At 72.5% G+C, this 56382-nt stretch carries 54 protein-coding genes and 1 pseudogene; 31 read left to right on the forward strand and 24 right to left on the reverse strand.

Annotated elements, in window-relative coordinates:
* A pseudogene (locus BM242_RS26400) lies at positions 1-258 on the forward strand (glycoside hydrolase family 11 protein); the annotation flags it as partial.
* An 80-nt stretch (positions 259-338) separates the two neighbouring features.
* Here BM242_RS26400 and BM242_RS26405 read toward each other — a convergent pair.
* The 3 genes from BM242_RS26405 to BM242_RS26415 all read right to left on the reverse strand — a co-directional run bounded on the left by BM242_RS26405 (position 339) and on the right by BM242_RS26415 (position 3591).
* On the reverse strand, positions 339-1247 hold the full coding sequence (locus BM242_RS26405) for a carbohydrate ABC transporter permease (protein ID WP_093841466.1): 909 nt from the start codon (positions 1245-1247) through the stop codon (positions 339-341).
* Positions 1247-2158, reverse strand: a complete 912-nt coding sequence (locus tag BM242_RS26410; RefSeq protein ID WP_093841467.1) for a carbohydrate ABC transporter permease — start codon at positions 2156-2158, stop codon at positions 1247-1249. Before BM242_RS26410 ends, BM242_RS26405 begins: the two co-directional genes overlap by 1 nt.
* Before the next feature lie 140 nt (positions 2159-2298).
* Positions 2299-3591, reverse strand: a complete 1293-nt coding sequence (locus tag BM242_RS26415) for an ABC transporter substrate-binding protein (RefSeq protein ID WP_093841468.1) — start codon at positions 3589-3591, stop codon at positions 2299-2301.
* Between the two features lie 319 nt (positions 3592-3910).
* Here BM242_RS26415 and BM242_RS26420 point away from each other — a divergent pair, with 319 nt between their 5' ends.
* The 4 genes from BM242_RS26420 (at position 3911) to BM242_RS26435 (ending at position 8200) form a co-directional block, all read left to right on the forward strand.
* Complete coding sequence (locus tag BM242_RS26420) at positions 3911-5029, forward strand: ROK family transcriptional regulator (protein WP_245834543.1); 1119 nt, start codon at positions 3911-3913, stop codon at positions 5027-5029.
* Positions 5026-6132, forward strand: a complete 1107-nt coding sequence (locus tag BM242_RS26425; RefSeq protein ID WP_093841470.1) for a substrate-binding domain-containing protein — start codon at positions 5026-5028, stop codon at positions 6130-6132. Before BM242_RS26420 ends, BM242_RS26425 begins: the two co-directional genes overlap by 4 nt.
* Positions 6133-6224: 92 nt before the next feature.
* Positions 6225-6965, forward strand: coding sequence for an ATP-binding cassette domain-containing protein (locus BM242_RS26430; protein WP_175541593.1), 741 nt, complete (start codon positions 6225-6227; stop codon positions 6963-6965).
* Positions 6962-8200, forward strand: a complete 1239-nt coding sequence (locus BM242_RS26435) for a sugar ABC transporter permease (RefSeq protein ID WP_093841471.1) — start codon at positions 6962-6964, stop codon at positions 8198-8200. The genes BM242_RS26430 and BM242_RS26435 overlap by 4 nt, the downstream gene beginning before the upstream one ends.
* A gap of 26 nt (positions 8201-8226) precedes the next feature.
* Here the strand turns inward: BM242_RS26435 and BM242_RS26440 are convergent, their stop codons facing one another.
* Both BM242_RS26440 and BM242_RS26445 read right to left on the reverse strand, forming a co-directional pair.
* A complete protein-coding gene (locus tag BM242_RS26440; RefSeq protein ID WP_093841472.1) occupies positions 8227-10029 on the reverse strand; it encodes a serine/threonine protein kinase in 1803 nt (600 codons plus the stop codon).
* Positions 10030-10200: 171 nt separating this feature from the next.
* Positions 10201-10566 (reverse strand): PH domain-containing protein, encoded by a 366-nt coding sequence (locus tag BM242_RS26445; RefSeq protein ID WP_093841473.1) that lies wholly within the window; start codon positions 10564-10566, stop codon positions 10201-10203.
* Positions 10567-10693: 127 nt separating this feature from the next.
* Here BM242_RS26445 and BM242_RS26450 point away from each other — a divergent pair, with 127 nt between their 5' ends.
* Positions 10694-11317 carry an esterase-like activity of phytase family protein gene (locus BM242_RS26450; RefSeq protein WP_245834544.1) on the forward strand — a complete coding sequence of 208 codons (624 nt, stop codon included), beginning with the start codon at positions 10694-10696 and terminating at the stop codon, positions 11315-11317.
* Here BM242_RS26450 and BM242_RS26455 read toward each other — a convergent pair.
* Positions 11305-12225, reverse strand: coding sequence for an SDR family NAD(P)-dependent oxidoreductase (locus tag BM242_RS26455; RefSeq protein WP_093841474.1), 921 nt, complete (start codon positions 12223-12225; stop codon positions 11305-11307). The genes BM242_RS26450 and BM242_RS26455 overlap by 13 nt on opposite strands.
* 224 nt (positions 12226-12449) lie before the next feature.
* Here BM242_RS26455 and BM242_RS26460 point away from each other — a divergent pair, with 224 nt between their 5' ends.
* The 5 genes from BM242_RS26460 to BM242_RS26480 all read left to right on the forward strand — a co-directional run bounded on the left by BM242_RS26460 (position 12450) and on the right by BM242_RS26480 (position 23783).
* Positions 12450-19058: an AAA family ATPase gene (locus tag BM242_RS26460; RefSeq protein WP_139238460.1), complete on the forward strand. Its 6609-nt coding sequence runs from the start codon at positions 12450-12452 to the stop codon at positions 19056-19058.
* 171 nt (positions 19059-19229) lie between these two features.
* The gene (locus BM242_RS30985) at positions 19230-20177 is read left to right on the forward strand and encodes an NADP-dependent oxidoreductase (RefSeq protein ID WP_093841476.1); all 948 of its coding nucleotides are present in this window, start codon (positions 19230-19232) and stop codon (positions 20175-20177) included.
* A 343-nt stretch (positions 20178-20520) separates the two neighbouring features.
* Positions 20521-21186, forward strand: a complete 666-nt coding sequence (locus BM242_RS26470; protein ID WP_093841477.1) for an SAM-dependent methyltransferase — start codon at positions 20521-20523, stop codon at positions 21184-21186.
* A gap of 218 nt (positions 21187-21404) precedes the next feature.
* Positions 21405-22061 carry a hypothetical protein gene (locus BM242_RS26475; protein ID WP_139238461.1) on the forward strand — a complete coding sequence of 219 codons (657 nt, stop codon included), beginning with the start codon at positions 21405-21407 and terminating at the stop codon, positions 22059-22061.
* A gap of 210 nt (positions 22062-22271) precedes the next feature.
* Positions 22272-23783, forward strand: coding sequence for a PepSY-associated TM helix domain-containing protein (locus tag BM242_RS26480; protein ID WP_093841479.1), 1512 nt, complete (start codon positions 22272-22274; stop codon positions 23781-23783).
* 99 nt (positions 23784-23882) lie between these two features.
* Here BM242_RS26480 and BM242_RS26485 read toward each other — a convergent pair whose 3' ends face one another.
* The 4 genes from BM242_RS26485 to BM242_RS26500 form a co-directional block, all read right to left on the reverse strand.
* The gene (locus BM242_RS26485; RefSeq protein ID WP_093841526.1) at positions 23883-24509 is read right to left on the reverse strand and encodes a VOC family protein; all 627 of its coding nucleotides are present in this window, start codon (positions 24507-24509) and stop codon (positions 23883-23885) included.
* Positions 24510-24514: 5 nt separating this feature from the next.
* Positions 24515-24982, reverse strand: coding sequence for a helix-turn-helix transcriptional regulator (locus BM242_RS26490; protein ID WP_093841480.1), 468 nt, complete (start codon positions 24980-24982; stop codon positions 24515-24517).
* Between the two features lie 56 nt (positions 24983-25038).
* Positions 25039-25449 carry a VOC family protein gene (locus BM242_RS26495; RefSeq protein WP_093841527.1) on the reverse strand — a complete coding sequence of 137 codons (411 nt, stop codon included), beginning with the start codon at positions 25447-25449 and terminating at the stop codon, positions 25039-25041.
* A gap of 105 nt (positions 25450-25554) precedes the next feature.
* Positions 25555-26559, reverse strand: a complete 1005-nt coding sequence (locus tag BM242_RS26500; protein ID WP_093841481.1) for a saccharopine dehydrogenase family protein — start codon at positions 26557-26559, stop codon at positions 25555-25557.
* Positions 26560-26644: 85 nt separating this feature from the next.
* Here BM242_RS26500 and BM242_RS26505 point away from each other — a divergent pair, with 85 nt between their 5' ends.
* From BM242_RS26505 to BM242_RS26525, 5 genes are all read left to right on the forward strand, one after another.
* Positions 26645-27271 carry a TetR/AcrR family transcriptional regulator gene (locus tag BM242_RS26505; protein WP_093841528.1) on the forward strand — a complete coding sequence of 209 codons (627 nt, stop codon included), beginning with the start codon at positions 26645-26647 and terminating at the stop codon, positions 27269-27271.
* 346 nt (positions 27272-27617) lie between these two features.
* Complete coding sequence (locus tag BM242_RS26510; protein ID WP_093841482.1) at positions 27618-27821, forward strand: cold-shock protein; 204 nt, start codon at positions 27618-27620, stop codon at positions 27819-27821.
* Positions 27822-28114: 293 nt separating this feature from the next.
* Positions 28115-29539, forward strand: coding sequence for a DEAD/DEAH box helicase (locus BM242_RS26515; protein WP_093841483.1), 1425 nt, complete (start codon positions 28115-28117; stop codon positions 29537-29539).
* 53 nt (positions 29540-29592) lie between these two features.
* On the forward strand, positions 29593-29907 hold the full coding sequence (locus tag BM242_RS26520; protein ID WP_093841484.1) for an SCO5918 family protein: 315 nt from the start codon (positions 29593-29595) through the stop codon (positions 29905-29907).
* 384 nt (positions 29908-30291) lie between these two features.
* Complete coding sequence (locus tag BM242_RS26525) at positions 30292-30636, forward strand: MerR family transcriptional regulator (protein WP_093841485.1); 345 nt, start codon at positions 30292-30294, stop codon at positions 30634-30636.
* 61 nt (positions 30637-30697) lie between these two features.
* Here the strand turns inward: BM242_RS26525 and BM242_RS26530 are convergent, their stop codons facing one another.
* Positions 30698-31408, reverse strand: a complete 711-nt coding sequence (locus BM242_RS26530) for a response regulator (RefSeq protein WP_093841486.1) — start codon at positions 31406-31408, stop codon at positions 30698-30700.
* On the reverse strand, positions 31405-32580 hold the full coding sequence (locus BM242_RS26535; protein ID WP_175541595.1) for a sensor histidine kinase: 1176 nt from the start codon (positions 32578-32580) through the stop codon (positions 31405-31407). The genes BM242_RS26530 and BM242_RS26535 overlap by 4 nt, the downstream gene beginning before the upstream one ends.
* A 227-nt stretch (positions 32581-32807) precedes the next feature.
* On the opposite strand from BM242_RS26535, the gene BM242_RS26540 reads away from it, so the two are divergent.
* On the forward strand, positions 32808-35123 hold the full coding sequence (locus tag BM242_RS26540) for an MMPL family transporter (protein ID WP_245834545.1): 2316 nt from the start codon (positions 32808-32810) through the stop codon (positions 35121-35123).
* 39 nt (positions 35124-35162) lie between these two features.
* Here BM242_RS26540 and BM242_RS26545 read toward each other — a convergent pair whose 3' ends face one another.
* The 3 genes from BM242_RS26545 to BM242_RS26555 all read right to left on the reverse strand — a co-directional run bounded on the left by BM242_RS26545 (position 35163) and on the right by BM242_RS26555 (position 38268).
* On the reverse strand, positions 35163-36206 hold the full coding sequence (locus BM242_RS26545; RefSeq protein WP_093841489.1) for an SDR family oxidoreductase: 1044 nt from the start codon (positions 36204-36206) through the stop codon (positions 35163-35165).
* A gap of 65 nt (positions 36207-36271) precedes the next feature.
* Complete coding sequence (locus BM242_RS26550) at positions 36272-37507, reverse strand: sensor histidine kinase (RefSeq protein ID WP_093841490.1); 1236 nt, start codon at positions 37505-37507, stop codon at positions 36272-36274.
* Between the two features lie 56 nt (positions 37508-37563).
* Entirely contained in the window at positions 37564-38268 is a 705-nt protein-coding gene (locus BM242_RS26555; protein ID WP_093841491.1) for a response regulator transcription factor, read from the reverse strand.
* A 399-nt stretch (positions 38269-38667) separates the two neighbouring features.
* Between BM242_RS26555 and BM242_RS26560 the strand changes: the two genes are divergently transcribed.
* Both BM242_RS26560 and BM242_RS30660 read left to right on the forward strand, forming a co-directional pair.
* Entirely contained in the window at positions 38668-39423 is a 756-nt protein-coding gene (locus BM242_RS26560; RefSeq protein ID WP_093841492.1) for an N-acetyltransferase, read from the forward strand.
* A gap of 148 nt (positions 39424-39571) precedes the next feature.
* The gene (locus BM242_RS30660; RefSeq protein ID WP_245834546.1) at positions 39572-39868 is read left to right on the forward strand and encodes a hypothetical protein; all 297 of its coding nucleotides are present in this window, start codon (positions 39572-39574) and stop codon (positions 39866-39868) included.
* 174 nt (positions 39869-40042) lie between these two features.
* On the opposite strand, the gene BM242_RS26570 is transcribed toward BM242_RS30660, so the two are convergent.
* The 4 genes from BM242_RS26570 to BM242_RS26585 form a co-directional block, all read right to left on the reverse strand.
* Positions 40043-40429 carry a DoxX family protein gene (locus BM242_RS26570; RefSeq protein WP_093841493.1) on the reverse strand — a complete coding sequence of 129 codons (387 nt, stop codon included), beginning with the start codon at positions 40427-40429 and terminating at the stop codon, positions 40043-40045.
* A 93-nt stretch (positions 40430-40522) separates the two neighbouring features.
* Positions 40523-40993 carry a carboxymuconolactone decarboxylase family protein gene (locus tag BM242_RS26575; RefSeq protein WP_093841494.1) on the reverse strand — a complete coding sequence of 157 codons (471 nt, stop codon included), beginning with the start codon at positions 40991-40993 and terminating at the stop codon, positions 40523-40525.
* Positions 40994-41076: 83 nt separating this feature from the next.
* Entirely contained in the window at positions 41077-41967 is an 891-nt protein-coding gene (locus BM242_RS26580; protein ID WP_093841495.1) for a sigma-70 family RNA polymerase sigma factor, read from the reverse strand.
* Between the two features lie 268 nt (positions 41968-42235).
* The gene (locus BM242_RS26585) at positions 42236-42751 is read right to left on the reverse strand and encodes a TauD/TfdA family dioxygenase (protein WP_245834547.1); all 516 of its coding nucleotides are present in this window, start codon (positions 42749-42751) and stop codon (positions 42236-42238) included.
* Positions 42752-43175: 424 nt separating this feature from the next.
* On the opposite strand from BM242_RS26585, the gene BM242_RS26590 reads away from it, so the two are divergent.
* The gene (locus BM242_RS26590) at positions 43176-43676 is read left to right on the forward strand and encodes a hypothetical protein (protein ID WP_175541590.1); all 501 of its coding nucleotides are present in this window, start codon (positions 43176-43178) and stop codon (positions 43674-43676) included.
* Positions 43677-43990: 314 nt separating this feature from the next.
* On the opposite strand, the gene BM242_RS26595 is transcribed toward BM242_RS26590, so the two are convergent.
* Positions 43991-45424: an endo-1,4-beta-xylanase gene (locus BM242_RS26595; RefSeq protein WP_093841497.1), complete on the reverse strand. Its 1434-nt coding sequence runs from the start codon at positions 45422-45424 to the stop codon at positions 43991-43993.
* A gap of 1127 nt (positions 45425-46551) precedes the next feature.
* Between BM242_RS26595 and BM242_RS26600 the strand changes: the two genes are divergently transcribed.
* Positions 46552-48021, forward strand: a complete 1470-nt coding sequence (locus BM242_RS26600; protein WP_093841498.1) for a non-reducing end alpha-L-arabinofuranosidase family hydrolase — start codon at positions 46552-46554, stop codon at positions 48019-48021.
* Positions 48022-48391: 370 nt separating this feature from the next.
* Here the strand turns inward: BM242_RS26600 and BM242_RS26605 are convergent, their stop codons facing one another.
* Both BM242_RS26605 and BM242_RS26610 read right to left on the reverse strand, forming a co-directional pair.
* On the reverse strand, positions 48392-48721 hold the full coding sequence (locus tag BM242_RS26605) for a hypothetical protein (protein ID WP_093841499.1): 330 nt from the start codon (positions 48719-48721) through the stop codon (positions 48392-48394).
* A complete protein-coding gene (locus BM242_RS26610) occupies positions 48718-49035 on the reverse strand; it encodes a hypothetical protein (protein WP_093841500.1) in 318 nt (105 codons plus the stop codon). The genes BM242_RS26605 and BM242_RS26610 overlap by 4 nt, the downstream gene beginning before the upstream one ends.
* Positions 49036-49245: 210 nt before the next feature.
* Between BM242_RS26610 and BM242_RS26615 the strand changes: the two genes are divergently transcribed.
* Complete coding sequence (locus tag BM242_RS26615; RefSeq protein WP_093841501.1) at positions 49246-49560, forward strand: putative quinol monooxygenase; 315 nt, start codon at positions 49246-49248, stop codon at positions 49558-49560.
* Positions 49541-50758 carry a helix-turn-helix domain-containing protein gene (locus tag BM242_RS26620; protein ID WP_245834548.1) on the forward strand — a complete coding sequence of 406 codons (1218 nt, stop codon included), beginning with the start codon at positions 49541-49543 and terminating at the stop codon, positions 50756-50758. Before BM242_RS26615 ends, BM242_RS26620 begins: the two co-directional genes overlap by 20 nt.
* 246 nt (positions 50759-51004) lie before the next feature.
* On the opposite strand, the gene BM242_RS26625 is transcribed toward BM242_RS26620, so the two are convergent.
* Entirely contained in the window at positions 51005-51403 is a 399-nt protein-coding gene (locus tag BM242_RS26625; protein ID WP_093841503.1) for a PIN domain-containing protein, read from the reverse strand.
* A complete protein-coding gene (locus BM242_RS26630) occupies positions 51400-51648 on the reverse strand; it encodes a type II toxin-antitoxin system CcdA family antitoxin (protein ID WP_093841504.1) in 249 nt (82 codons plus the stop codon). The genes BM242_RS26625 and BM242_RS26630 overlap by 4 nt, the downstream gene beginning before the upstream one ends.
* 103 nt (positions 51649-51751) lie before the next feature.
* On the opposite strand from BM242_RS26630, the gene BM242_RS31270 reads away from it, so the two are divergent.
* From BM242_RS31270 to BM242_RS26665, 8 genes are all read left to right on the forward strand, one after another.
* Positions 51752-52291: a hypothetical protein gene (locus BM242_RS31270; protein WP_483883348.1), complete on the forward strand. Its 540-nt coding sequence runs from the start codon at positions 51752-51754 to the stop codon at positions 52289-52291.
* A gap of 185 nt (positions 52292-52476) precedes the next feature.
* Positions 52477-52737, forward strand: coding sequence for a ribbon-helix-helix domain-containing protein (locus BM242_RS26635; protein WP_093841529.1), 261 nt, complete (start codon positions 52477-52479; stop codon positions 52735-52737).
* A complete protein-coding gene (locus tag BM242_RS26640; protein ID WP_093841505.1) occupies positions 52734-53177 on the forward strand; it encodes a PIN domain-containing protein in 444 nt (147 codons plus the stop codon). The genes BM242_RS26635 and BM242_RS26640 overlap by 4 nt, the downstream gene beginning before the upstream one ends.
* 161 nt (positions 53178-53338) lie before the next feature.
* Positions 53339-53467, forward strand: coding sequence for a hypothetical protein (locus BM242_RS30990; RefSeq protein ID WP_281254722.1), 129 nt, complete (start codon positions 53339-53341; stop codon positions 53465-53467).
* A gap of 339 nt (positions 53468-53806) precedes the next feature.
* Positions 53807-54193, forward strand: coding sequence for a type II toxin-antitoxin system RelE/ParE family toxin (locus tag BM242_RS26650; protein ID WP_093841506.1), 387 nt, complete (start codon positions 53807-53809; stop codon positions 54191-54193).
* Positions 54190-54528 carry an XRE family transcriptional regulator gene (locus tag BM242_RS26655; RefSeq protein WP_093841507.1) on the forward strand — a complete coding sequence of 113 codons (339 nt, stop codon included), beginning with the start codon at positions 54190-54192 and terminating at the stop codon, positions 54526-54528. The genes BM242_RS26650 and BM242_RS26655 overlap by 4 nt, the downstream gene beginning before the upstream one ends.
* A 498-nt stretch (positions 54529-55026) precedes the next feature.
* A complete protein-coding gene (locus BM242_RS26660) occupies positions 55027-55395 on the forward strand; it encodes a type II toxin-antitoxin system RelE/ParE family toxin (RefSeq protein ID WP_093841530.1) in 369 nt (122 codons plus the stop codon).
* On the forward strand, positions 55395-55718 hold the full coding sequence (locus BM242_RS26665) for a helix-turn-helix domain-containing protein (protein ID WP_093841508.1): 324 nt from the start codon (positions 55395-55397) through the stop codon (positions 55716-55718). The genes BM242_RS26660 and BM242_RS26665 overlap by 1 nt, the downstream gene beginning before the upstream one ends.
* Positions 55719-56382 lie beyond the last annotated feature (664 nt).

The following is a 56382-nucleotide window of genomic DNA, read 5'->3' on the forward strand; positions in this document are numbered from 1 at the left end:
ACCGCGACCCTCTCCGCGGGCTCCCAGTGGAGCGACCGCTACAACCTGAACGTCTCGGTCTCCGGCTCCAGCAACTGGACCGTGACCATGAACGTCCCGTCCCCGGCCACCATCATCGCCACCTGGAACACCCAGGCCACCTGGCCGAGTTCACAGGTGATGGTCGCCAGGCCGAACGGCAACGGCAACAACTTCGGCGTCACCATCAGGCACAACGGCAACTGGACCTGGCCAACGGTGTCCTGCAGCGCCGGATAGCGCGGCCCCCCACCTGCACGACACCGCACCCCCGTGGCGCGGCGGCCCAGCCGGCCGCCGCGCCACGGCTCTTTCCGCGATCAGCTCTTGACGGAGCCGGACATCAGGCCGCCGATGAAGTACTTGCCCAGGATGATGTAGACCACCAGGGTCGGCAGCGAGGCGAACAGGGCCCCCGCCATGGAGACGCCGTAGTTCTGCAGCAGCGCGCCGTTGGCGAGGTTGTTCAGCGCCAGCGTCACCGGGCCGTTCTGGCTGGAGGAGAAGAACACCGCGAACAGGAAGTCGTTCCAGGCCGAGGTGAACTGCCAGATCAGGACGACGACAAAGCTGGGCACGGAGATCGGGAGGATGACCGACCAGTAGGTGCGGAGCATGCCGGCGCCGTCGATCCGGGCGGCTTCCACCAGCTCGTGCGGAACGGTCTGGTAGTAGTTCCGGAAGATCAGCGTGGTGATCGGGATGCCGAAGACCACGTGCAGCAGGATCAGGGTGGGCACCCCGCTGGGGAGTTCCAGGTCCAGCACCAGCTCATTCAGCGGGATGATCACCGCCTGGTAGGGGATGAACATCCCGAACAGGATGAGGGTGAAGACCAGATTGGCGCCCCGGAAGGACCAGCGGGAGAGCACAAAGCCGTTGACCGAGCCCAGCAGCGCCGCGATCAGCGCCGAGGGGATCACCATCTGGAGGGTCCGCCAGATGGCCGGGGAGAGGGTGGTCCAGGCGGTGTCCCAGTTGTCCAGCGTCCACTCGGTCGGCAGCGACCAGGCGCGGGCCGGCGAGGCGTCGCCGGGGCCCTTGAAGCTGGTGACCAGCAGGACATAGACGGGGATCAGGACGATGAGCAGGAAAAGGAGGAGGGCCGCGTAGCGCAGGGTGCGGGCCACGGGGAAACCGCCGGTGCGGCGGGGCCGGGCGTGTGCCGGTCCGGACGGAGCGCCGGTGGGCCGCGAAGCCGGGACCGCCTCGGTGGGAAGCGCGGTCATCACTTCTCCTTGCGATTCGTGCGGACGAGATAGGGCACGACCACCAGGGCCACGAGCACCAGCAGGATCGAGCCGACCGCGGCGGCGTTCGCGTAGTCGAAGCTCGACTTGAACACATACATGTCGACGGCCGGGACCTTGGTCTGGTAGTTCGCCGGCTTCGAGATCGACATGATCAGGTCGAAGGACTTCAGCGACATGTGGCCGATGATGATGAGGGCCGACAGCGCGATCGGGGAGAGCTGCGGGAAGAGCACATGGCGGTAGAGCTGCCAGGTGGTGGCCCCGTCGACGCGGGCGGCCTCGCGCAGTTCGTCGGGGATGCCGCGGAAGCCCGCCAGGAACAGGGCCATGACATAGCCGGACAACTGCCAGATGGCGGGGATGGCGATCGCGGTGATGCCGTAGTCGACGTTGTTCCACCAGTTGTTCTGGAGGAAGTCGAGCCCGATCATCTGGAAGAGGCGGTTGAGCCCGGTGGCGCTCTGGTCCTGGTTGGAGTTGAGCAGCCAGCGCCACACCACACCGGAGGCCACGAAGGACACGGCCATCGGGAAGAGGTAGACGGAACGGAAGATCCCCTCCCCCTTCATCGGCCGTTCCAGCAGCCAGGCCCAGAGGAAGCCCATCAGCATGGTGCCGCCGAGGAAGACCCCGGTGTAGAGGAAGAGGTTCTTCAGCGAGTGCTGGAACGCCTCGCTGCCGAGCAGGTCGAAGTAGTTGTCCAGCCATACGGTGCCGGCCGGTGCCTGCCCGGTGGCCTGGCCCGCGGTGTGCACATCGCTGAGCGAGGTCTTGAAGTTCGCGCCGATCAGCCCGTAGACGAAGATGCCCACGAGGATCAGCGAGGGCGCGATCAGCAGCAGCGGCGCCCCGGCCTTCCGGCCGGCTTTCTTGGCGGTCTTGATCATCGAAATCTCCCTGGAGCGCCGCGGCGCGCCGCCGGCGGGGTGGGGCCGGCGGCGGCGCGCCGCGGTCGGGTCCGGTCCGGGACCGGGCCCCGGGTTTCTGGCCGGGTCCGGGGCCGGTTCGGCGGGCTCGCTCCGTCGGGTCAGCTCGTGGCCGCCGCGGCGGAGGCGAGTTCGGACTGGAATGTTCCGATGTCGGAGGCGCCGGCGGTGAACTTGCTGGTGGCGTCCGAGACGGCGTTCAGCACGGCCACCGGGGCCGCCGCGCCGTGCGCCAGGGAGGAGACGATGGTGTCCTGGCCGAAGGACTCGATGGCCGTCTGCTGGTAGGCGGAGAACTCGGCCGGGTCGGCGTCCACGCGGGCCGGGATGGAGCCCTTGGCCTTGTTGAACGCGGTCTGGCCTTCGAGCGAGCCCACGGTCTCCAGCCAGTTGCGGGCACCGTCCGGGTGCGGGGCGCCCTCGGGCAGGGTGAAGGAGTCGGCGAGGAAGTCGAAGACCCCGTCCGTGCCCGGGACCGGGAAGGCGGTGAAGTCGGTGCCCAGTTCCTTGCCCTGCTCCTCGAACGCGGCCACCGCCCAGTCGCCCATCACATTGAAGGCGGCGTTGCCGTCGATGACCATCTGGGTGGCCTCGGGCCAGTCCAGACCGTCCCGGTCACCGTTGGTGTAGCTCATGGCCTGCTCGAAGTTCTCCAGCGCCTCGGTGACCTCGGGGCCGTTCCAGTCGGTCTCGCCCTCCCACAGGCCGGTGTAGGCGTCCGCGCCGAGGGTGGAGAGCAGGATGGTCTCCAGCAGGTGGACCTGGGTCCAGGCGGTGGCCACCGACAGCGGGGTGACGCCCGCCTCCTGAAGGACGTCCAGGTCGGCGAACCACTCGTCCAGGTCCGCATAGGTCTTGTCCGGGTCTATCCCGTTCTCCTCCAGCACGGCCGGGTTGGCCCACACCACGTTGGCGCGGTGGATGTTGGAGGGGATGGAGTAGATCTTGCCGTCGTGGGTCAGCCGCTCGATCAGGTCGGCCGGGAACGCCTCGCGCAGGTCGAAGGCGTCGTACAGCAGCGACACGTCCTGGAGCTGGCCCGCGTTGATGTAGTCCAGCAGCTCCATGCCGGCGTGCGCCTGGAAGGTGTCCGGCGGGTCGTTGGCCTGGAGACGGGACTGGAGAAGGTCCTTGGCCGCGGAACCGGCCCCGCCGGCCACGGCGCCGTTGACGAACTTGGTCTCCGGGTGCTGCTCCTCGAAGACGTTCACCAGAGCGTCCAGGCCCGCCTTCTCCGAGCCGGCCGCCCACCAGGTGAAGACCTCGACCTCGGCGGCGGAACCGCCGCCGCCGCCATCGCCGCCGTCATCGGAGTCGCCGCCGCAGGCGGCGAGCGTCAGACCGGCGATGACGGCGCCCGCCACCACCGCGTTCGTTCTGCGATTGAAACGCATTCGTATCCCTACGCCTTCGTTGCCGTATCTGGTGGTCGGTGCGCGTGGGGAGTCACGCACCGGCCGGAAGCGCCGTGCTGCGCCCGTCCGCGGCCCATCAAAGGCCCGGCCATGGTTGAAGTCAAGAAGTAAATTCAAAGTGACATCCAACCGTGCCTTACGGTCGGGTCCTGTATTCAACCCTGCGGTGATGCCACATCTCGCCCGATCCGGATTCAGAGCGCTTGCGAGACCAGGCGGTATCCTGACCGCTGTGCGCGCTGACCGGGTGACCCCGGGTTCGCAGACTTCACTACGTGAGGCCAACCGAGCCCGGATCGTGAGCGCCGTCCAGCGGCGTGGGTCGCTCACGCAGATCGAGCTGGCCGGCGTCACCGGCCTGTCCCCGGCCACCGTCTCCAACATCGTCAAAGAACTCACCGCGGCCGGCGTGCTGCACACCTCGCCCTCCACCCGCAGCGGCCGGCGCGCCCTGCTGGTCACCCTGGCCCGCAACCTCGGCCTGGTCGCCGGGGTGCACTTCGGCAGCCGCTCGCTGCGGGTGGCGCTGGCCGACGCCTCCATGCAGGTGCTGGCCGACCAGCGGATGCCGCTCGCCCCCGACCACCGGGCCGACGCCGGACTGCGCCGCGCCGCCATGCTGGTCGGCGAGATGGTCGAGTCGGTGGACGCCCGCCCCGAGGAACTGCTCGCCGTCGGGGTCTGCCTGCCCGCGCCGGTGGACCGCCGCAGCGGCCGGATCACCACGGTCGGCATGCTGCGCGGCTGGGACGGGGTGGCCGTGCCCGAGGTGATCGGCGAGGAACTGGACGCCCCGGTGACCGTGGACAACGACGCCAACCTCGGCGCCCTGGCCGAAGCCCGGTTCGGGGCCGGCGCCGGCCGCGAGAACCTGGCCTATCTGCGGGTCTCGCACGGGGTCGGCGGCGGACTGGTCCTCGGCGGCCGGCTGATGCACGGCCGGGCGGGCGGCGCCGGCGAGATCGGGCATGTGACGATCGACGAGAACGGGCCGATCTGCCGCTGCGGCAACCGCGGCTGCCTGGAGACCTATGTCGGCGCCCCGGCACTGCTGGGCATGCTGGCCGCCAGCCACGGACACCTCACACTGCGCGATGTGATCACCCGGGCCAAGGAGGGCGACCCCGGCTGCCGCCGGGTGCTCTCCGACACCGGGCAGCACCTGGGCGTGGCCGCGGCCAACCTGTGCAATCTGGTGGATCCGGAACTGGTGGTGATCGGCGGCCAGTTGGCGGACGCCGGGGAGATCCTGCTGGGCCCGATGCGGAACGTGGTCGCACAGCGCACCATGCCCAGCACCGCCGGACCGGTGGAAGTGACGGCCGCCGAGCTGGGCTCGGCGGCCGAGGTGCGCGGCGCGCTCGCCGTCGCCATGGACACCGCCCGCCTCAGCGGCGGCCTGGGGGTGAACGTATGACCCGGCCGGAACGCCGCCGCACGGTCCGCGCCGCCGCGGCGCTGGCCGCGGTGGCCGCGCTCGCCCTGGGCGGGGCGGCCTGCGGGGCCGCGGCGGGCGGCGGCGAGGACTCCGAGGGCGCCATCGCGCTGCTGCTGCCGGAGGTGAAGACGGCCCGCTACGAGAGCGCCGACCGGCCGGCGTTCACCGGCCTCGTGGAGCGCCGCTGCCCGGACTGCGAGGTGTACTACGCCAACGCCGACCAGGACGCCGCCCTCCAGCAGCAGCAGGCCGAATCCATGCTCGCGCGCGGCGCCGATGTGCTCGTGCTGGACGCCGTGGACGCGGTCGCCGCGGTCAGCATCGTGCAGGAGGCGCAGCGCTACGGCGTCCCGGTGATCGCCTACGACCGCTTCATCGCCGACCCCGACGTGGACTACTACGTCTCCTTCGACAGCGAGCTGATCGGCTATCTCCAGGGCACCGCCCTGGTGGCCGCGCTGAAGGAGCGGGCGCCGCGCACCGGCGGAGAGCCACCCGGCATACTCCTCGTCCACGGTTCCCCGACCGACCCCAACTCCGCGGAGCTCGCCGCCGGGGTCGCCCGTGCGCTCGACGGAGAGGACATCGAGGTGCTCGCCGAGTACGACACGCCCGACTGGAGCCCGGACAAGGCCACCGACTGGGTGGAGAGCCAGCTCACCCAGTACGCGGGCCGGGTCGACGGCGTCTACGCCGCCAACGACGCCATCGCGGGCGGCGCCATCGCCGCCATGAAGGCCGCCGGGGTCGAGCCGCTGCCGCCGGTCACCGGCCAGGACGGCGAACTGGCCGCGGTGCAGCGGATCATCTCCGGCGACCAGTACATGACCGTCTACAAGGCCGCCACCGAGCAGGCCCGCACCGCCGCCGAACTGGCCGTGCGGGTGCTGCGCGGCGAGTCGCCGCGCACCACCGCGGTGATCGACGGCGTGCCCAGCCTGCTGCTCGCCCCCCGCGCGGTGGGCGTGAACGACGTCGAGCGGGTGATCGTGGACGGCGGTGTCCACTCGGTGGACCAGATCTGCACCCGCTACTACGAGGCCGCCTGCGCCGAGGCCGGCCTGGAGGAGGTGACCCCGTGACCCGGCCCCAGCCCCACTCTCAGCCCGAGCCCCGGTCCGGGTCCCGGTCCGGGGCCGCGGCCCCGCCCCCGGCCGCCGCGCTGCCCGGCGCGGTGCTGTCGCTGCGCGGGATCAGCAAGAACTTCGGCGGCGTGCGCGCGCTGTCCGACGTCAGCCTGGACGTCCGCCCGCACGAGGTGCTGGCCGTGGTCGGCGACAACGGCGCCGGCAAGTCCACCCTGGCCGGGGTGATCGCCGGGGCCTACCGGCCGGACGCCGGACAGCTGCTGCTGGACGGCCGTCCCGTGGTGCTCGGCTCCCCGGCCGTGGCCCGCAGCCTGGGCATCGCCGCCGTCTTCCAGGACCTGGCCCTGTGCCACAACCTCGACGTGGTGGAGAACCTCTTCCTCGCCCACGAGCCCACCCGCGGCGGCTTTCTGGACGAGGTCGCCATGGAACGCAAGGCCTGGGAACTGCTCGGCCAGCTCGGCACCAGCGTGCCCTCGGTACGGCTGCCGGTGCGCGAGCTGTCCGGCGGCCAGCGTCAGGTGGTGGCGGTGGCCCGGGCGCTGCTCGGCTCGCCCCGGGTGGTGGTGCTGGACGAGCCGACCGCCGCGCTCGGCATCCGGCAGACCGCCGAGGTGCTCAATCTGGTGGAGCGGCTGCGCGAACGCGGTCACGCGGTGGTGCTGATCAGTCACCAGGCGGCGGACCTGCAAGCGGTCGCCGACCGCTTCGTGGTGCTGCGCCTGGGCCGGGTCGGCGGAGAGCTTGACGCCGCCAGCGTCGGGTACGAGGATCTGCTCGCCGCGATGACCGGAGCGAGCCGGCCCGGCGGCAGGAAGCCCCGATGACGCCCGTCCCCGCACCGCCCTCCTCCCGCGCCCCGTACCCCGCCGCGTCCGCGTTCGACAGCGACGCGCCCTTCGCGCGGCTGCCCCGGCTGCTGCGCCGGCTGCCCGACCGCGAGCTCGGCATGCTGCCGATCATCGGCGCGCTGGTGCTGATCTGGGCCGTGTTCGGGATCATCAACCCGGCCTTTCTCTCCGCCGAGAACCTGGTCAATCTCACCCTGCAGTCCGCCCCGACCGGGGTGATCGCGCTGGGCGTGGTGCTGGTGCTGCTGGCCGGGCAGATCGATCTGTCGGTCGGCTCGGTCAGCGGACTGGCCGCCTCGGTGGTGGCGGTCACCACCGTGCTGTGGGAGTGGCCGATCGGGCTGGGCATCGTGCTGGCCCTGTCGGTGGGCGTGGTGGTCGGCCTCACCTACGGCCTGCTGGCCACCCGGCTCGGCCTGCCCAGTTTTGTGCTCACCCTGGCCGGGCTGATGGTGCTGGCCGGGGTCCAGTTGCGGGTGCTGGGGTCCCGCGGCTCCATCAATCTGCCCTTTGAATCCTGGCTGGTGGACTTCGCCCAGCAGGGCTTCCTCTCCCCGGCGGCGGCCTGGTCGCTGGTGGCGGCGGTGATCGCGGTGGTGGCGGCGGTGCAGCTGCTGGAACGCTCCCGGCGGGCCCGCGCCGAGCTGCCGCGGGCGAGCCTGGCCCGGGTGCTGCTGCGGGTCGGCGGGCTGGCGGCGCTGCTCGGCGGCACCGTCGCCTATCTGGGCACGGCCCGCGGCATCGGCTACCCGGTGGTGCTGTTCCTGTCGCTGGTCGCGATCGTGGACGTGCTGCTGCGCCGCACCCGGTGGGGGCGCAGCGTGCGGGCGGTGGGCGGCGACCGCCGCTCGGCCATGCTGGCCGGGGTGGCGGTGCGGCGGGTGACGGTGTCCTGCTTTGTGGCGTGCTCCACCTTCGCCGCCCTGGGCGGGGTGCTGGCGGCCGGCCGGCTGGCCGCGGCCAACCAGGGCACCGGGGGCGCCGAGACCTATCTCACCGCCATCGCCGCGGCGGTGATCGGCGGCACCAGCCTGTTCGGCGGGCGGGGCAGCGCCTGGTCGGCGCTGACCGGGGTGCTGGTCATCACCTCGATCTCCAGCGGCCTGACGCTGCTGAACCTGGACACCGCCTCCCGCTACATCGTCACCGGGCTGGTGCTGGTGCTGGCGCTGACCGCGGACACCCTGCTGCGCGCCCCGCGCTCCCGCTGACCGGCGCCGCCGCCGGGCGGACGCTCTCAGTCGCCGGTGCGGTGCAGGGGGATCGGCGGGTCTTCGCTCTTGGGGTAGACGGTGGTGCCGAGTACCGTGTCCGGATCGTCCTCGTCCAGGGTGATCTCGTGCACATTGCCGGTCTGGCAGCCGGTGACGAACGGATTCTCCTGGTCGGTGTTCCGGCTGGAGGTGCCCTCCAGCCGGATCGAGCCGTCGTCGATCTCGATCAGCTTGACGGTCTCGGTGCAGCCCAGGTTCCAGCCGGTCAGCACCTCCGTGGCATTGGTCACCAGGGTGCCGACATGCTCGTCGAGGCCGCCCGGGTCCAGGGTGAGGGTGACGGTGACCTCACCGTCGATGTCCGAGCGGTCGGGCACCTCGGCGGAGCCTTCCCAGGTGCCGATGTACTGCTCCGGCAGGGCCTCCGGGTCCTGCTCCTGCTCCTTCTCCTCGTTCTTCTCGTCCGCCCCGTTCTCCTCGTTCGCCCCGTCTTCCTTGTGCGCCTCCTTCTCCCCCTCGTCCCCGGCCGTGCCCCCGGTGTTCTCCCCCCGGTTGTCCAGCAGCACCCAGCCGCCCACCAGGACCAGGGCGGTGGCCAGCACCGCGCCCACCACCGCCGGCACGGTCCGCGACGAGCGGCGCGGCACCGGGTAGGGCGAGACCGGCGGATACGGCGTGGCCGGCGTACCGGCCGCGCCGAAGCCGCCCCCCACCGGAGGCGGCGGGGTGGCCGGGCCGCCGGGCGCATACGGGTTGCCGGTGTGCGGCACGGCGGCGTGCGGCTGGGTGGGCGGCGGCGGTGACGGCGGCCCGGCCGCGGCGGCGGTGGGCGCGGCCGTCGGCGGATGGGCGGGCGGTCGCGGGGTGCTCGCCGAGGGGACCGCGGGCTGTGCCCCGGGCCGAGCGGGCGCGGCACCGCCGCTCTGGTTCAGCCGGGCCGGCAGCTCCTCGGCCCGCCGGCGGTGGTCCTCGCGCAGCGTCTCCGGCAGCGCCCGGACCCACCGGCCGCCGCCGGCCGTCCGGCCGGCGGCCAGCGCGGACGCGGCGGGCCGGGCGCCCGGCTCCTTGGCCAGCAGCGGCTCCACCAGCGGGCGCAGCACCTCCGGCAGGCCGGTCAGCACCGGCGGCTCGTGGATCACCCGGTAGAGCAGGGTGGCGGTGGCCGGGGACTCGCCGGTGTGCTGGAAGGGGCCGTGCCCGGTGGCGGCGAACACCAGCAGCGCGCCCAGCGCGAACACATCGGCCGCCGGGGAGAGTTCCCGGGCCCCGGCGACCTGTTCGGGCGCCAGATATCCGGGCGAGCCGATCATGCCGCCGGTGTGCGTGACCGGGGAATCGTCCAGGGCCCGGGCGATGCCGAAGTCGATGAGCTGCGGGCGCTGCGGCCCCAGCAGCACATTCGACGGTTTCAGATCCCGGTGGACCAGGCCCTCGGCATGCACCGCGGCCAGCGCCGCGATCAGCTCGGCGGCCAGCTCGGTGACCGCCTCCGGGGCCAGCGGGCCGGCGTGCAGCACCCACTCCTCCAGCGAGGGCGCGGGCACATACTCGGTGGCCAGCCACTGCTGGCCGTCGCCGCGGCTCCAGTCCACCACCGGCACGGTCCAGGGACTGCGCACCCGGTCGGCGTTGCGTATCTCCCGTTCGAAACGCAGCCGGAAGCCGGGATCGCCGGTGCGCTCGGCAAGGATGGTCTTCAGGGCCAGCGCCCGGCCGCCCGGCGTACGGGCCAGATAGACCCGGCCCATGCCGCCCGCGCCGAGCCGGCCCAGCAGGACATAGCCGCCGATGGCCCGCGGATCCTCCGCGTGCAGTGACTCCACCACGCCGTTCCCCCCTTGTGCCGCCGCTGCCGCCAGGCTCAGGGTACGGCAGCGCCCCGGCTCCGGAACGCCCCGCGACAAGGGCGGACTTCGGCCCGCCGCAGCCGCGCCGCGCACCCGGTGGCGAGGACGCCATCCGGCCCCCGGACGGTTTCGGTGCCGTGCGGCCGGCGGCTACCGGATGGCGAAGTGCGCCAGGATCGCCTGCACCTCGTAGATGTCCACACCCTTGGTGAAGGTCTTCTCGACCGGGACATTGCTGCCGGAGAGCCAGATCTTCAGCTCCGAGTCGAGATCCATGTGCCCGGAGGTCTCCACCGCGAAATGCGAGATGGACCGGTAGGGGATGGAGTGGTACTCGGTCTTCCGGCCGGTGACACCCTGCTTGTCGATCAGGATCAGCCGGCGGTCGGTGAACAGGATCATGTCCCGGATGAGCTGATAGGCGGCCTGCACCTGCTCGCCCTGGACCAGTATCCGCGCGTACTCGTGCTGCGCCGCCGCCGGATCGACCGCATGCGCGTTCCCGAACAGTGCCATCGCCGCTCACCCCTCCGCTCCCGGCCCGTGCACCCGGCCGCTGCCCCTCCCGGCACTGTAACCCGCCCCGCCGGCACGGCGGGCGCCGCCGGCTTCAGCGGCCGCGCCCTCGGCGGCGCCGGCCGCCGTGGCCGTCGCCGTGGCCGCCGGCCTGGGCGGCTGGTGGCTGGCCGGCTCGGGGAACGAGGACCGCGCCTGCTCCCCCGAGGTGTCCCTGGTGGACTACTCGGACGCCCTGGACAAGGTCGGCCACGGCGGGCGGCCGGTGGCCGGGCTGTCCGCCATGGCGTTCACCGGCCCGGGACGGGCGCTGATCCTCGCGGACAAGACCCCGGTGGTGTACGAGGTCGGCCTCGGCGGCACCGGCCGGGAACTGGCACCGGAGATCACCGACTCGACCGCCCTGCGGGACACCGGCGGGGTGCCGCTGCGCCTCTACGCGCTCTCCCTCGCCGAAGCCCCGGACGTCTCCGGCGTGGCCTCGCTCTACGGCGCGCCCCCGGACGTATTCCCGCACAAGCGGCTGCCGGCCGACATCGCGGACTGCCCGTCCCTGGGGGCCACCGCCCGGGAACCGCAGCCCAACCCGCTGCTGGACACCATCGAGGGCATGACACCGGGCGGGGCCGTCGCCGACGGGGCGGACGCCGGCCGCCGGCTGCTCCATCTGGTCTCGGACGACAACGCCGGCAGCCATCAGACCACCCGCCTGTACGCCCTGGCCGTGGACCTGCCGGATCAGACCGGGTAGCGCACCCCGGTCAGCTCCTCGGACACCGTCCACAGGCGGCGCTGGAGGTCCCGGTCGCGGGACCGGGCGCTGGAGCCGACCGGGACAGGGCGGCCCCGGGCCTGGAAGGGACCGGACGGGCCGTAGAAGTCACCGCCACGGACGTGCGGGTCGGTGGCGGCGCGCAGGGTGGCGAGCGCGCCCCGGGCCGCGCTCTGGCCGAGCAGCGGGCCCAGCGCGCGGACGGCCGCCCGCAGCGCCGCGGGGGAGTAGCGGATGAGTTCGGTGGCGGCGATGCCGGGGTGGGCGGCCACCGCCGTCGTGGGGACGCCCGCGGCGTCGAGGCGGCGCTGGAGCTCATGGGTGAACATCAGATTGGCCAGCTTGGACTGGCCGTAGGCGGCCACCCGGTCGTAGGACCGCTCCCCGTGCAGATCCTCGAAGCGGATCCGGGCCCGGATGCGGTGGCCCATGCTGCTGACCGTCACCACGCGGGAGCCGGGGACCGGCAGCAGGCTCTCCAGCAGCAGACCCGTGAGCGCGAAGTGCCCCAGATGGTTGGTGCCGAACTGGAGCTCGAAGCCGTCCCGGGTGAGCGTCCTCGGGGTGTACATCACCCCGGCGTTGTTGATCAGCAGATCGAGCCGCGGGTGCGCCGCCCGGAGTTCGTCCGCGGCCCGGCGCACCGAGGCCAGCTCCGAGAGATCCAGCCGCTGCACGGTGACCTGCGCGCCGGGCGCGGTCCCCGCGATCCGCTCGGCGGCCCGCTTGCCCTTCTCGGCGTCCCGCACCGCCAGCACCACCGAGGCGCCGCGGGCGGCGAGGACCCGCGCCGTCTCCAGGCCCAGGCCGGTGTTCGCCCCGGTGACCACGGCGGTCCGGCCGTGCTGCGGCGGCACCTGGGCCTCGGTCCACTTCCGCTCCGCCATGCTGCCCGCTCCTTCCGCTCTCTCCGCCCCCTCTGCCGCGTCCGCTCCCTCCGCGTGCCCGGCCCCGCCGCGGCCCTGCCCAACGATCCGCCGCCGGCCGAGGTCACCCCCTTCACCCCCTTCACCCCTGCACCGGCTTCACCGGTTCCGGGCACAACCCGGCGGTGCGGTGGGTAGGTTGACCGGTGGTGCCGTGGGGAGCGAGCCGGAAGGGGGTGGTCGCCGTGTCCGGAGAGCCGCGGCGGCTGGGGGTGGTCTTTGTGCACGGCTTCAACTCGGGACCGGAGACCTGGGACACCCTCCGGGACCTCATCGCCGAGGACGACGGCCTGGCCTTTGCCGGCACCCTGGCGTTCGAGTACACCACCGGCCTGGTGCGGCTGCGGCCGGACCGGCGCATTCCCACCCTGAGCACGGTGGCGGACTCGCTCAAGACCTATCTGGAGGTCCGCACCCCGGGCTCTTTGCGGCTGATGCTGGTCGGCCACAGCATGGGCGGCCTGGTCATCCAGCGCTACCTGGTGCGGATGCTGAACGAGGGACGCGGCGCGGAACTGTCCCGGATACGGCGCGTGGTGCTGTTCGCCACGCCCAACACCGGCTCGGAGATCCTGCGCGGCATGCGGCAGCAACTGCTCGGCACCAACCCGCAGGAGCGGGAACTGCGGGTGCTGGACGAGACGGTGCGCGACACCCATGTGCGGGTCGTCCACGACATCGCCCGCGCCTCGCGGGTGACCGAGCGGACCTGCCCCATCCCCTTCTCGGTCTTCGCGGGCACCGACGACCAGGTGGTGCCCCGGGCCTCCGCCCAGGGCTACTTCCCGGACGTGGGCGCCCTGCCCGGGGACCACTTCAGCATCGTCAAGCCGCGGAAGGGCGACCGCGACCACGCCGCCTTCGCCACCCTGCGGTACCTGCTGGAGAAGACGGAGGACGGCGCCGACCCGCCCGCCGCCGAACGCGCTGCCGACGAGCGGCCGTTACCGGCCCCGGCGGCACCGGCGCCGGGTGCCGCCCCGGAGCGGCACCTCAAGGACGGCCTGTACCGCAGCCTCTGCGAGAACTATCTGCGGGTGGCGTTCCAGGAGTCCCGCTACATCGAACTCGGCGACCTCGGCATGGAACAGGACGCGGACGACCCCGGGGACGCCGGACGGGCCCGGCAGCTCGGACTCGACGAGATGTACATCTCGCTCCAGGCAGACCCGCGGTCCCTCTCCGACCGGCGCCGCGCCGAACGCCTGCGGCTGCTGGACGAGGCCGACCTGGCGGGCGACACGGCCCGGGCGCTCTCCGGCCGGGAGAACACCATCGAGGCCATCCTGGCCGGCGGCCCCCGCTCCGCCGCGGGCACCGCCACCCGGTCCGGCACCGATGCCGATACTGCTACTGACGCCGATACCGATACCGATACCGATGCCGATGCCGAGAGCGGCGTCCCGCTGGAGACCGCCTTCGAACGGCACCGGGTCCTGGTGGTGCTGGGCGATCCGGGCAGCGGCAAATCCGTGCTGTGCCTGTGGCTGGAGAACAGCCTGGCCCGCCGCTCCCGGTCCGTGCTGAGCGGCGCGGAATCCGGACCGCTGCGCGTCCCGATGCGGTTCCGGGCCGCCGACTACGCGCGGTACTACGCCCGCGACTTCGCCGAGGGCGAGCCGCCCGGCGGTCTCCCCGAATTCCTGGCCGCACACCTCCCCGACGGCATCCGCTACTCACGGCGGCTGATGCGGGACATGTTCGAGCGGGCCTTGGCCGACGGGGACGCGGTGCTGCTGATCGACGGCCTGGACGAGCTGACCGACTACCGCAAGGAAGTGACCGACGCGCTGGTCGCCCTGGTCCGCACCCAGGTGGCGGACCGCCCGGCGGACCATCCGGCCGGCCGCGCCCAGGCGGTGATCACCAGCCGGATCGCCGGATACGACGACGTCTATCTCACCGTCGAGGAAGCCGCGCACTACCTCATCCGCCCGATGTCCGAGGAGCAGATCGCCCGGTTCGCCGGCAACTTCTTCACCGCCATCGGCGATCCCGGGCACGCCCCGCCGTTTCTGGACCGGGTCGGGCGCAGCAACCCGACCGTCCGCCGGTTCGCCGCCAACCCGCTGCTGCTCACCTCCATGTGCTCCTACTGGCACCGCCATCACGAACTGCCGCCCGGCCGCTCCGAGCTCTACCGGCGGCTGGTGCTGGACACCGGCTACCGCTGGCGGCGCTTCACCGACGGCGCCGGGGAGTCCGCGATCGACCGGCTGCTCGGCGACGAGGAGGCGTTCCTCGGCATGCTGTCCCGGGTCGCGCGCCGCATCCACGACCGGCACGCGGACGGCCGGATCAGCGAGGAAGAACTCCTGGAGACCCTTGACGACGCCCTGTTCGGCCTGCGCCGGGTGACCGGCGACGACCCCCGCCCGGTCACCCTGGGACTGGTCGACCGCATCCGGCAGCGGGTCGGCATTCTCGCCGAATTCTCCTCCCGGGAGTTCGGCTTCATCCACCCCACCTTCCGCGAATACCTGGCCGGGCGGGACCTGCGGGTGCTCCCCCCGCCGGCCGGACCGGGCCCGGATCTGTTCGACCGCTTCCGGGAGCGGCTCGGCGACCCCCGCTGGCGGGAGCCGCTGCTCCTCGCCCTGGGCGAGTGCTCCTCGAAGTCCAGGACCGACCTGATCCGCCGGGCCCTGGACACCGGCCCGGAGGAGCGGGAGGTCTGGGCCGGCACGCTGCTGGCCGCCGCGGTGGACCAGCCCGCCGCCGCGGCGGGCCCGGTGGAACTGACAGCCCTGCTGGAACTCGCCGCCCGCACCCGGGAGGACCTCCGCGACGTCCCGGACGCCCTCGACGCCCTGGACCACCGGCTCGCCGCCCTCCGCCGCCATCTCGGCGCCGAGCGCTTCGACTTCCTCACGCTCAGCCTGTTCGCGGACTCCTCCCTGATCCCGCCGCTGGCCGCGCTCTACTGGCGGCGCCGCTGGCTCACCGCCCCGGTCCTGGAGCGGTTCGCCGAGGTGGCCCTGCACGACACGCCGGACTGGGGCCGGCCCGTGCAGCGGGCCCTGCGCCGCGCCGCCGCGGGCGAGCCGCGGCGCGAAGCCGAGGTGCGCGGCAAGCTGGACCGGCCCGAGAACGACGACCCGTTCGCGACGCGGCTGTACGAACTGGGCAGGGCCGCCTGGGAGCGGCAGCGGCAGCGGGCCGACGAATCCGTCGTCGAGGAACCCGCCCCCGGCACCCTGCCGCTGCGGGAACTCTTCACCGAACGCCCCGAGCTCTGGCAGGCATGCCTGGCCGACCCGGGCAGCGCCCGGGTGATCTGCGCCCTCTTCGGCGGGCTGGACCACCACGACGCGCTGCACTGGGCCGCCCAGTACGAGGACTTCGCCCGCATGCTCCAGTTGCCGGACATGCCGCGCCAGATGGAGGTCGAGCGGCGGGCCACCGAACTGGTGCCGGAGTTCGGCGCGGAGGACATCGTCTACAACATCGCCGTACTGCTGGACACCGTCGGCAAACGGGTCACCCGGGCCGGCCCCCGGGCCGCCGTCGAGGTCCGGTGGCTGAGCCGGCCCTCGGCCCCGGCCCTGCGCGGCGCCGTGCACCGCTGGGCGCTGCGCACCCCCGGCGAGCCGGCTCCGCTGCGCGAGGCACTGGCACGGATCGCCACCGCCGAGGAGGGCGACGCGGCCGAGCGGGCGGAGGCCGAGCTGGGTCTGCTGGTTCTCGACGGCCGCCCCATGACGCCCGGCCGGGCCTCCGTCACCGCCCTGGAGGGCGCGCTGGAAGCCACCGGCGACGCCATGATCCGGGGATCCCGGGCCTGGCTGACGACGGTGTGGGAGTCCCCGGACATCCCGGACGCCGAGCGCCCCGCCCTGTACCGCTTCCTGCTCACGGTGTGCTTCCTGGTGGCGGGGCGCCCGGTGTCGCTCGCGAAACCGGACACCCGGTTCGAGGAGCCGGTGCTGATCGCCGACCGCCTGGCCGGGCGGGCGCTGGCCCGGTCCTGGGGAGAGGACCCGCCGGCGGACAGCGGGCTGAACGGCATCTCCGCCCGCCAACTGCTGGCGGCCGTCGGCTGGCTCACCACCCTGCCCTATCCGGAGACGGGTGCCGGCGAAGGTGACGGTGCCGGGGCCGTCCTGTGGCACGAGGACATGCCGCGCGCCGCGGCGGCGGTGACCGGTGCGCCGGCCCGCGCGCTGCGCACCGTGTCGTCCTGGATGCACCGGCGGGCACCCGACCTGGAACCCGAGGTGACCGCCGCGCTGGTGGCCGCCGCGGAAGCCCGGTGGGAGGAGCCGCCGGAGGCCGGCGCCGGGGAACTGCCCGCGCTCATGGCGGAGCTGTACCCGCTGCTCACCGACGGCCGGGGAACCGTACCGGCCGGGCAACTGGCGGAACTGGAGCGGCTCGCCGCGCAGGCCCCGGCCGGCACCGCGACCGACGCCGCACTGCTGCTGCTGGCGCTGTCCGGGCAGGCCCGGGACGAGGAAACGGAAACAGCAGCGGCAGCGGTCGCGGAAGCGAAGGGGGACCAGGACCAGGAGCAGGGCCAGGGCCAGGAACCGGGCGGGCAGCAGGACGGCGGCCGGCGCCGCCGGCAGCTCGCCGCCCTGGACCTGCTGGCCGCCGAACCGGACCAGGCGCTGCGGGCCGAACTTCTGTACCGGTGCCGCGGCCATCTGACCGAGGACCAGCGGGTGCGGGAGCGGTTTCTCCAGGCGGTGGCCACGCTGGACAGTCCGGTGCTGCGGGCGGACGCGGCCGGCGACCTCGCCGGCTGCGCCGCGGCTCTCCTCGACCGCCTCGACCGCCTCGACCGAAACGACGCCGACGACGCCGACGACGCCGACGGCGGTACGGCTCCAGCCCCCGTACCCGCCCCCGTACCCGCCCGCGGCGCCGGCATCGGCCCCGCGGACCGGATCGCGCTGCGCACGGTCTCGGCGATCCTCCAGGAACTGCTCCGGCTCCACCGCGGCGTGCCGGGTGACGGGGAGCGGGAGTTCTCCCCCGCCGTCCTGGCGGACGTCCCCGCGGTGCCGGAGGCCCTGGCGGACGCGGCCCGGCTGACCCACGGCTGGCACCTGCCGCTGGACCGCGGCCTGCTGGAGCGGCTCATCCGCCGGCCGACGGCCCGCCCCGAGGACGCGGCGGCGGTCGCGCACTGGCTGTCGCTGGTGTCCGGGGTCGAGGACGAGGTGGTGCCGGAACTCACCGCCTGGGCGGAGCGGGCTCCGGCGGACGCACCCTGGGCCGTGGCCGTCCGCAATCTGCTGGTGCTGCACCGCGCGTCCCGGGAGCCCCGCGCCCCCGGCGTGTTCCGGGAACTCGTCGAGCTGGTGTGCACCGCGGACGCGGGCGCCTCCGCCCGCGCGCGGCTGGAGCTGCTGGGTCCCAGGCAGGACGCCGACCGGGACGTCCGGCACCACCGGCTCTCCGAGGCCGGCGTGGACCGGTGGTGGGCCCTGGGCCGGGCGGTCGTGGCCGAGACCGACCCCGCGCGGCGTTCGCTGTACCAGGCCGCGGTGTGGGAGTGGGACATCGACGACGCGGATGCGGTGCGGGAGGCGGCCGGGCGGGCCGGACGTGAAGCGGACGGCCGCCGGGTGTGGCTGTCCCTGCTCGCCCCGGCGACGATCTGGCGGCCCGGGGCCCAGCAGGCCCTGGCGGAATGGCTGGACGCCGGCGCCGGCGCCGGGACGGCCCCGGAGGCGGACCCGGAAGCGGCCCGGACCGTCCTGGACCTGCTCGCCTCCCTGCTCACCTGCGGCAACGGCCTGGAGGTCGGCGAGAGCCTGGTGCGTGCCGTGACCGGCGCCTGTGTGCGCGCCGGGGTGACGGCCCGGTTCGTCCCCGACCTGCCGGAGGGGAGATTCCGCCTCGCCGTCGCCGGCCCGGTGGCCGAGGCCTGCGTGGCCGCGTCGGCCCGGACGCCGGACGCCGGAGCCCCGGAACCGGCCACCGACGACGACATCGCCGCGGCGCGCCGGCTCCTCCGGGACCGCACCCGCCGGCTCGTCGAACCGGGCGGCGGCCCGCCGGGCCGGGAGGAACTCACCGGCTACGGCCGGCTGCTGTGGAAGCCCGGCCCTTCCCGGCCCGAGGACGTGACCACCTACATCCCCCGGGAACTGGGCGGCGAGCGGGCCGTGCTGCTGCTGGGCTGGCTGCGCCAACTCCTGGCGGAGGACGCCCACACGCGTGCCAGGGCCCTGGACTTCGCCGTGCTGGAGGCGCTGCTGAACATCCTTGTGGTGCTGAGTGCCCGCGAGCCGGCGGCCTACCGGCTCGCGGCCCGGCCCGAGGAGGCGCAGCCGCTGCTCAGCCAGGTGGTGCGGGACTCCGGAGGGCTCGCCGGGCAGGCGGCCCTCATCCTGCTGGGCCGGCTCCGCTTCGTCGACCAGACTCCGGCGCAGGGCCCGGATCTGGTGGAGGTGCTGGACCGGGCGCTGCGCGGGGAGGCACCGACCTGGGCCGCGGCGTACGACTTCGTCCGCACGATTCGCCATGTGCGCGGGCCGTCGCTGGCCGCGGCGGTACGGGAACGGATCCGCGACTCGCCGAACGAGGCGGTGGCGCAGGGCTTCGCCGGGCTGGCCGCCGCCTACGCCAGATCACCGGGGTGCGGTGCGGCGGAGCGCCTGGAGATCCGGCTGCTGCTGCGGGCGGAATCCGCCCCGGCCGGGGCGGGGCGGTTCCCGCTGTATCTGGTGGGAGCGGGGAGCCGGGACGATCCGTTCAGCCTGGTCCTCGGCCCCGACCGGCGGTCCGAGTTCCGCCGCCTGCTGCGCGACACCGGTTCCCCGGAGCCCCGGCCGGACATGTGACCCGGCGCCGGCCGCGGCTCACCGGTTCGGGCGCGGCCGTGGTGCGGTGCGGCGGCCGGGAGGGTGACATGGTGGGGACGGCACCGCCGCTGCCCCCGGTCTGCGTGGCCGGGCGGCCCGGGTGGCCCGGGTGGCCCGCGCCGTCCTCCCGGACGCCCTAGGAGCACCGTCATGCGCGCACTCAACGTCCCCGCCGCCGGGCGGCAGCCGGAGGTCTCGGACCTGCCGGTGCCGGTCCCGGGGCCCGGGGAGGTCCTGCTCCGGGTGCGGGCCGCCGGCCTGAACGCCCTGGACACCGCCCTGGCGAGCGGCGCCATGGCCGAGCGGATGGAGCACCGCTATCCGCTGGTGATCGGCCGGGACGCGGCGGGCGTGGTGGAGCGGGCCGGCGAGGGTGCCCGCCGGTTCGCCCCGGGCGACGAGGTTTTCGGCAATATCGCGCTGGTCCCGCCCGTCCAGGCCGGCACCGTGGCCGGGTACGCGGTGCTGCCCGCCGCCCGGCTGGTGTCCAAGCCGGCCGCGCTGGACTTCGCCGCCGCGGCGGCACTGCCGCTGGCCGGTGCCGCCGCCGCGGGCTGCGTCGACGCCGTCGCCGCCGAGGCGGGCCAGTCCGCGCTGGTGGTCGGCGCCACCGGCGGCGTCGGCTCGTACGCCGTGCAGCTGCTCGCCGCCCGCCGGATCTCCGTCGTCGCCACCGGCACCCCCGCCGACACCGACCGCCTGATGGCGCTGGGCGCCGCCAGGGTCGTGGACCACACCACCGGCGATCTGGTCGAGCAGGTCCGCGACGAGTACCCCGGCGGGGTGGACGCGATGATCGACCTGGTTTCCCGCACTCCCGACGCGGTGCCGCTGGAACTCGTCCGCAAGGGCGGCCGGATCGCCTCCACCCTCGGCGCCGCCGATGACCAGACCCTGGCCGCGGCCGGCCTGGCCGGCCGCAATGTGCGGGCGGACCCGGAACGGGACGTCATCGCCCCGCTCGCCCAGGACGCCGCGGCCGGCGCCCTCACCGTCGACATCGGCACCGTTCTCCCCCTGGACCGCGCCGCCGAGGGCCTGGCCACCCTCGCCGCCGGCCACGCCCGCGGCAAGATCGTCATCTCCCCCATCCCCTGACCACCCACCGGCCCTTCCCTCACACCGGCCTGGGCAACGCAGAGGCATCCCGGACCATCACCCGTTCGGGGCGTGCGCTCGCGCCGTCCACCGTGCTCCGCCCCGGTTGCGCGTCAAGGGGCACGGCGGCGGGTGAGCGGGCGGACGGCTGACCGTATTCGGGGCGCGGCCGGGCCTCTGGCAGCGCCTCTGACGGACCGCCCGGCCGCCCGGCCGCCCCGCCGGTCCGCCCGGTTCCGGCATGTGCCCGGGGCCGGGTGGCCGGGGGCCGCCGCGGCGCGGGTTTTTGCCGTAACGGCAAGAACGTTCGTCGTTTCCGCAGCCGCCGCCCCACTCTGGCGTCATGAGCACCCACAGCCATACCCCCAGCCCTGCCGACAGCGACGACCACGGCGATGCCCAGGACTTCTGGGAGAACCACTACGCCGCCCGCGAGCAGATCTGGTCCGGCCGGGTCAATGCCCCGCTGGCCGGATTCGCCGCCGCGCTGCCGCCCGGCCGCGCACTGGACCTCGGCTGCGGCGAGGGCGGCGATGCCGCCCACCTCGCCGGGCTCGGCTGGCAGGTCACCGCCGTGGACATCTCCTCCCTCGCCCTGGCACGCACCCGCGCCCGGGTCGAGGCGGCGGGGGTGGCGGACCGGGTCACCACCGAGCGGCACGATCTGTCCCGCAGCTTCCCGGCGGGCAGCTTCGGCCTGATCAGCGCCCAGTATCTGCAAGCGCCGTTCGAGTTCTCCCGGCCGGCGATCTTCCGCCGTGCCGCCGCGGCGCTGACCGTGGGCGGCGTGCTGTTCATCGTCGACCACGGAGCGCCGCCGCCCTGGGCCAAGGACCACCACGCCCACCACCACTTTCCCGGCCCGCGGGAGGTGTACGACGGCATCGGCCTGGACCCGGCCGGATACCGCGCCGAACGCCTGGCCAGCCCGGAACGCGAGGCCACCGGCCCGGACGGGGTGACCGGCACCCTCGTCGACAATGTGATCGCCATCCGCCGCCTCGCCTGAGCGCGTGTGGCCGGGCGCCGGGGAGCGCGCGCCGCGCCCGGACCGGGTTCCGCGGCGGTGCGGCGGGTTCCGGTGGTGCCCGGAGCCTTGACGGGCGCGGTGCTGCGCTCCCATGGTGTGTGGGAGCGCTCCCGTCATGCGCATGCCATGTCACGCCATGTCGTGCCATGGCTTTCCCGCCGCCCCCGGCCCCCGCCGCCCTACCGTCCGAGGAACCGATGACACCGCCGCCGTCCGCCCGTCACCGCGGGGCCCCGCCCCGGCGGTGTGCGGGTGCGGTGGTGCGGGTGGTGCTGGGCGCGGAACTCGGGCTGGCGTCCGCGCTGGCCGCTCATCTCGCGGCCGGCGGGCGGCCGCCCGCCCCGGACCGGCTGGCGGCCCTGGCCCTGCTGCTGGCGCTGCTGGCGCCCGCGGCCCGGCCGGCCGTCCGGCGGCACCTGCGGCCCCCGTTGACGCTGCTTGCGGCGGGCGCCGGGCAGTGCGTGCTGCATCTGCTGCTCTGCGTGCTGCACTCCGGCCCGGCCGCCGGCGGGGCACCGGCCCTCGCCCGGCCGCATCCCTGGCATGCCGAGGCGGCGGCCGTCCACGGCCCCGCGCCGGAGATGGCGATGGCCCACGGGCTGGCCTGGCTGGCCGGGGCCGGCGCTGCGGCGCACGGGGAGAGGCTGCTGCGCCGCACGGCGGCGCTGATGCTCCGTCGGCCGGCCCGCCCGGCCCGCCCGGCCCGCCCGGCCCGCCCGCTCCGGCCGCGGCCCCCGGCGCCGGCACCGTCCGGGCCGGGCGGTCCGCCGCCGCCGGTGCGGCAGCCGCCGAAGCTGCGGCTGCTCGCCAGGTCGGTGTCCCGGCGCGGACCGCCGCGGCCGGCCCCGGCCTGATCGACTTCGCCCGACGGCCGCTCCATGGGCCGCCGGGGTCCCGCCGTTCCTGTCAGGCCCGTGCCGCGGCGCCGCTCGGCCGCGGAGTGACACCCGCCCCACCGCGGGCGGTTCCCAGCCGTTGCCATCAGTGTTCGTGTGCCGGACGCCCCGGCCTCCCCACCCCCGTCCCGGCCGGGCGCGCGGGCCACGAACGGACAGGAGCTTGACATGTCCATAACCTCAGATGTGCCCAAGGCCGCCGGGCCGGGCGCGGAGCCGGAGCCGGGTTCCCGGCCCGGGACCGCCGGCGCCCGGTCCGGCGGACTGGCGCTGCTGCGCCGTCTGCACTTCTACGCGGGCGTCCTGGTGGCGCCGTTCCTGGCGCTGCTGGCCCTGACCGGCCTGGCCTACGCCTTCGCCCCCCAGCTCGAACAGGCCGTCTACGGCGACGAGCTGACGGTGGACCGGATCACCGGCGGCCCCGTGCCCCTCGGCGAGCAGATCGACGCCGCCCTCGCCGCCCACCCGGAGGGCACCCTGTCCTCCGTCGTCGTGCCCGCGGACCCGGAGGCCACCACCCGCGTGGTGCTGTCCGTCCCCGAACTCGGCGACCAGCAGCGCACCGTCTATGTCGACCCCTACACCGGCGCGGTGCGCGGCGCCCTGGAGACCAACTTCGGCAGTCCGCCGCTGACCACCTGGCTGAGCGAGCTGCACGGCTCCCTGCACCTGGGCGACCTCGGGCGGCTGTACTCGGAGCTGGCCGCGAGCTGGCTGTGGGTACTGGCCCTGGCCGGGCTGGTGCTGTGGCTGCGGCGGGCCAGGGGGCAGCGCGCCCGGGGTGCGCGCGGGGTGCTGCTGCCGCAGCTCTCCGCCCGCGGGGTACGCCGCTCCCGCACCCTGCACGCCTCCGCGGGCGTCTGGCTGGCGCTGGGTCTGCTGGTGCTGAGCGCCACCGGCCTGACCTGGTCGAACTATGCGGGCGGCCGGTTCGACGCGCTCCAGGGCTCGTTCAACTCCCATGCACCCGAGGTGGCCACCGCCCTGCCCGCCGCCTCCGGCGAGGAGGGCACCGCCGGCGGTGGCGACGGTGCCGGTGACGGCGGCGCCGGTCACCACCACGAAGGCGGGCAGCCGGAGGACGGCACCGCCGCCGCCACCGCCGCCGGGCAGGCCGACCGCGTACTGGCCGCGGCCCGCGGGGCCGGTCTGGACGGCCCGGTGAAGCTGACCCCGCCGCCGGACCACGCCCATGGCTGGACCGTCGCCCAGGACGACAAGGTCTGGCCGGTACGGCTGGACACCGTGGCCGTCGACCCCGGCACCGGCGAGGTGCTGGACCGGCTGGCCTTCGCCGACCACCCGCTGCTGGCCAAGCTCAGCACGCTCGGCATCCAGGCCCACATGGGCCGTCTCTTCGGCCTGGCCAACCAGCTCGTGCTGGCCGCCATCGCGCTCGGCGTCCTGTGGCTGGTGGGCTACGGCTACCGCATGTGGTGGCAGCGCCGCCCGCTGCGGGACGCGGCCTGGCCCGCCCTGGGCCGGCCCCCCGCCCGGGGCACCTGGCGCGGCCTGGCCCGGCCGGTGCTGCTGCTCGGCATCCCGGCGGTGGTGTTCATCGGCTGGGCGCTGCCCGTGCTGGGCGTCAGCCTGCTGGCCTTCCTCGCCGTGGACGCCGTGACCGGCACGGTCCGCAGCCGCCAAAGCCGCCGCACCGGACGGCCCGCCGGGGTCTCCTGACACCGCGCCCCGGCCCGCCCGGCCGCCCCTGCCACGGCCGCCCCTGCCACGGCCGCCCCCGCCCCGGGCGGCCGGGCCACGGGCGGCCGGGCGGGCCCCTCAGCGGGCGGACGCCGGCGCGGTGGCCTCCCAGGCGAAGCCGTCCGGGTCGGTGAAGGTCCCGGCATCGCCGCCGATCACGATCCGGTGCGAGCCGGACCCCTCGGGAGCGACCCCGGCGAGCTTGGCCAGCGCCCGGCGCCGGTACAGCGCCAGGGTGAGGGGGCCCGTCCCGGGGGCGAACTCGGCATACACGCGGGCGAAGCTCTTGGCCACGGAAAGCCCCCGGCCGGTGTAGAACCGCTTGCTCGCGGCCACGTCCGAAACGCCCAGCAGCAGCACGATGCTGTCGAACTCCCTGGTGGCGGGACCGGTGTTCTTCTTGGACGTGGACGCGAGCTGCCAGATGGTCCCGTCCGGGGCCCGCACCACACCGCCGTAGCCCCAGAGCGACTTGGCGGCGGGCTTCAGCACCGCGGCGCCGGCCTCCAGGGCGGAGGCCATGAAGCTGTCGACGGTGGCCGGCTGGGCCACCGACAGCGTCAGGGTGAATCCCCGGAAGCCGGTGCTGGGGGCCTCCGAGGCCCGCAGCCGGATCTGCGTGTCCAGCCCGAAGGCGGCGGTGCAGAAGCGCCGAGCGGCCGCGGGGTCGGCCACCTCAAGGGTGACGGATTCGATCGATGTCATGGTCATCACGCTAGTTCCGCCACGGTGACCAGGGCTTCTTGATTCCTGACCGGTCGGGTGACCTGCTTGGCCAGACACTGCGGCAGCCCCGCGGCGCCTCCGGCCGGCGTGCGGTTCCGGTAGGCGCTGGGCGGCATGCCGTACAGCTCGCCGAAGCGGGTGCTGAAGGTGCCGAGCGAGGAGCAGCCGACCGCGAAGCAGACCTCGGTGACGCTGAGGTCGCCGCGCCGCAGCAGGGCCGCCGCCCGCTCGATCCGGCGGGTCATCAGGTACGCGTACGGGGACTCGCCGTAGGCCAGCCGGAACTGGCGGCTGAGGTGCCCGGCGGACATGTTCGCGCCGCGGGCGAGCGCCTCGACGTTCAGCGGCTGCGCGTACTCCCGGTCGATCCGGTCACGGACCCGGCGCAGCCGCGCCAGCTCCCCGAGGCGGTGCGCCGCGGCGCGGGCCCGCCCCCACGCGGGGTGACACATACGGGTGCTCCCTCACTGCCGTCGCTCTGCCGTCGGCCGCCACCGTCACCGGCGGCTCAGCCGATCTCCTGGATGCGGATCAGATTGCCCGCGGGGTCGCGGAAGGCGCAGTCCCGGATGCCGTAGGGCTGCTCGGTCGGCTCCTGCACCACCTCGGCGTCCTTGGCCTGCACCTGCTCGAAGGTGGTGTCCAGGTCCCGGGTGGCCAGCAGGATCCATCCGTAGGTGCCCTTGGCCATCATCTCGGCGATGACGCGCCGCTCCTCCTCGGTGATGCCGGGGTCGGTGGCCGGCGGCGCCAGCAGGATGGAGGTGTCGGGCCGGCCGGGGGGACCGACCGTGATCCAGCGCATCGTGCCCTGACCGACGTCGTTGCGGACCTCGAAGCCGAGCACGTCGCGGTAGAAGGCCAGGGAGGCTTCCGGGTCGTCGTGCGGCAGAAAGCTGGTGTGAATGGTGATGTCCATGACGATCATGCTAGGCACGGCCCTTCGGCCCGCGCTTCTCGAATCCTGACCGATCCATCCGCCGCGGACCTCCCCCGCCCCGATCCGCCACCCGCCGGGACCCGCTCACGCCCGGTCCCGCGCCCGGTCCTCGGGCAAGGTGTGCAGGGTGACTCCTTCCGGGGCCAGGCACTCGGGCAGATCGGCCAGCACCGGCACTTGCTCGATGTGATGGACCCCGGCGGGCAGCCGGCCGTCCAGCGCCCGGCGGGCGGTGTGGGCCGCGACCAGGCCGCTGATCCGGCTCTGGGTGCGGCCGGTGAGGGCGAAGGCGGCGTGCCGGTCCCCGCGCCAGGCGTCGGCGCGGACGGCGAACGGGTCACCGCCGAGGTGCGTGTGCCGCAGCGCGGCTGCCAGCGCCCGCCGCAGCCCGGGGCGGCGGGTGGCCGGCCGCAGGGCGAACAGCACGCGGGTGAGGGCGCGGGAGTCCAGGCACAGCCGGGTGGTGACCTCCGGCACGCCGAGCGTCTCCGGCAGGGTGTGCTGGTCGGAGAAGGGGAACGGGTGCGCCCTCCGCCGGCCGTGGCCCGGCAGTGCGACACGGCGCGGGCGGGCGGCGCCGGGCGGGGTGGCCAGCGCCTCGACGGTCCAGCGCACCGCGTCGGCGCCGTGCCGCTCGCCCGCGCCCAGCAGAACCGTCAGCTCCAGGCGTTCGGCGCCGCCGACGACGTCGTGTGCCCGTCGGGCGAGGAGGTTTGTCAGGCCCGGGGCGATCCCGACGCTGAGCACGGCCGTGGCGCCGGCGGCTGCGGCCGCGCCGTCCAGCCGGGACACCTCCGCCAGCAGGGCGGGCTGGGCGTTCACGTCGACCAGATGGATACCCCGTTCCAGGCAGGCTCTGGCCGGCCCGGCGTCCGGCGGCTGGACGCACAGGACGACGGCCGCGATGTCGTCCAGGCCGTCCAGCGTGCGCCGGAAGCCGTCGGGGTCGGTGACGTCCATCCGGACGCCGCGGCTGCGGCCCGCGGTGAGCACCCGGCGGGGAAACCAGCGGTCAAGGGCGGCGGTCACCACCGAGCCGACGGCCCCGTGACCGCCGACGACGAGGACCCGCCCATTCGTTGTAGTCACGCTCCAACGAAATATCACTGTAGTCTCACTACGGTCAACTCGGCCGAAGGCGGGCCGGGGGAGCCGACCGGGGAAGGTGACCGCCGTGACCACTCGTCCGTCCCGGGCCGAGAAGACCCGCCGGACACGACAGCGGATGCTGGACGCCGCGGGCCGGCTCTTCCCCGAGCGCGGCTGGACCGGCACCACCGTGGAGGACATCGCCCGGAACGCCGGGGTGAGCGTGCAGACCGTCTACTTCACCTTCGGCACCAAGCGGGCGGTGCTGGCCGAGCTGCTCGACACCGTGATCGCCGGCGACGCCGACCCGGTGGCCACGCTGGACCGCCCGTGGGCCCGGGCGGTCCTGGCCGAACCCGACCCGGCGGCCCAGCTCGCCCGCCAGGCCGCCGGCGCCCGCGTCGTCCTGGAGCGTGCCGCCCCCGTGCTGGAGGTCGTCCGGGGCGCCGCCGTCGCCGATGCGGAGATGGCCGAACTGTGGCGGACCAATCAGCGGCAGCGGCACACGGTCCAGCTCCGCTTCGCCGAAGCCCTGGTCCGGAAGACCGGCGGCGGACTTCGCGACAGCCATGACGCGGCCTCCGCCGCCGACATCGCCCTGGCGCTGCTCGGCCCCGAGACCTACGGCCTGCTGGTCGCCACCCGGGGCTGGCCCCCCGCCCGCTGGCAGCGGTGGGCCGCCGACGGCCTCACCCGTCAACTTCTCCCGTAGCCGACTCGGGGCGGCGGCCCCGGGGCCGGCACCGCGCCGCCGCCTGGAACTGCCCCGACGGCGAACACATATCTGTCGCCGGGAAGTCAGAAATCTCCATAATGCGCGGCCAGGATTGTTCGCGGGGCCGGACCGGGCGGGATTCCGCACCCGGCGGTGCCCCTCCCGCCGTGCTACCGTCGGTGGCAGTTGCAGTTCTGGTTCCCGAAAACTCCGCGGCCCCGAAGGCTGTTTCCAGCCGTGGGAGTGTCCTGACTGGCCGGTTATTTTCCGGAGGGTGATCATAGCGGCGACGTCGAGTCCGCACGGTGCGGGCTCCGGGCACTGCCCCCGAAGGAGAATTGACATGGCATCTGGCACCGTGAAGTGGTTCAACGCGGAAAAGGGTTTCGGCTTCATCGAGCAGGACGGCGGCGGCGCCGACGTCTTCGCCCACTACTCGAACATCGCCGCCCAGGGCTTCCGTGAGCTGCACGAAGGCCAGAAGGTGAACTTCGACATCGCGCAGGGCCAGAAGGGCCCGACGGCCGAGAACATCGTTCTCGCCTGATCCGGCGCCGCATGTGGGCTGGGGCCCGCACCCACGGGTGCGAGCCCCGGCCCATGGCATATCGGCGGACGTCCGGTCCCGCTCCGGGACACATATCCCGTATGAGCCCGACCCCGCCCGGTGCCCCCGGCGGCCCCGCCCGTTCCGGCCGGCGGTAATTTTCCGTCCCGCCCGGCCGCATTCCCCCTTGGTTCTGTTCTTCTCTTCATACTCCGGTTCGTTCTCGCGATTCCCCGTGCTGCTCACCTTCCACGGTGATTCCTTGACACGTGCCCCATCGCGGAAGGTTCCGTATGAACCGCACACGCACTCCCGCCCGCTCCCGCACCCGTCCCGGCAGCCGCTCCGGCGGCCATGCCCGCCGGGCGGCGGGGGCCGGGGAGTTCGCCCTGCCCGTCACCCGGGCCCCGGCGCTGCCCGCCGTCGAGACCTTCGCCGAGCTCGACATGCCCGGCCGGCTGCTGGCCGAACTCCGTGCCCAGGGGGTGAGCGCCCCGTTCCCGATCCAGGCCGCCACCCTGCCCAACTCCCTGGCCGGCCGTGATGTCCTCGGCCGCGGCCGTACCGGCTCCGGCAAGACCCTGGCGTTCGGGCTGGCTGTGCTGGCCCGCTGCGCGGGGCAGCGCGCCGAGCCCCGGCGGCCCCGGGCCCTGGTCCTGGTCCCCACCCGCGAGCTGGCCCAGCAGGTCACCGACGCGCTCGCCCCGTACGCCCGCGCGGTCGGACTGCGGACGGCCACGGTGGTCGGCGGGATGCCGATCGGCCGCCAGGCCGCCGCGCTGCGCGGCGGAGCCGAGGTCGTGGTCGCCACCCCCGGACGGCTCAAGGACCTCATCGAACGGGGTGACTGCCTGCTCGACCAGGTCGCCGTCACCGTTCTGGACGAGGCGGACCAGATGACCGACATGGGCTTCCTGCCCCAGGTCACCGCCCTGCTCGACCAGGTCGTCCCCGGCGGGCAGCGGATGCTCTTCTCCGCCACCCTGGACCGCAATGTGGACCTGCTGGTCCGTCGCTACCTGGCCGATCCGGTGGTGCACACGGTGGACCCCACCGCCGGTGTGGTGACGACCATGGAGCACCACGTGCTGCATGTGCTCAGCGCCGACAAGCAGGCCACCACGACGCAGATCGCCGCCCGCGAGGGCCGGGTGATCATGTTTCTGGACACCAAGCACGCGGTGGACCGGCTGACCCGGAACCTGCTCAGAAGCGGAGTGCGGGCCGGCGCGCTGCACGGCGGCAAGTCGCAGCCGCAGCGCACCCGGACGCTGGCCCTGTTCAAGAACGGGCAGGTCACCGTTCTCGTCGCCACCAATGTCGCCGCCCGCGGCATCCATATCGACCACCTCGATCTGGTGGTCAATGTCGACCCGCCGACGGACCACAAGGACTATCTGCACCGGGGCGGCCGTACGGCCCGGGCGGGGGAGTCGGGCAGTGTCGTCACCCTGGTCACCCCCGACCAGCGCCGCGGCATAACCCGCCTCATGGCGGACGCCGGCATCGTTCCGCGGATCACCCGGGTGCGGCCCGGAGAGGCCGAGCTGAGCCGCATCACCGGCGCGCGAGACCCTTCCGGCGTGCCGGTGGTCCTCACCGCACCGGCGGCCGAGCGGCCCCGGCGCAACCCCGCCTCCCGTTCCCGGCGTGGCCGCCCCTCGCAGCCGGCCCGCCGCACCGCCCGGCGGCCGGCCGCCTTCAACGAGGCCGCCTAGCACCCCCGTCGTCCCGGCACCGGTCCCTTTCCCCCTCCCCTCAGTGAGGTCTCATGCGCTGCATCATCGCCCGCTATCCGTTCGACTTGACCAGGAGAGATGTGCTGGAAGCGATGAAGGGCGTCAAGCCCGAGCCGATCACGGGTGTGTCCGTGACCATCGGCCGTCGCCAGTACCCCGTCAAACAAGCGGGCGAGGTCATCACCCGGCAGGACCGGCGCGACTTCAGCGCCGGCGAAGTGATCCGGGCCATGACGGCCCTCGGCTTCGTCTGCCGGACCCCCGGTCCGGCCCCGGCCCTCGCCGACGATGCCTCCACCCCGCTCCAGCAGGCCTCCGCGCTGCTCGGCGGCTCTGAGCCCGCCTGACCGAGCAGACCCGTCCGCCACCCACCGGACGTCCGCGCCCGCCCCGCCGTCCTGTACGGCGGTGGCGGGCGCTTCTGTGCTGTCGGCCTGCTCCGTCCGGGGGACGGACGGCGCGGCCCGGGGGCCTCGTCGGGACATCACTCTTCCCGGCGTGGCTGTGTCAGAACTCCGAGCAGGCGGCGTAGAGAAAATCTGTCGTGGCGACAGTAGACATTGGCGAGTCTCGGGGTTACTGTTTCTTTTGTACTCAGAAGGTCCCGTGGGCACGGCAGAGACGAACTGCCGTGCGAGCAGGTCAAGCGGTACAACACGTAGTGGAAGGCTCGGGGCCCGGGTGCCATACGGCACCCGGGCCCCCCGACGCGTCCCTGGAAGAAGAGGTCTATGCCCCCTCGCAGTACCCGCGCCACCGACAATCTCGACGACGACGACTACCCCGCCTACACCATGGGCCGGGCCGCCGAGATGCTCGATACCACCCCCGCCTTTCTCCGTTCCCTCGGCGAACACCGCCTGATCACCCCCCTGCGCTCCGAGGGCGGTCACCGCCGCTACTCCCGCTACCAGTTGCGCATCGCCGCCCGCGCCCGCGAACTCGTCGACCGGGGCACCCCCATCGAGGCCGCCTGCCGGATCATCGTCCTCGAAGACCAGCTCGAAGAAGCCCGGCGCATCAACGAGCAACTGCGCGCCCAGGGCCCCGAACCGCACCCCAGGACCTCGGCCTGACGGCGCCCCCGGCCGGACCGCGGGGACCGAGCGGGCCGCCGGCCTCCGATGCGCCGCCCGCTCACCGGCCGCCCGGTCCCCCCGAGCCTTCGAGGCGGCGCGTTTCGTAGGCCCACATGGCGATCTCGACACGGTTGCGGGCGCCGAGCTTCTGCATCAGGCGGGCGATATGGGTCTTGACCGTGCTCAGGCTGATGTACAGCTCGGCGGCGATCTCCGCGTTGGTCCGTCCGCGGGCGACCGCCACCAGCACGTCCTCCTCCCGGTGGGTCAGCGCCTCCACCGGCTGCGGCGGCGCGCCCCCGGACCCGGCCCCGCCGGCCCCGCCGGCCCCGGCCGCTCCGGCGTCTGCGAACGCGGCGAGCAGCCGCGCGGTGATACTCGGGGCGATCAGCGCATCGCCGGCCGCCGCCGCGTGGACCGCCTGGGCGAGCAGCTCCGGCCCGGCGTCCTTGAGCAGAAACCCGCGGGCACCGGCCTTCAGCGCGGCATGCACATACTCGTCCAGATCGAAGGTGGTGATCACCACGACCGCCGACGGGTCGGCGACCTGCGGCCCGGCCAGCCGCCGGGTCGCTTCGATGCCGTCGATCCCCGGCATGCGGATGTCGAACAGGCACACATCCGGGCGCAGCGAACGGGCGAGCTCCACGGCGCGGTGGCCGTCGGCGGCCTGCCCGATCACCGTGATGCCGGGCTGCGCCCGCAGGATCATGGTCAGCCCGGTGCGCACGATTTCCTGGTCATCGGCGACCAGCACCCGAACGGTCATGCGGCACCCGCCCCGTTCCTGGGCAGCACGGCCGTCACGGTCCAGCCGCCGCCCGGGTCCGGGCCGGCGCGCAGCGAACCGCCGAGCAGACCGGCCCGCTCGGCCATCCCCAGCAGCCCGTAGCCGGGCGTGGCACCCGAACGCGGATGAACGTGATCGCCGTCGTCGCTCACCCGGAGCCGCACCGACCGTGCGTCGGCCGCGACCGACACCGCGATCCGGGAGGCATGCCGGGCGTGCCGGCGGGCGTTGGTGACGGACTCCTGGGCAAGCCGGTAGACCGCCGCCGAGAGCGCCGGGGCCAGACCGCCGACCTCGCCGGTGATCTCGACATCCACCGCGGGCCGGCCCGTGCCGTCGTGCGGCAGCGCGAGCGCGCCGAGATCGGTGACCAGCGGCACCGGGGCGCGTGTCGCGGCCCCGCCGTCGGCGCGGCGCAGGACCCGGACCATGGAGCGCATCTCGTCCAGCGTGCGTTTCGCCTCCGCCTCGATCAGCCGGAGCGCCGCGCCGGCGGCGTCCGGATCGGTCGCCGAAACGGCGAGGCCGGCCTGGGCCCGGATCGCGATGGCCGAGACATGGTGGGCGACGGTGTCGTGCAGATCGCGGGCCAGGCGCTCGCGTTCGAGCAGTCTGATCTCCTCCAGCTGCCGGGAGCGGGCCTTCGCCCGGTGCCGCTGGGCCATGCCCAGCTCCAGGGAGGCGAGGAGCACGGCGAAGCCGCCGATCGCGTCGGCCGCTCCGGTGTAGTGCAGTGAGATCGCCAGTGCGGCGGTCCCCAGGACGACCGGCGCCCCGATCATTCCCTCGCGCCCCGAGCCCCACCGGAAGAGGGAGTACGGCAGCAGCAGCAGATAGGCCATGGTGTGCAGGCCCGGCGGCTCGGTGCCCGCCGCCCGGCCCAGCACCACCATCAGTGTGTGGGTGCCGAACGCGACGACGACCATCGGCAGCGGGTGCGTCCGCCGCCACAGCAGCGTGGGGATCAGGCCCACCGCCACGGCCAGCGCCGCGAACCGCCACGGCAGATCCGGCCGCAGCAGCCCTTCGAGGACGGCGACCGGCACCAGGACGGCGAGCAGCGCCCAGTCGCGCCAGACGCGGCGGGGCGGGTCCGGCACCCGGGGCTCCGTCCACGCGGCGCGGGCGAGCTGTCGCGCGCGGCTGGTCATCACGCGGCTCATCGTAGAGTCCGCCCGCCCGTCCCGGATCGGCCGGAAGGACGAGGCGGGCGGGCTCCTTCCGGCCCATGGAACAGGGCCGATGCACCGAGGCGCGCGGGCGCCGGCGGACGGCACGATGGCGGCCGGCCCGAGGGCTGCCGCCCCGCCCCTGCTCTGCCCCGCCCTTTCCTGTCCTGTTCTGTCCTGTTCTGTTCTGCCCGATGAGGAGTACCGCCGTGTCGTCACCGTCTTCCCCGCTGTTCCGGATCGGTCGTTCCGCCGCCCGGCGACCATGGTGGGCGATCGGCGCCTGGCTGCTTGCCGCCGTCATCGTCGTCGCCGCCTCCGCCACCGCCGGCCGGGAACTGGAGGACACCTTCGAGGCGCCCGGACTTGACTCCCAGCGCGCCGCCGAACTGCTGACCGCCGCCGGCGCGGACGAGGCCGGACTGACCGCCCGCGTCGTGCTGACACCGCATGACGCCTCGGCGACCTTCTTCGACGACCCCGCCGCCCGGCAGGCGCTGGCCCGGGTGCAGGAAAAGGTGTCCGGGCTGGAGGCGGTGATCGCGACCTCCGATCCGGCCGGTGCGCTGGCGGCCGGGCAGGAGGCGGCCGTGGCGAGCGGCGCCGTCTCGCCCGACGGGCGGGTCGCGCTCATCACACTCCAGTACCCCGTGCTCCAGGAGCTCGACAGCGGTGATCTGGCGGAACTGAAGGCAGCGGTGGCCTCCTACCAGGACCGGGCCGGGGCCGGCGCCGCCGTCCAGGTCGAGGCCGGTGGTGATCTGTTCTTCTCGTTCGAGGAGGCCGAGGCCGGCACCGGCGAGATGATGGGCCTGCTCGCGGCGGTCGTTGTCCTGCTTGTCGCGTTCGGCTCACTGATCGCCATGGGCCTGCCGATCGGCATGGCACTGTTCGGCCTGGTGGTCGGCGTGAGCTCACTGCAGCTGATCACCTATCTGGTGGAGATCCCGAGCTGGGCCCCGGTGCTGGCCACCATGGTCGGCCTCGGGGTCGGCATCGACTACGCGCTCTTCCTGGTCACCCGTCACCGAGAACACCTGGCCGCCGGGATGGGCGTCGCGGAGTCGGCCGGATGCGCCGTCGCCACCGCCGGCCGGGCGGTCGTCTTCGCGGGCGGCACGGTCGTGGTGTCGATCCTCGGGCTCGCCGCCGCCGGCATCCCGTTCGTCACCGCGGGCGGTGTCGCCGTCGCCGCCGTCGTGATGATCATGGTGGCGGCGTCGGTCACCCTGCTGCCCGCGTTCCTCGGGCTGGCCGGGCACCGCATCAACGGCTTCGGCATCCCCCGGATCCTGCGCCGCCGGGCCCGGCGCCCGGCCGCCCCCGGCGCGGGCCGCCCGCGGCAGTTCTGGCAGCGGTGGGGCACGCATGTCGGCCGCCATGCCGTCGCCTACCTGGTCGGCGGCACGCTGCTGCTGCTCGCCCTGGCCGCCCCCGTGCTGGCCCTGCGCCTCGGCTTTCCCGACGAGGGCACCCTCCCGGACTCCCGGACCGAGCGGCGGGCCTACGACCTGGTCGCGGAGGGGTTCGGCCCCGGTGCGAGCGGCCCGCTGGTCATCGCGGTCGATCTGGCCGGGGACCCCTCGGTGGTGGAGCCGCTGTACGAGGCCGTCGCCGACGACCCGGGTATCGCCTCGGTGGCACCGCCGCGCATCGACGCCGACGCCGGGGTGGCCCTGCTGCGGGCGGTGGCGACCACCGCGCCCCAGGACGAGGAGACCCGCGCCACGGTCGAGCGGCTGCGCGCCGCCGTCTTCCCGGCGGTGCTGGCCGGCAGCGGGGCCACCGCCCATGTCGGCGGTCAGACCGCGGGCTTCATCGATCTCGGCGACCGGGTGCAGGAACGGCTGCCGCTGTTCATCGCCTCGGTGGTGGTGCTGTCCTTCCTGCTGCTGGTGGTGGTGTTCCGCTCCGTCCTGGTGCCGCTGAAGGCGGCGCTGCTGAATCTGCTCAGCATCGGCGCCGCGTACGGGGTGCTGGTGATGGTGTTCCAGTGGGGGTGGGGCAGGTCGCTGATCGGCCTCGAAGCCCCGGTGCCGATCGTGTCCTTCATCCCGATGTTCATGTTCGCGATCGTGTTCGGCCTGTCGATGGACTACGAGGTGTTCCTGCTCTCCCGGGTGCGCGAGCACTACCTGGCGACCGGTGACAACGACGCCTCGGTGGTGCGCGGACTGGCCGGCACCGCCCGGGTGATCACCTCGGCCGCGCTGATCATGGTGTCGGTGTTCCTCGGCTTTGTGCTGGGCGAGGATCCGTCGGCCAAGATGCTGGGGCTCGGTCTGGCGACCGCCGTCGCGGTCGACGCGTCCATCGTGCGGATGGTGCTGGTCCCGGCCACCATGAAGCTGCTGGGCAGGGCCAACTGGTGGCTCCCGTCCTGGCTCGGCCGCCTCCTCCCCGCCGCGGCGCCCGCACCCGGGACCGCCGCCGCCCCCACCGCCACGGCCGCCGCCGGCACCCCGGTCACCGCCCCCGCGCACGATCCGGCCGCCGCTCCGCAGGCCCCGGCCCGGTCCCGGTGAGCAAGCCGGGACCGGGCCGGGCCGGGGACGGCACGGTGGTCAGGACGCCGGGGCCGGGGCCGGGGCGATGCTCAGCAGGTCGTCCCAGCCGCTGCCCCGGATCGCCTCCGCGGCGACCCCCTGGGAGAGCGCGTTGAGCTCGTCCAGGAAGCCGAAGCCGGGCCCGGCCAGCCGGATCGGACGCTCCCCGTGCGGGGTGCGGACCATCAGGGCCACGGCGTCGGCGATCTCCTGGGGCTCCGGCGAGGCACCGTCCGGCAGCAGTTGGGCCTCGGCCCGCTCGGCGAGCTCGCCGTAGGCGCGCCGGCGCCGCGCGTCCTCCCGGGACAGACCGTCCAGGTACTGCCGGTAGTAGCGGGCCCCGTTGTCCAGCAGCCCGGTCAGGTAGGCACCCGGCTCGACGATCACGAACTCCACACCGAAGGGGGCGAGTTCATACCGGCAGGACTCGGTCATGGCCTCCAGCGCCCACTTGGCCCCGATGTAGGAGCCCATGAACGGCAGCACGAACCGGCCCAGGGCGGTGGTCATCTGGACCACCAGGCCCTCGCCCTGGTCCCGCATCAGGGGAAGCACCGCCCGGTTCATCCGCAGATGCCCGAACAGGTTGGTGTCGAAGGACTTCTTCAGCTCCTCCACGGTGAGGGTCTCCAGCACCGCGGGGCTGAAGATCCCGGCGTTGTTGAACAGCACGTCGATCCGGCCGGCCCGGCGGCGCACCCGGCGCACCCCGTGCTCCACCGACCGCTCGTCGGTGATGTCGATCTCGACGACCTCCAGGGCCAGCCCTTCCCGGCGCGCGGTCTTCAGCAGCGCCGCGGCCGGGCCCGCGTTGCGCGTGTACCGGTGCCGCATGGAGGCGAAGACCCGGTGCCCCGCCCGGGCCAGGGTCAGTGCCGTCAGATGGCCGAAGCCGCTGCTGCAGCCCGTGATCAGCACCACCCGCCGCTGCGGATGGCGCCGCGGCTGCGTCCGTTCCCGCGCCGCCGCCTCGCCGACCGGCATGGTGCCCAGGCCCGCGGCGGCGGCGAGCCCCAGGGTGCCGAGGACGGTCCGGCGGCCGGGCCGTGGCTTGTCAGACATACGAGTACTCCCCACGTGACATGACCGGTGCCGCCGCGTCCGCTGCGCGGCGGCTGTCCGGAACGCTAGGCACCGGCACCGAAAGCGGGGCGAAACGCGGGACCGGGCGGCAGCGGGGCACCGGCCGGCGGGCGGGGGGCGCGGTCCGCGGGGGCCGCGCGGTCCGGGAACCAGAGCACAAAGGTGCTGCCCGTGCCCGGCCGGGAATGCACCGCCACCGTGCCGTCGTGCGCCTCGGCGATCTGCCGGACGATGGCCAGCCCCAGACCGCTGTGCCCGGCCGTGGTGCCCCCGGAGCCGCTGAAGAAGCGGGTGAAGATGCGTTCGTGGTCCTCCCGTGCGATGCCCGGCCCCTGGTCCCGCACGGCAGCCCAGCACCAGCCGCGGCGGGTGCCGCAGGCCACGGTCACCGCCGAGCCGGCGGGTGCCAGCCGGACGGCGTTGGACAGCAGGTTGTCCACCGCGCGGGCCAGCGCCCGGGGATCGCCCGCGACCACCGGGCCGGGCGCCAGCCGCCGCTCCAGACGCAGTCCGCGGTCCTTGGCGGCCTGCGCGTACTCGTCGCAGACCTCCTCCGCCACCGACGCCAGGTCCACGTCCTGGTCGACAAAGGCGGGCGAGGCACGGCGGGCCGAGGCCAGCAGATCCTCGATGAGCCGAGTCATCCGGCCGGTGGCCCGGACCACCACCGTGCTCGCCCGGGCCCGTTCCCGCGGGTCGACGTGGTCCAGCGCCAGCACCGCCTCCACATTGGCCCGGATCACCGCCAGCGGGTTGAGCAGCTCGTGCGAGGCGTCGCCGACGATCCGCCGCTGGGTGCTGAACGCCTCGTCCAGCCGGTCCAGCATGGAGTCCAGCGTGTCGGCCAGCATGCGCAGTTCGTCCTGCGGCCCGGCCAGCGCGATCCGGCGGGAGAGATCGGTGGCGCTGATCTCGCGCGCCGTCTCGGTGATCCGCCGCACCGGGCGCAGCGCCCGGCCGGACAGCCACCAGCCGGTGACCAGTCCGGCCACGAACAGCACCGCGATGGCCTGGAGGGACAGGGTGCGCAGCATGCCGAGGGTCTTGTGGTTGACGGCGTTCTCCACCCCCTCGAAGTCGGCCGCCCGGAAGGTGGAGTCCTCCTTGATCTCCCACAGCCCCTCGCTGTTGCGCCACACATGGGAGACCTCGACCGGGTTCAGCGGCTCGGCGTGCAGGGTGGCGCTGAGCACCAGGTACACGGCGGTCACCACCAGCGCGGCGACGCCGAACAGAACGGCGGAGTAGGTGACGGCGAGCCGGAACCGGATGGTCTGCATCCAGAACGGAAGCCGGCTTTGCCGCGGCGGGCGGCGGCCGGGCGGCGGCGGCCCGCTCACGGCACGGGCGGCGCGGCGGGAAGCCGGTAGCCGCGCCCGATGACGGTCTCGATCGCCGGCCGCTCCGCGCCCGGCGGCGTGATCTTGCGGCGCAGCGTGCCCACCGTCACCCGCACCGTCTCGGTGAAGGGGTCGGTGTTCTCGTCCCAGACGTGTTCCAGCAGTTCCTCGGCGGAGACCACATGTCCCGGCCGGGACATCAGATAGCGCAGCACGCCGAACTCCTTCAGGGTCAGGGCCACTTCCTTGCCGTCACGCAGCACCCGGTGCCGGGAGCCGTCCAGCACCAGCGGTCCGACGGTGACCACCGCGGAGCCGCCGCCCGCGTCCCGGCGCAGCAGGGCCCGCACCCGGGCGAGGAGTTCGGCGAGCGCGAAGGGCTTGGTGAGATAGTCGTCGGCTCCGGTGTCCAGTCCGCGTACCCGGTCGGCCAGGGCGGTGCGCGCGGTGAGCATCAGGACCCGCAGATCCCGGCCCGCCGCGGTGGGCAGCGAGCCGCTCCGGATGCCGGCACAGAGCGTCAGCCCGTCGGTGTCCGGCAGCGAGATGTCCAGGACCAGCAGGTCGTAGGCGGTCACGGCGAGCCGTTCCGCCGCGGCCGAGCCGGTGACCGCGGTGTCCACCGCGTACCCGGCCCGGGCCAGCCCGCTGCGCAGCGCGTTCGCCAGATCCTCTTGGTCCTCCACCACCAGAACCCGCATGGCAGCACGGTAACTGTCCGGAGCCGGTGCCGGGCCGGGCTCTTTCGGTGGATTTTCGGCCGCGCCCCGGTGAATCCGGCTGCCCTCCGCTGTTCTCCACTGTTCTCCGCTGTTCTCCGCTGTCCCGCGCCGCCGGGACCCGGCCGTTTCGGCGGGCTTTCGGTCCGGTGTGCTGCCCTGGAGGAGGAAGGTGACCGCCGCTGCCGCGGAAGCCGGAACCCGTTCCGCGCCCGGGCCGCCACACACCCCCCGGGCGTCGGTGCCGCTGCGGGCCCCGGCCGCCCGCCCGGCGGGGAGCGGGGGACGCGGCACCGGCGGCACCTTCCGTCGGCGGCCGGGCCGTGCCGGGGGCGGAATAATCGGATGCCGGTCCAGGCAGGCCCGCCTACAGTCCGGGCCATGGATGTGCGCATCGTGACGGTCGCCGAACGGCCCGAGCTGAAGTCCTCCTTTGCGGACGCGGAGACCGAGCCATGGCCCGCGTTTATGAACGAGGATCCGATGGCCATGCTGTATTACAGCGATGTCCGGACGGCTCATCCGGAGTACGGGCTGATCGCCTATGACGCGGACGAGCCGGACCAGGCAATCGCCCGGGCGTTCTGCGTCCCGTTCGCCTGGGACGGCGACCCGGCGCTCGGCGAACTCCCCGCCGACGGCTGGGACGGGGCGATCTGGCGCTCGGCGCGCGATCGCCAGACCGGCCGGCGGCCGAATATCGTCTCGGCCCTGGAGATCACCGTTCCCACCCATCTGCAGGGCACCGGCCTGTCCGGCAGGATGCTGGCGGCGATGCGCGACAACGCCCGCCGCCTGGGCTTCGGGCATCTGATCGCCCCGGTGCGGCCGAACCACAAGCATCTGGTTCCGGACCTGCCCATCGAGGAGTACGCGGGGCTGGTCCGGGAGGACGGTCTGCCGCAGGATCCCTGGCTGCGCGTCCATGTCCGGGCCGGCGGCCGGATCGTCGCCACCTGCACACGCGCGATGGTCATCCCCGGCACGCCGGCGGAGTGGCGTGCCTGGACCGGCCTGCCGTTCGACGAGTCGGGACCGGTGGTGGTGCCCGGCGCGCTGGTGCCGGTCCACTGCAGCGTCGAACACGACTACGCGGTCTATGTCGAACCCGGAGTGTGGGTGCACCACCGCCTGTGACGGTGCACGCGCCCCCGCCGGTCACGGCCGGACCGGGGGCGGAAGCGGTCACCGCAGGAAGGCCGGCCGTTCGTCCGCGAGACCCGGCGCGATCCTCCGCCGCCTGAGCCCGCGCGGACTCGCCTACGCGCACATCCTCGAAGGCGACATGACCACCAAGACCGGCACCTTCGACTACCGCGCCCTGCGGGCGGGCTTCGACGGCGTGTACATCGCCAACAACGGCTACGACCTCGCCCGGGCCCGGGCGGCGCTGCGCGGCGGCGGCGCGGACCTCATCGCCTTCGGCGTGCCCTTCCTGGCCAACCCCGACCTGGTCCGCCGCTACCGGGAGAATCTCCCCCTGGCCGACGCCGACCCCGCCACCTTCTACACCGGCGGCGAGACCGGCTACACCGACTACCCGTCCTTCCGCGGCGACGAAGCCGCGACCCCGGCCTGCTGAGCACCGCGCGGCCCGGGCCTGAGGACCGCCGCCGGTGCGCGGCCTCCCCGTGGCAGGAGGCCCGCCACGCAAGGCGCCGGCCACCGGCGACCTCCCCGAGCAGCCTCTTTCGGCACCCTCTGGGCTTCGGGCAATGCGGATCGCGGCCCGTATCCCGCCCGGGCGACGGGCCGGTCAGCCGGTGAAGGGTTTCAGTGCGAAGCGGCCGATCGCCACGAAGGCGGTAAGGGCAAGGTAGGCCCCGTCCCCCAGCGCGGTTTTGGTCTCGCCACGGCGGATCCGCATGATCAAGGCACCGGTCATGATCAGCGCCAGGCCGGCGGCCGCCAGTGGTACGAGTATCGGCGCGATGCCGACCAAGGCAGGCAGGATCAGGCCCACGGCACCGAGGATCTCCAGTGCTCCGATGACCTTGAGGGTGCTGGGCTTGAAGTCGAGGACCCAGCGCGCGGCGTCGCCCATCGTGGCCATCTTCTCCCGAGGGATGAACAACTTCCCGAAGCCGGAGAACAGGAAGACGGCGGTCAGCAGGCCGGCGGCGATCCACAGCGCGAGGTTCATGAGTCCTCTCCTTGGCGAAGTTTCCGGGGGTGGCGGTGGCCGGCGGACCCGGGGGCCCGGTTCCGCCAGTGAGCCTGAGGGTGCATCTCAGCGTCAGCCGAACTGTCCGGGCTGGTACTCGCCGCCGGGCGTCCGGGTGATCACGTTCAGCCGGGTGACGGCGTTGATCACGCAGATCAGGGCCACCAGGGCCATGAGCTGGTCCTCGTCGTAGTGCTTCGCCGCGTCCGCCCACGCCTCATCGGTGACGCCGCTGGAGTCGGCGAGGCGGGTGCCCTGCTCGGTGAGTTCCAGTGCCGCCCGCTCCGCCTCGGTGTAGACGGTCGCCGCCCGCCACGCCCCGACCAAGTTGATCCGCACCGCGCTCTCGCCGGCGGCTGCGGCGTCCTTGGTGTGCATGTCGAGGCAGCCCCCGCAGCCATTGATCTGGCTGGCGCGGATCTTCACCAGCTCCTGCACCGCCTTCGGCAGCGCCGAGTCGGTGATGACCTTGTTCGACGAGATGATGTACTTGGCCCACTTCGACCCGACCTCGTTGACCATGGGGTTGATCCGGGGTTCCATCTCGGTCTCCTTCGTCTTCGGACGCTTGCACCACTACGACGAAGCGCCCCGCCACGACGTAACAACCCCATGCGCTCGACGTCTCAACGTGCGCTACCGGGTCGCGCGGGCAGCCCCATGGTGTCGAGGCGCTTGCGGTCGCTCACGGTCAGGAGCTCGACGATCCGGCCGTCGACCACGGTGCACGCCACCACGCCGAGCACCTTGCCGTTCGCACCCCAGGCCACGAACCCGGGCTCGCCGTTGACCAGGACCGGGAGCACCGAGGTCATCGCCCGGGCTCCGCGCAGGACCGGAGCTGCCACCTCGGCCGCCCCGACCGTGGTCATCACGCCCCGCGGGTGGAACGTGCGCCAGGTCACCTGCGGATCGAGCAGCCGTACGAGCCCTTCGAAGTCCCCGTTCCGCGCCGCGGCCAGAAACGCGTCGACCACTGCGCGCTGCCGCTGCGGCTCCTCCTCCGGCAGCGGTGTGCCCTGCACCTTGCGGCGGGCCCGGCTGGCGAGCATCTTGGCCGCGTCGGTGGACCGGCCGATGATCTCGCCGATCTCGGCGAAGGGCACCGCGAACATGTCATGCAGTACGAACGCCAGTCGCTCCGTGGGCGTGAGGGTGTCGAGTATCACCAGCAGTGCCAGCCCGACCGATTCGGAGAGCATCGCCTCGTCTTCGGGTGCCACCCCACCGTCCACGCTCACCACCAGCTCGGGCAGCCGGTCCTCGTACGACAGTTCGGGCCGCGTCCTGCGCGAGCGCAGCGCATCCATGCAGACCCGGCCGACCACGGTGGTCAGCCAGCCGGCCAGGTTGTCGATCGCGGCCGCGTCCTGCCGCGACAGCCGGATCCACGCCTCCTGCACCGCGTCCTCGGCGTCCACCCGCGACCCGAGCATCCGGTAGGCGACCGCCACCAGGCGCTCACGCTGCTGTTCGAAGGCCCCTGCCAGTGCATCGTGCAGACCTGATCCGGTCATGCCGTTACCTTCCTCGCGCGAATTCCGTCACGATCACGACGGGCCCGAAGGCGCCGAGGTAACCGTTCGGCGTGCATCGCGATGGAAGCACAGCGGCGGCGACCGGTGATCAACATTGCGTTACCGCTGCCCCCAGCCCACAGCCCGCCCGGGCGCGCTCGGCGGGCGTCTGCACGCGAAAGCCCGGGTGGTTCTCGTGATGCGCAGGGTGCCGGGAAGGGCCGCGGAGTGCTCCGGTGATACTCATCCCGGAGCTCGCGGCGGGGTCTCAGCGGGCGTCGGAGGTGCGGAGGGTGAGGATGCGTACGGCCCGTTCTCCGGTGTGGGCGTCGCGGCCGTGCCGGCAACGGTAGTTGTCCAGCAGCAGGATGCCGCCCTCGGCCGGGGTGAAGCGCGGCAGGCCGTCCTCCAGGGTTCGCACCGTCTTCGCCAGGCGGTCGAGCATGGCCAGGACCTGCGGCGCGGCGGGGTCGCGGTGCAGCGGTACAACGCCGTCGGCGCGGCGGACGATGCGCCGCCCGGTGCGGGTGTACTCCACATGCCGGGCGACGCGGGGAGCCGCGGGCAGGCCGCGCAACTGCGGCGCCCAGGCGCCGTACAGGTCGACGTCCGCGCCGGTGAGGAATTCCCACAGCTCCGGGTCCGCCGCCCGGCAGTCGTCCACAAAGCGGTAGGCCTCCACCAGAAACGACGCGCCACCGGAGGCCGGGCCGTGCACGCACTGGATGAGCACATGGTCCTCGTCGGGGTCGCGATGGCGCACCGGGACGCCGCCGACGTCCATGACGAGGTCGAGGCTGTCGGCGTGCAGGTGGACCGGGCCGGAACCACCGCTGTGCCGCAGCCGGGGCGGGAAGAACCGCCGCAGCCTGCTGCTGGATGGACACGAACGTGCCCGGTCGTGTCCGGAGGGCCGGGCGCCCGGTCCGGGCCACCAGAAAAGTGGCGGGGGCAGGGAACGGGTGGCCGATGCCGGCATGGTATCCATGCACGGCGGCACGGGAACCGCCCTTTGCCGCATCCCGCGATGCTCCCCACTTCCCTGACGCCCCTTCGCGGGCATGCGGGCAGAGCGAGCCAAGGTGACCGGTGTCGCCGGCGCCGAACACCCGGCGGGGGGTCGTCTGACGGGTCTCAAGGCTCGCCGCAGCGGGGCTCGTTCCTTCGTTCTGTGGGCCGACGATCAACGCCGGGAGAGGGTGGCCACCGTGGCGACCCTGTCGGCCGGCCGGGGCGTCGCGAGGTTTCAGGTGGTTGGAGCCCACGGCGACGTCATCGGCACGCTCGTGCGGGAGAAGGCGCTCCGCGGCAGGAGGCTGCGCACCCGCTGGATCGTGCGTCAGCCCGGTGGCCCCGAAGCGGTCGGCTTCAAGGGGAGGATCGTGTGGTGGTGGGCATGGTGGCTGTTGCTGCCCCTGATGACGATGACGCTCGTGTTCACCGTCTTCGACAGTACCCCGGCCAACGAGGGCGGCATCGTACGCGCACCCCGGCGCATCCGGTGGCGTGCGAACGGACAGGTCCCGCTGGAGTTCAGGTCCAAGGGCGACCAACTGCACATACACGCACAGAGTGTGGACTGGCGTCTCGGGGGAGCGCTGGCGGCTGGGCGCGGTTTGAGGACACTCACCGGGTGTCGGCGACCGTGGCCAGCGCGGGTGCATCTGCCCTCGCCGGCGGACGACAGCTTGGTCATCTGCCGTTGGTGACCGGCGCCGCCCCAGTCGGTGTACTGGACGACGCTGCCGCCGTCGGCGGTGGAGGCGCCCTGCACCTCCACCGCCTTGCCGCTGCTGCGGTTGATCAGGACGTACCAGGCGCCTGTGTCCACCGCCGCGGCCCCGGCCGGCGCCGGCGGCCCCTGAGCGGGCGCGGTGATCACCGAGGTGAGCAGGCCGGTCGCGAGGGCTGCCGCCGGCACGGCGGGTGTACGGGGACTACCGTCGGGGACTGCGTGGGCGGGTGGGAGAGAGCCGCACCGTAGGTCTTCGCCGGTTCACTCCCTTGTCTGCGGCAGGCCCCCTCAGGTGAGGGTCCAGCGCTGGTTGCTGCCGTTCCAGCAGGTGTAGAGCTGGAGCAGGGTGCCGTTGGCGGTGCCGGCTCCGGTGGCGTCGAGGCAGAGGCCGGACTGGACGCCGACGATGGAGCCGTCGGAGTTCACGCGCCACTTCTGGTTGTCGCCGCCCCAGCAGCTGTAGATCTGGACTCTGGTGCCGTTGCCGGTGCCGCCGGCGTCCAGGCACTTGTTGCCGTAGACCCTGAGCTCGCCGGCGTCGGTGTACGTCCACTGCTGGTTGGTGCCGCCGTGGCAGTCCCACAGCTGGACCTGGGTGCCGTCGGTGGTGCTAGCCTCCGGCACGTCCAGGCACCGGCCCGAACCGACGCCCCTGATCTGCCCGGAGTCCGAAGGGGGCGGCTCGGAGGAGCCGCCGTTGAGTGCGTCGAGGACGGCGTTGTAGGCGGGCTTCTTGCTGCCGTCGCCGTTGAACAGCAGCGGCGTGTGGTGCGATCGCCAGGAGTCGCTGTCGCGCACACCCCAGACGGTGATGCCGAGGCAGCGCGCGACTGCCAGGCAGTCGTTGATCACGTTGGCGTAGGTCGTGGGCGAGGCGCCCTGGATGTCGAGTTCGGTGACGGACACGTCGACGCCGAGGGCGGCGAAACTCTGCAGGGTGGTGCGGAAGTTGCTGTTGTAGGGATTGCCCTCGTTGAAGTGCGCCTGGAAGCCGACGCAGTCGATCGGCACGCCGCGCTGCTTGAAGTCCCGGACCATGGCGTACATGGCCTGGGTTTTGGCCGAGTTCCAGTTCTCGACGTTGTAGTCGTTGTAGCAGAGCTTGGCGGCCGGGTCGGCGGCGCGCGCGGTGCGGAAGGCGACCTCGATCCAGTCGTTGCCGGTGCGCTGCAGGTTGGAATCGCGCCGGGCTCCCGAACCGCCGTCGGCGAAGGCCTCGTTCACGACGTCCCACTCGGCGATCTTGCCCCTGTAGTGGCCCATCACGCCGTTGATGTGGTCGATCATCGCCTGGCGCAGCGCGCCGCCGCTGAGGCTCTGCATCCAGCCGGGCTGCTGGGAGTGCCAGGCCAGGGTGTGGCCGCGCACCTGCTTGCCGTTCTGCACCGCCCAGTTGTAGATGCGGTCCCCGGCGGTGAAGTTGAACTGGCCCCGCTGGGGTTGGAGGGCGTCGATCTTCATCTCGTTCTCGGCCGTCACCGAGTTGAACTCGCGGTTCGCGATCGATATGTACGTCGAGTCGTTCATCCTGCCCGCGGCGATGGCGACGCCGAAGTAACGACCGCTCTGCGCCGCCGCGGCGCCGAGGGTGCTCTCGGCGGCGTGTGCTCTCGGCGGCGCGACCAGTGCCCCGGCCATCCCGAGGACGCCGATGATCAGGGCTATCAGCAGACCGCGGAACCTCCGGCGGACGGCGGGTGGGGATATGGCATACGAGCCCATGACTGTGCCTCCAGGGTAGACATCACGGAAGGACTGAAGCGCGGCGGAAGGCGTTGTCCGCTCCCACGCGGCAGGCGGACGAGGCGGGCCGGAATCCGGGCATGACGGGATCACCGGACACCACGGGCGCGCGCAGGGCAGCGGATTCGGCGGGGACGGTGAGCGACGCCGGCGCCGGCCCGTAGCGGACGACCACGCCCGCGCGTACCGGACGCGGGGCGGTGGCGGGGTTTCGACACAGGCATGGGGGGACTCCATCGCGGCTCGGCCGGGGGCCCGCCACGCGGCGCCACGTACCTCTCCGCCTGTGCGAAGAGCCAGGCTGCGCTGGTGCGGACCTCACCGGATCGGAAACGGGGTGGTGCGGGTGCCGTGGTGCGCGGTTCTGCCGCGCAGCACAGATTGCTCGGGGCACACGGTTCGAAATATCGAACCGTGACCGGCTTCTCAGACGGAGAGATTGCGGGTTTGACGGTGGATCGTCAACCCCTCGCGAAAAAATTTCCGAGACTTGCCCGAAACATTCTGGAGCCCGGCGAGTCGGACGGGGACTGCCGGGCCCCCAGCGCCGCCGTCGGCGGATGCCGTAGGACCGGGCCCGACGAAAGGGGCGAACCTGCACGTCGGCGAGCTCGTGCGGGCCTGAGGCGACAGAGTCCGGGTTCCGGCCGGCCGGGTGAGGTCGAGTACCGGCCGGGGCCGGACGTGCTCGCTCAAGCCCGAAGGAGAGGCGCTGTTTACGGACAGATCGGCGACCGGCCTTGACCGGGAGGGCCCACGTTCCTAGCTTTTCGCGTCAAGGAGTCCATGAAGTTTCGCAAGTTTTTCGGTCACCACCGTCTCCCACCCGGAGGTCTCCATGGCCAACACCCCCGGTCGCCCGGTGGAGCCGCCGGCGTGCCGGCCCCCTGGCGGCAGCCGTCACAACCTGCCGTCAGCTGGGGCGGCTTGAAAGCCGGGGAGCTCTCTCGTCCCGGACCGCGGCGAAGTGCTCCGGCTTGAGCGCCCAGCGCTCAACTCCTCCGCATACGGCCGCCTTCGCACCTTTTCCGTCCCTGACCCCCGGGCGGCCGTTCCGTAGTTCATCGGGGTCACCTCACCCCCCACCCCAGAAAGGGAGGCCTGCGATGTTGTTTCGCCGTCCGTCCCGGCTCCGCCTGAGACGCCTGCTCGCCGTCCTTGCGCCCTTGCTGCTCGTGGCCACCTTCCTCGGTGCCCAGCCCGCCGGCGCGGCGACCGTCGACACCAACGCCTGGTATGTGCTGGTCAACCGCAACAGCGGCAAGGCCCTGGACGTCTACAACCTGGCAACCAACGACGGCGCCCGCATCACCCAGTGGACCAGGAACGATCAGTACCAGCAGCAGTGGCAGTTCGTCGACTCCGGCGGCGGCTACTACCGCCTCAAGTCCCGCCACTCCGGCAAGGTCCTGGACGTCTACAACTGGTCCACCGCGAACGGCGGCTCGATCGTCCAGTGGGCCGACCACAACGGGGCCAACCAGCAGTGGCGGCTGGCCGACAGCTCGGACGGCCACGTAAGGCTGATTTCGCGCCACAGCAACAAGGCCCTCGAAGTGCAAGGCGCCTCCACCGCCGACAATGCGAACATCGTCCAGTACGACGACTGGGGCGGCGCCAACCAGCAGTGGCAGCTCGTCAAGGTCGGCGACAGCGACCCCGGCGGCCCGTGCGCTCTTCCCTCGACCTACCGCTGGACATCAACGGGCGCGCTGGCGCAGCCCAGGGCGGGGTGGGTCTCGCTCAAGGACTTCACCGTCGCGCCCTACAACGGCCGGCACCTCGTCTATGCGACGACCCACGACACGGGGACGCGCTGGGGTTCGATGAACTTCAGCCCGTTCAGCGACTGGTCGCAGATGGCCTCGGCCAACCAGAACGCGATGTCGGCTTCCACCGTCGCGCCCACGCTCTTCTACTTCGCGCCGAAGAACATCTGGGTGCTCGCCTACCAGTGGGGCAGAACCGCCTTCTCCTACCGGACATCGAGCGACCCCACCAACCCGAACGGCTGGTCGGCCGAGCAGGAGCTCTTCTCCGGAAGCATCTCCAACTCCTCGACCGGACCCATCGACCAGACGCTCATAGCCGACGACACGCACATGTACCTGTTCTTCGCCGGTGACAACGGCAGGATCTACCGGGCCAGTATGCCGATCGGGAACTTCCCGGGCAGCTTCGGCACGACCTCGACAGTGATCATGAGCGATACGACGAACAACCTGTTCGAAGCCCCGCAGGTCTACAAGCTGCAGGGCCAGAACCGCTACCTCATGATCGTCGAGGCGATCGGCTCGCAGGGCCGCTACTTCCGCTCGTTCACAGCCACCAGCCTGAACGGCTCATGGACACCCCAGGCCGCGACCGAGAGCAATCCCTTCGCCGGCAAGGCCAACAGCGGTGCCACCTGGACCAACGACATCAGCCACGGCGAACTGCTCCGCACCAGCGCCGATCAGACCATGACCGTCGACCCCTGCAATCTGCAGCTTCTCTACCAGGGACGCAGCCCCGACTCCGGCGGCGACTACGGCCTCCTCCCCTACCGTCCGGGCCTGCTGACCCTGCGGCGCTGACGGCGTGACACGGCTCCGGCTCCGGCATGGAGCCGACGTGGCGGGCTCGGCCGAAGGCCGAGCCCGCCACACCACGCGACGACGTCAGGACTCATACGGCGACGGAGCGCGGAGTCGAGCAACGCTCACCAGCCCGAGGGCCGTCCCGCCCGCGAGATCGGGCAGGGCTCCCGCCCTGCCCGATCTCGCGGGCGGGACGGCCCCCTGGGCTTTCCCGACGCGGGTCCCGGTCCGGAGAGGTGCGTGAAGCCGCGGAGCCGGCCCCCGGCCACGACCGACGGCGCTTCGTTCTGACGGTGGCCGGGCGGCCGGCTGCTGGCAGGCACGGCCCGGCGGGGAGCCGGGCGCCTTGATGTCGTGGAGAAGGTTGTTACTCGCCTTGTCGTCGGGACTGGATGCGTTCGTGGCGGGCTCGGCGGCGGTGTTCGTCGAGTTCGATGCTGTGGGCGATGGTGTCGGCGCACTTGAGGACCATGCGTAGCTTGTTGAGCACCGTTGTCCGGGCGAGTTCGATGAGCAGATGGTGATCGGGGGTGGGGTTGTCGGTTCCGGTGGGGGTCCAGAAGCCGCGGTGGCTGTGGTCGCGGGCGATATCGGCGCAGGCGCGAACGACGCTGTTCAGCGCTCCGGTGATTTCATGGCGGTAGGACTCGGCGGTGTCGGAGTCGAGTTCGAAGGGCTCGGGATGGGTGCTGGTCACGGAACCTGCCTGGGGAGTCGGGTCGGGGTGGCCGGACGGGCGGAGAGCATGTAGCGCAAGGCGTCGTCCGGGACGGTGTGGGTGAACATCCGGCCTGCGGTGAGGGCGGCCAAGGCGTGTTCGTGGGCCTGGGCGTCGGTGAGCCAGTGGCGTAAGGGCCGGCTGGCCGGTGGGTCGAGTTGACGGCTGATGTGCTCGGCGCGGGTGAGCAGCCGGCGGAGCGCGAGCCGTGGTGTCGCGGCCGGGTGAGAGCCGAGCCAGAAGGTGCGGGGCTCCTGGGGGAAGCAGGCGATGGCTTCGCCCCAGAACCCCATGCGCAGTTCGAGGGGCGGGAGAGGCTGGGCGGTCAGCCCGGGCGGGCTCCGCGTGCGGTGGGGCGCAGCTCGGCGGTGATGCTCCGGCTGTGGTGATCGCCGTTGATGTACTGCAAGTGCGAGATCGCACTTTTTGTGCGGGCGCGTGGGCGCATAGCGTTCGGGACGGGAGCGGTGCGACCGAGGACAGCCCCAGAGAGAGGACCCCGAATGTTCGGTCTGATGGTGCGCTTCACCTGCAAGGACGCTGCCGCTGCGGCTGCGTTCGACGAGCTGGTGGCGCGGACGGGTGAGAAGATCCGTGCGAGTGAACCCGGCACGGTGATCTACACCGTGCACCGTGTTGACGGCCGTCCGCTGGAGCGGATCTTCTACGAGCTGTACCGCGACCGGGCCGCCTTCGAGGCCCACGAGTCCATGGAGCACGTGCGGCACTTCCTGGCTGAGCGCGAGCAGTACCTTTCCGGCGTCGAGGTGGACTGGCTCGACCTGGTCGGCGGCAAGGGTGTGGACGTTGAGCACTGAGTATGAGAAGGCGTTGGGCCGGAAGATCGCCTTCAATCGCAAACGGCGGGGCCTGTCGCAGAAGGAGTTCGCCGGTCTGCTGGACCGGTCCGAAGCCTGGGTGTCTCAGGTGGAGCGCGGAGTACGGCGCATCGACCGGATGACGGTGCTGGAGAAGGTCGCCGAAGTCCTGGACGTGCCGATTGCCGAACTGGCCGCTGAGGCGCCGATCGTGGCATCGGTAGCGGACGAGAAGCCGCCCGGTGCGAGCCGGTTGCGGATGGTGCTCAGCGCCGTCCACTCGTTGAGGGCGATCCTGGGTCGTCCCGAACCGGTGGACGTGGCAGCGCTGGGGGCCGACGTGAACAGGGCGTGGGCGCTGACGCACGAGGGCGCCTACGCGGAACTCGCCGAGCTGCTGGAAGGGCTGGTGCCCCGGCTGGAGTCGGCGACGCGGGCCGAGGGCGAGGACGAACGGGCGGAGCTGTTCCGGCTGCTGGCGGCGATGTACCACACCTGCGGCGCGGCGCTGGCGAACATGGGCGAGCCGGAAGCGGCCTGGATCGCGGTGGACCGCGCCGTGGTCGCGGCCGAGCGGGCGGGCGATCCGCTGCTGATGGCGGCCGGAGCGTTCCGGCTGTCCATCGTCTTCATGGGCGCACGTCACTACCACCAGGCGGCTCGGGTCTCCGGCAGTGCGGCCGATGCGCTGGCTCCCCTGGCCGAGCGGGGAGAGTCGGCGGCCGTGGCGATGCGCGGCGCGCTGACCCTGCAGCGAGCGGTGGCGGCGGGCCGGCTGAACCAGGCCGAGGCGGCGTACGGCTATCTCCGGCAGGCCAAGGAGATGGCCGAGCAGATCGGAGAGGGCCGCAACGACTACAACACCGAGTTCGGCCCGGTGAACGTCGCCCTGCACGAGGTAGGGATCGCGGTGGATCTCGGGGACGCCGGGGTGGCGCTGCGAGCCGCCCAGACCGTGGACCCCTCGGGCCTGTCACCTGAACGGCAGGCACGCTTCCACATCGATCTCGCCAAGGGCCACGCGCAGCGCAGGCAGATCGGGGAGGCGGTCGCGGCGCTGGAGAAAGCCCGTGGCCTGCTGCCGGAGATGTTCCGGGCAAAGGCGGATGTCAAGCAGCTCATCGCCGACCTGATCACCATGAGCCCCGATCCAAGCCCGCGGCTTGTCGGCATCGCCCGGGAGCTGGGGATGCGGTGAGCCGGAGGGGCCACGGCACACGCAAAACCCCCGGGTCGCTGACCTGGGGGTTCGGGGTGGAGCGGGCGACGAGAATCGAAACTCGCGCTCCGAGCTTGGGAATCACCGGTCCGCCACGACCAGAAACCGCGCTGACCTGTGCTGACGCGCGGCCGGGGCCGCACGGCCGAGTGTTCTTGTCACCGTTGTTGTCTGCTGCTGACCGCGGTGAAGGGCACGGACGGGGCACGGGGGCAGTCTGCGGTGTCAGACGGCGATGAGGCGGATGCGGTCGCCGCAGAGTCTGCGCATGTCGTCGATATCGGAGGTCAGCATGGCAACGGGACCGGGCTGGCGCAGTGCCGCCTCGGCGACGGTGGCGTCGATGGCGTACTTGTGACCATGCAGCCCGGCGGCTTTCACCAGCTCCGCCGCCGCCTTCGCGGCCTGGTCGGTGACCGGTTCGATCTTCAGCCGGGACAGCGCCCAGCGCAGCCGGGGCATGTTCACCCGGCCGTGACTGGCCTCCACGATCGTGTTGGCGCTGATCACCAGGTCGGCACCCATCTCATGGAAAACCTGGAACAGCGCCAGCGTCTTGCGGTCCTGGACCACCCAGGCCGAGAGTCCCTGGGAGTCCAGCACGACCGTCTCGATCTGCTTCATGCCGCTTCCGGCTCCCCGGCACCCTCCTCGTGCCCGAAGATCCGTTCGTGTGCCTCGGCCAGTTCCTCGTCGGTGAAGGCGCCATGCTGCTCCTGGTGGCGGTGCAAATCCTCCCCGAGCAACTGGTGCCGGATCTGCCGGGCTACCGCCTCTGCCACATATCCGGAAATGTTGTCGGTCAGCTTCTTCAGCTCCGCCACCTGCTCGGTGGGCAGCGTCACGGTGATCCGTGTGGTACTGGCCATGAGTGCAAGCATACTGCAATATGCGCCACCCTTGATGCGAGCCGGAGTGTTGCGAGCCCTCCAGGGCTGATCACGGCCGGCTTCTCCACCGGAAATCCGGAAACTGCCGTCCGGCCGCAACCAGGCTCGGCACCTCAGGACGGACGGGATGGAGCGACCGGCGCCGCACGCCATCGAGACACGGCGTGAGGCGGACAACTACGCTGCCGGGAACCAGATCGGGGCCGGCCCCATTCGGGGGGGCGGGAATCGGTTCCGGAACGGCCGGTGGTCCCACGGCCCCAGGTGGACGCGCTTGCGGCCGCTGGGGTGTACCTGGCGGCCTACGATCCCGACCTCCGGTCGGCGCGCGCCCCGGGGAGACGAAGCCCCGGGTTGGCACATGGGCCACGGATGTGCGTCGCGGGAGATCGCCGACGCGCTGCACGCCCGGGTTCAGGGGGAGCGAGAGAAGGCGGCCGGGAAGCGATCCGGCGGGACGTCTGGTGCGCGTGGGCTTAATTGGTCTGGACAAGACAAAGGCCCGGGTTGGGGCTCATGCCCCTGGCCTGGGCCTTTTCGCGTGTGGAGCGGGCGACGAAAATCGAACTCGCGCTCTGAGCTTGGGGAATCCCCGGTCCTCCAGCACCCAAACTGCCTCTGACCTGTGTGAACGGCTACCCGCCGACGCCACCGCCAAGCCCTGATCGCACCGCTGTCGACCGGTGCTGCCCGCTCTGAAGCGCACGGATGCGGCACGCCGGCACTGCGCTGCCTTGGGTGAGTGGCGGCCCGGGCATCGCGGCGTCCTGGCGGTGTGGTGGCGACCACGTGTACTACAATAGGTACATGTCTCTCAAGCGCACCAACGTCTACGCCGATCCGGAGGATCTGGCGATCATCAAGGAAGCGGCCCGGCGTCGTGGTGTCAGCGAGGCCGAGATCATCCGTCAGGGCATTCATCTGGCCGCCATGGCGAACCGGGTCTGGGACGAGCCCTTCTTCTCCCGGACGTTCGGAGGGTCCGACCGTACTCTCGGCCGGGATGAGGTGAGGGAGGCTGTCGCCGAGGCCGCCCAGCGGGAGACGGAGTCCGGGACCGCCGCGTGATCATCGTCATCGCCGACACCTCGGGCCTGCTCGCTGCCCTGGACTCCACCCATCCTGAACACGCGGCGGCCGGTGAGGCCCTCATGGCCGCCGGCCTGCTGGTGATGTCGCCTCTCCTGCTGGCTGAGCTGGACCATGTCGCCACCCGTGAACTGGGCCGCGCGGCGGCGGTGAGCGCTGTCGACGACATCCGGCGTTGGATGGCCCGGGGCCGGGCCGCGGTTCCCGAGGTGACCGAGCAGCACCTGGCCGCGGCCCAGTCACTTCGTGCCCGCTACGCCGCCCTTGATCTCGATCTGGCCGACGCCGTCAACGTCACCCTCGCCGCGGACTACGACACCGATGCGCTCCTGGCCCTGGACCGCCGCGACTTCCGCGCGGTACGTCCCCTGGGCCACCACAAGGCATTCCGTCTCCTCCCGGACGACCTCCCCGTCTGAACGGGGAGGGAAGCCTCTGCCTGTCCGGTCCTCGGAGGAGAGCGTGCGGCGATGGACCGGCTGGTGGCGGAGGTGCGGGCGTACCGGCTCGCGGAGATCCGGGGTGAGCAGGCGCTGACCCAGCGCGCGGTCGCCGAGGCCATGGGGTCTCAGCCCCGCGTGTGTCCGCGATCGAGCACGGTGACACCGACCGCACCGAACTGGCAACCCTCCGCCCGTACGTGGAAGCGCTCGGCGGGCGGCTGCGCGTGGTCGCGGACTTCGGCGACACCGAGTTCACCGTCGCCTGACCGTCTCGCGCGGCTATGGTGCGCGGGGCTTGAAACGGCCCGGACAGCACAAAAGGCCCCGGGTTGGGGCTCATGTCCCTGGCCTGGGCCTTTTCGCGTGTGGAGCGGGCACGAAAATCGAACTCGCGCTCTGAGCTTGGGAATCACCGGCTCTCCAGCGCCGAAACCGACCCTGACCTGCGGAAATGCCTGTCTGTTGGCACTCCGTGAGGCCCTGATCACGCCGCTGTTGACCAGTGCTGCCCGCTTTGAAGGGCACGGGTAGGGCACGCCTGTGTGCGATGTCCGGGGCCGCTCCGCGAGCACAGGGAAGCAGAGGGGCTTAACACTTGCATTAATATGCTGGCCGTGGCTCAATGGGAAGTGGTACTCGTCGCGGAGGTCGCGGCATGGTTCGAGGAGCTTGCCGAGGAGGACTGGGAGAGCGCTGAGCAGGTAGAGGACGCTATCGATCTTCTCGCCGAGACGGGGCCGACTCTGGGGCGGCCCTTGGTGGACCGGATCAAGGGTGCCGGGAACCATCACTTGAAGGAGCTGAGACCGGGCTCGTCCGGGAGCAGCGAGATCCGCATCCTGTTCGCGTTCGATCCCGTCCGCCGGGCGGTTCTGCTGGTGGCGGGTGACAAGGCCGGCAACTGGCGGGGATGGTACGAGGCCAATGTTCCGCTTGCGGAGAAGCGGTACAGGGAGCACGTAGCCGTTCTTGAGGACAGGGAGTACGAATGAGCACGGTGGGCTGGGAAGAGACGAAGCGCCGAGCGCGTGAGCGTCGTGCGGCTGCCGGACTGCCGGTCCGGTCTTCGGAGGAGAAGCGTGCGGCGATGGACCGGCTGGTGGCCGAGGTGCGGGCGTACCGGCTCGCGGAGATCCGGCGCGAGCAGGCGCTGACCCAGCGTGCGGTCGCCGAGGCCATGGGGGTCTCAGCCCCGCGCGTGTCCGCGATCGAGCACGGTGACACCGACCGCACCGAACTGGCAACCCTCCGCTCGTATGTGGAGGCGCTCGGCGGGCGGCTGCGCGTGGTCGCGGACTTCGGCGATGCCGAGTTCACCGTCGCCTGACCACCTGGCCCGGTTATGGTGCGCGGGGCCCGAAACGGACCGGACAGCACAAGAGCCCGGGTCGGGGCAACGTCCCTGACCTGGGGGTTTGGGTGGAGCGGGCGACGAGAATCGAACTCGCGCTCTGAGCTTGGGAATCACCGGCTCTCCAACGCCCAAACCGCCCCTGACCTGCTTAAACGGCTACCCGCCGACGCCCCCGCGAAGCCCTGATCACACCCCTGTTGACCGGTGCTGCCCGCTCTGAAGGGCACGGATGGGGCACGCCTCCCGGGAGAAGCGCGACCGAGGAACACCATCGCAGAGAGTCATCCCAGGGCGGGAAGGTCGATGTCGGCAGGATTGTGATGACCTAGCGCGGGCTCGAACGAGGCCGCGCCTTGGGATCCGCGCTCGCGGCGGGGGACAGCTGGTCTAGGTCGACGCCGGCCTTGTCTCGGCGGCTGGCCCCATCGATGAGCTTGCCGTATGTATTCGATTGTATATATCGTTGAATGCATGGATGAGGGGTACGCGATCGAGGTCGAACCCGAAGTGCGGGATTGGCTGGAGCTGCTTCCGCTCCGCCTGTACCGTCGCGTCGAGGACAAGGCGGACCGTCTCCTTGCCGAGCCCACGACGCTCGGCGAACCGTACTCACGGCACCTGGGAGGCAAGCTACGTGAACTGCGGATGACCCTCGACGGGGACGCTGTTCGCATTCCGTACTGGCTCACCCCAGACAGGCGGATCGTTCTGCTGACGGTCTTCCGCAAGACCAGGATGCGTGAAGCAGCCGAAATCGAACGAGCCCACCAAGCCCAGAAGGTCTGCGAGACCGAGCATGGCCCGGCGCAGCACATCTACGACCGCACAAGGGAGGCGTGATGAACCATAGCCAGTGGAATACGCGTCGTACGAGGCAGCTTCTCGGTGAGGCCGTTGAGTACGACCAGGACTACGTCGACGCCCGTCTGGCCGGCGACCTCGGGCAAGCCATCTATGACCGCCGCATGGAGATGGGACTCTCTCAGGCCGAACTGGCCGAGCGTGCGGGCATGACCCAGCCGCAGATCTCCCGAATCGAGGGAGGTGACACCGTACCCACGCTTCCGCTGCTGCGTCGCCTGGCCAAGGCCCTGAACGGCTCGCTGAACGTGGCCCTGGAGGCGGAAGACTCCCGCGTCACCTTCACCCCGCACGCGGCCTGAGTATGCACCTCTCAGTCGGGAACGACGTACCCCCAGGTCACTGACCTGGGGGTACGTCGTGGAGCGGGCGACGAGAATCGAACTCGCGCTCTGAGCTTGGGAATCACCGGCCTTCCAGCCCTCAAACCGCCACTGACCTGCCTAAATGACTACCCGACGACGCCCCCGCGAAGACCTCATCGCACCGCTGTTGACCGGTGCTGACCGCTCTGAAGGGCACGGATAGGGCACGGTGCAGCGACTCACGACGAACCTAAGCCGCTGTGATCGTCTGTCGTCGAGGCTCGTGTCTCCAATCGACCCTTTCCAGACCGGCGTCCGCGGCCAGGCGAACTGGCCGCGGACACCGCTACATTGGACAGGCTTTGTGCCCTACCCACCGTACTTGCTGCTCCATAGCACTTTGACCTGCATGAATGCACTACCGACGAGTCGCTGCAAAATTGGCTTGAGTACCGCACACGAAACCTGCTCTGACTTGCGGCTTTACCATCGGGTCCGTGATCAGCCCTGGAGGGCTCGCAACTCGTACCGGCCCTGTTCCAACCGCTCGGTCAGCCGGGTCCGTGATCAGCCCTGGAGGGCTCGCAACGTGTTCACCTGCTCCCGGTCGGCACGCGAGGGCGTCTGGTCCGTGATCAGCCCTGGAGGGCTCGCAACACCG

It is taken from the genome of Streptomyces aidingensis (assembly GCF_900112355.1).
Lineage (GTDB): Bacteria > Actinomycetota > Actinomycetes > Streptomycetales > Streptomycetaceae > Streptomyces > Streptomyces aidingensis.

Bases quoted from the DNA above. Each gene is read 5' to 3' on its own strand.
- BM242_RS26405 (WP_093841466.1), bottom strand. From the start codon at position 1,247: ATGACCGCGCTTCCCACCGAGGCGGTCCCGGCTTCGCGGCCCACCGGC.
- BM242_RS26410 (WP_093841467.1), bottom strand. From the start codon at position 2,158: ATGATCAAGACCGCCAAGAAAGCCGGCCGGAAGGCCGGGGCGCCGCTG.
- BM242_RS26415 (WP_093841468.1), bottom strand. From the start codon at position 3,591: ATGCGTTTCAATCGCAGAACGAACGCGGTGGTGGCGGGCGCCGTCATC.
- BM242_RS26425 (WP_093841470.1), top strand. From the start codon at position 5,026: ATGACCCGGCCGGAACGCCGCCGCACGGTCCGCGCCGCCGCGGCGCTG.
- BM242_RS26435 (WP_093841471.1), top strand. From the start codon at position 6,962: ATGACGCCCGTCCCCGCACCGCCCTCCTCCCGCGCCCCGTACCCCGCC.
- BM242_RS26445 (WP_093841473.1), bottom strand. From the start codon at position 10,566: ATGGCACTGTTCGGGAACGCGCATGCGGTCGATCCGGCGGCGGCGCAG.
- BM242_RS26455 (WP_093841474.1), bottom strand. From the start codon at position 12,225: ATGGCGGAGCGGAAGTGGACCGAGGCCCAGGTGCCGCCGCAGCACGGC.
- BM242_RS30985 (WP_093841476.1), top strand. From the start codon at position 19,230: ATGCGCGCACTCAACGTCCCCGCCGCCGGGCGGCAGCCGGAGGTCTCG.
- BM242_RS26470 (WP_093841477.1), top strand. From the start codon at position 20,521: ATGAGCACCCACAGCCATACCCCCAGCCCTGCCGACAGCGACGACCAC.
- BM242_RS26475 (WP_139238461.1), top strand. From the start codon at position 21,405: ATGACACCGCCGCCGTCCGCCCGTCACCGCGGGGCCCCGCCCCGGCGG.
- BM242_RS26480 (WP_093841479.1), top strand. From the start codon at position 22,272: ATGTCCATAACCTCAGATGTGCCCAAGGCCGCCGGGCCGGGCGCGGAG.
- BM242_RS26485 (WP_093841526.1), bottom strand. From the start codon at position 24,509: ATGACATCGATCGAATCCGTCACCCTTGAGGTGGCCGACCCCGCGGCC.
- BM242_RS26490 (WP_093841480.1), bottom strand. From the start codon at position 24,982: ATGTGTCACCCCGCGTGGGGGCGGGCCCGCGCCGCGGCGCACCGCCTC.
- BM242_RS26495 (WP_093841527.1), bottom strand. From the start codon at position 25,449: ATGGACATCACCATTCACACCAGCTTTCTGCCGCACGACGACCCGGAA.
- BM242_RS26510 (WP_093841482.1), top strand. From the start codon at position 27,618: ATGGCATCTGGCACCGTGAAGTGGTTCAACGCGGAAAAGGGTTTCGGC.
- BM242_RS26515 (WP_093841483.1), top strand. From the start codon at position 28,115: ATGAACCGCACACGCACTCCCGCCCGCTCCCGCACCCGTCCCGGCAGC.
- BM242_RS26520 (WP_093841484.1), top strand. From the start codon at position 29,593: ATGCGCTGCATCATCGCCCGCTATCCGTTCGACTTGACCAGGAGAGAT.
- BM242_RS26525 (WP_093841485.1), top strand. From the start codon at position 30,292: ATGCCCCCTCGCAGTACCCGCGCCACCGACAATCTCGACGACGACGAC.
- BM242_RS26530 (WP_093841486.1), bottom strand. From the start codon at position 31,408: ATGACCGTTCGGGTGCTGGTCGCCGATGACCAGGAAATCGTGCGCACC.
- BM242_RS26535 (WP_175541595.1), bottom strand. From the start codon at position 32,580: ATGACCAGCCGCGCGCGACAGCTCGCCCGCGCCGCGTGGACGGAGCCC.
- BM242_RS26545 (WP_093841489.1), bottom strand. From the start codon at position 36,206: ATGTCTGACAAGCCACGGCCCGGCCGCCGGACCGTCCTCGGCACCCTG.
- BM242_RS26550 (WP_093841490.1), bottom strand. From the start codon at position 37,507: ATGCAGACCATCCGGTTCCGGCTCGCCGTCACCTACTCCGCCGTTCTG.
- BM242_RS26555 (WP_093841491.1), bottom strand. From the start codon at position 38,268: ATGCGGGTTCTGGTGGTGGAGGACCAAGAGGATCTGGCGAACGCGCTG.
- BM242_RS26560 (WP_093841492.1), top strand. From the start codon at position 38,668: ATGGATGTGCGCATCGTGACGGTCGCCGAACGGCCCGAGCTGAAGTCC.
- BM242_RS30660 (WP_245834546.1), top strand. From the start codon at position 39,572: ATGACCACCAAGACCGGCACCTTCGACTACCGCGCCCTGCGGGCGGGC.
- BM242_RS26570 (WP_093841493.1), bottom strand. From the start codon at position 40,429: ATGAACCTCGCGCTGTGGATCGCCGCCGGCCTGCTGACCGCCGTCTTC.
- BM242_RS26575 (WP_093841494.1), bottom strand. From the start codon at position 40,993: ATGGAACCCCGGATCAACCCCATGGTCAACGAGGTCGGGTCGAAGTGG.
- BM242_RS26580 (WP_093841495.1), bottom strand. From the start codon at position 41,967: ATGACCGGATCAGGTCTGCACGATGCACTGGCAGGGGCCTTCGAACAG.
- BM242_RS26585 (WP_245834547.1), bottom strand. From the start codon at position 42,751: ATGGACGTCGGCGGCGTCCCGGTGCGCCATCGCGACCCCGACGAGGAC.
- BM242_RS26595 (WP_093841497.1), bottom strand. From the start codon at position 45,424: ATGGGCTCGTATGCCATATCCCCACCCGCCGTCCGCCGGAGGTTCCGC.
- BM242_RS26600 (WP_093841498.1), top strand. From the start codon at position 46,552: ATGTTGTTTCGCCGTCCGTCCCGGCTCCGCCTGAGACGCCTGCTCGCC.
- BM242_RS26610 (WP_093841500.1), bottom strand. From the start codon at position 49,035: ATGGGGTTCTGGGGCGAAGCCATCGCCTGCTTCCCCCAGGAGCCCCGC.
- BM242_RS26615 (WP_093841501.1), top strand. From the start codon at position 49,246: ATGTTCGGTCTGATGGTGCGCTTCACCTGCAAGGACGCTGCCGCTGCG.
- BM242_RS26625 (WP_093841503.1), bottom strand. From the start codon at position 51,403: ATGAAGCAGATCGAGACGGTCGTGCTGGACTCCCAGGGACTCTCGGCC.
- BM242_RS26630 (WP_093841504.1), bottom strand. From the start codon at position 51,648: ATGGCCAGTACCACACGGATCACCGTGACGCTGCCCACCGAGCAGGTG.
- BM242_RS26635 (WP_093841529.1), top strand. From the start codon at position 52,477: ATGTCTCTCAAGCGCACCAACGTCTACGCCGATCCGGAGGATCTGGCG.
- BM242_RS26650 (WP_093841506.1), top strand. From the start codon at position 53,807: ATGCTGGCCGTGGCTCAATGGGAAGTGGTACTCGTCGCGGAGGTCGCG.
- BM242_RS26655 (WP_093841507.1), top strand. From the start codon at position 54,190: ATGAGCACGGTGGGCTGGGAAGAGACGAAGCGCCGAGCGCGTGAGCGT.
- BM242_RS26660 (WP_093841530.1), top strand. From the start codon at position 55,027: ATGGATGAGGGGTACGCGATCGAGGTCGAACCCGAAGTGCGGGATTGG.
- BM242_RS26665 (WP_093841508.1), top strand. From the start codon at position 55,395: ATGAACCATAGCCAGTGGAATACGCGTCGTACGAGGCAGCTTCTCGGT.